This window comes from Mycobacterium scrofulaceum (genome assembly GCF_002086735.1).
Taxonomy (GTDB): Bacteria; Actinomycetota; Actinomycetes; order Mycobacteriales; family Mycobacteriaceae; genus Mycobacterium; species Mycobacterium scrofulaceum.
The window spans coordinates 110,795-159,194 of sequence record NZ_MVIJ01000006.1; the positions used below are offsets into that span (position 1 = coordinate 110,795).

A 48,400-nucleotide genomic window follows, 5' to 3' on the forward strand; every position below is an offset into this window, starting at 1 on the left:
GACCACGCTGATGAAGCCGCCGACCGCCGCGCCCACGACAAAGCTCGCCAGCAGCAAAAAGTAACCCAGCCAGTCCGAGACGTCCCCACCGCCGGCGATGTGGCGCTCGATGCCCTGGCCCATCTTGACGGTCGTGCCGGTCACATAGCTCAACGGCACCGACACCTCGCCATTCTTGACAAAAGACGTGTTCAACGCCCCGGTACCGAATGCAAGCAACATCATCGGTGCGAAATCGACGAAATTCTGCGCCCATCCCTCATCGAGGACGTCGACCACCGTCGCGGCCGCCAAACTGAAGGTGGTCAGCACCGTCGGGCCGTGCGGATGGTCCACCCAGAAAAAGCGCCGGCACAGTGACGCGACGACGACGCCGGCGACGAACGCCACAATGAGCAGCCCGGCACTTACGGCCAGCCACCCTTCCCCGGTGAAGTACCCGAGCACGGCGCGTTGGGCGTTGCCGGTGATGAACACCACGAAGTAGCCCGCGGAGTGGGTGAAGGAGATCGCGCCGACCACACCGGCCAGCACCGCCAGCACCCACGACAATCGGGCTTCGCTATTGAATGTTTCGCTCGCCACGCTGACATGCTGTCAGACGCACGCCGCCCCCGCAGGCGACGCATACCGAACTCCTATCCCGCGCCTATGCGGCGATGAGCCGGGCGATGGAACGCAGCGGGATGGGCAGCCAGCTCGGCCGGTGCCGCGCTTCGTAACCGGCCTCGTACACCGCCTTGTCGAGCTCGTAGGCCGCCAGCAGTTCGGCCGAATCGCGCGGGTCGATCCCCGACGCGGCGGCGTAGCCCTCGCAGAACGCGGTCCGGTTGCGCTCGACCCATTCCCGGGCGCGGGCGGCCAGCTGCTTGTCGGTCGCCTGATCCACCAGCGGTCCGTACGCGGCGTATTCGAACGACCGGAGCACGCCGGCCACGTCGCGCAACGGTGAGTCCGGCGCCCGGCGCTCGTCGACCGGCTGTCCCGGTTCCCCCTCGAAGTCGATCAGCAACCAGCTCTCGGGGGTCCGCAGCACCTGACCGAGGTGCAGGTCGCCGTGCACGCGCTGGACCGTGATCGACTCGCCCGACAGCTTCTGGAATCGCTCTTCGATGGTCGCCGCGTACTCCTGCAGCTGGGGCACCTTCGCCACGGTCGACGTCAGCCGCGCCAGCACGGTCTCGACCGGGAACGACGACTGCGCCGTCCCGAGGGATTCCGCCAGCGTCGCGTGCACGGACGCCACCGCCTCGCCCAGCCGGCAGGATTCACCGGCGAAGTCGCCGCCGACTTCGTGCGCGTACAAGTCGCCCTCGGCGAACAGGTCGCGCACGCTCGCGGTTGCCATCGCCCACCCCTCCGCGGCGTTGGCCGCGAACTCGGTCACCATCCCGAGCGGCCAGGCCGCGTCGGTCGTGCCGTCCGGGGCGGCCATCTCGTAGGTGCCCAGCAGGCGCGCCACGTGCGGGTTGCCGGCGCGGCCCAGCACCCGGTTGAGTTCGATGTCCGGGTTGATGCCGCTGCTCACCCGGCGGAACGCCTTGAAGATCGCGGCCCGGTCGAAGATCACGCTGGTGTTGCTCTGTTCGGCGTCGGAGACGTGCGGCAGCGCCTCGAGCGGCAGCTCCACGCCGGGCTCCTTGACGAACCTCACCTCGGTGCCCGACGCCGCCCGCACGGCGGACTCGTCGATCAAGGACAGCAGCAACTGCGGCGCGTCGGTGTCGTACAGGCCGTCGAAGCCGGTGCGGTCACCGGCGGCGCCGATAGTGGCCACGCTGCTGTACTCGGAGACCGGCGCGGTGTCCCACCGCACGATGACCTGGTAGCGCTCGGACGCGCCGTCGGCGTAGCGGGCGTCGACCAGAACCAGGTCGAGGTCGTCCCGCAGCGGGACGACGACGGCGGCCTCGGCCGAGGTGAGCTCCCGGTTGCGTCCGGCATACCACCGCTGCTGGGGGAGCCAGTCCGACCAGGGCAACTTGGCTGGATCAGTCATGTGCGCCGCTCCTACTCAACTCGTTCTGCATCGTCAGCGGCGCGATCATGAGTCCTCCTCACATGCGGTCAGCTGGAACCAGTAGAACCCGTGCCCCGGCAATGTCAGCAGGTAGGGCAGGTGCCCGATCCGCGGAAATTCGACATGCCCGGTCAGTTCCACCGGCGTGCAACCGCTCCAGTGCTGCAGATTCAGTTCGATCGGCTGCGGGAAGCGCGACAGGTTGTTGACACACAACACCGTGTCGCCGCCGCCGGGCGCCTGGCGCACGAACGCCAGCACCGACGGGTTGGATCCGCCCAGTTCCTCGAACGAGCCGACCGCGAATGCCTCGTGCCGGCGCCGCACGGCCAGCATCATGCGGGTGAAGTTCAGCAACGACGTCGAGGTGTCGCGCTGGGCCTCGACGTTGACCGCCTGATAGCCATAGACGGAGTCCTGGCTGGCTGGCAGGTAGAGCCGGCCCGGGTTGGCCTTGGAAAACCCGGCATTGCGGTCCGGGGTCCACTGCATCGGCGTGCGCACCCCGTCGCGGTCCCCCAGCCAGATCACGTCGCCCATGCCGATCTCGTCGCCGTAGTACAGCACCGGCGAGCCCGGCAGCGACAGGAGCAGCGCGGTGAACAGCTCGATCTGGTTGCGGTCGTTGTCCAGCAACGGCGCCAGCCGGCGCCGGATCCCGACGTTCGCCTTCATCCGCGGGTCCTTGGCGTACTCGGAGTACATGTAGTCACGCTCTTCGTCGGTGACCATCTCGAGCGTCAACTCGTCGTGGTTGCGCAGGAAGATGCCCCACTGGGCCATGTCGGGGATCTCCGGCGTTTGCGCCAGGATCTCCGAGATCGGGATGCGCGACTCGCGGCGAACCGCCATGAAGATGCGCGGCATCAGCGGGAAGTGGAACGCCATGTGGCACTCGTCGCCGCCGGTGGTGGGGTCGCCGAAGTACTCCACCACGTCGGCCGGCCACTGGTTCGCCTCGGCCAGCAGCACCCGCCCGGGAAATTCGTCGTCGACGACCTTGCGCACGCGCCTCAAGAAGGCGTGCGTCTCGGGCAGGTTCTCGCAGTTGGTGCCCTCGCGCTCGAACAGGTAGGGCACCGCGTCCAGGCGGAACCCGTCAATTCCCAGGCCCAGCCAGAAGCGGATGACGTCGATCATGGCGTCCTGCACGGCCGGGTTGTCGTAGTTCAGGTCCGGCTGGTGCGAGAAGAACCGGTGCCAGTAGAACTGCTTGCGCACCGGGTCGAAGGTCCAGTTGGACTCCTCGGTGTCGACGAAGATGATCCGCGCGTCGGTGTAGCGCTCGCTGGTATCGCTCCACACGTAGAAGTCGCCGTACGGGCCGTCCGGGTCGTGCCGCGACTCCTGGAACCACGGGTGCGAATCCGACGTGTGGTTCATCACCAGGTCGGTGATGACCCGGATGCCCCGCTCGTGCGCGGCGTTGAGCAGCGCGACGAAATCCTCGACGGTGCCGAACTCCGGCAGCACCTTGTAGAAATCCCGGATGTCGTACCCGCCGTCGCGCAGCGGCGAATCGTAGAAGGGCGGCAGCCAGATGCAGTCGATGCCCAGCCATTGCAGGTAGTCCAGGCGCCCCAGCAGCCCCCGCAGGTCTCCCGCCCCGTCCGCGTTGGCGTCGAAGAACGCCCGGACCAGCACCTCGTAGAACACGGCGTGCTTGAACCACGTCGGGTCGGTGGGCAGCGCGGCGGCGTTGTCGAAGTCGTCGGAGTCGGGGTGCTCGACCACACCGTCCTGGACGTGACTGCCCCCTGCGGGATGGTGCTCGACTGCGTCTCGTGCGTCGTTCATCAAATCCACGATGCCACGGGTACCCGAGCCGCGACATTCGGAATCACACCCGTCGATGCGCGACGAGAAATGCCCGGCGCCAACGGAATTGGCGAGTGGCAGGGGATCATCGGCGCGGGCGTCAGGCCGGCGGTCCTTCCGCCAGGGTCACGTTGGCGGTGCGGTCGCCGCCCCCGGCGGAGCGGTAATGCACCGCGATGGTGTCACCGGGGTGGTGCGGGACGAGCACGTCCGTCATCGAGGTCGCGCCGTTGATCGGGACGTTGTCGACGGCGGTGATGACGTCACCCGGGGAGATCCCGGCCCCCGCCGCGGGGCCGCTGGTGACCACCCGTTCGACGCGCGCGCCGTTGCCGTCGCTGTCGGTGACGCCCAGGCCGAGGAACGCGGTCGGGCCGACGTGCACGGTGTTGGAGCCGGCGCCGGACCGGATCTGGCCGGCCACGCCCATCGCCCGGCCGATCGGAATGGCGAAGCCCTGCCCGCCGCCGGACATCTTGTAGTTGTCGGTGGCGGCCGTGTTCACGCCGACCACCTGGCCCTGGTTGTTGACCAGCGGACCGCCGGAGTCACCGGGCCTGATGGGCGTGTCGGCCTGGATCAGCCCGCCCAGCGACTCGTTCGCACCGGTCAGGGTGTCGGTCGCCGAGACGGTCTGGTTGAGGGCGATGACCTTGCCGGACACCGCGCTGGGTGTTCCGCCCTGGCCGCCGGCATTGCCCATCGCGACGACCGGCTCGCCGACCGAGACGCCGCCGCCGATCGCGGCGGTCGGAAGCCCGGCCCCGCCGCGGAGCTGCAGCACCGCGACGTCCTGGGTGCGGTCGTAACCGACCACGTCGACGGCGTAGGTCTGCCCGTTGCCGACGTCGAACGCGCTGATGTCCGTCGCGCCGGAGATCACGTGATTGTTGGTCAGCACGACGCCGTTGGGGTCGATGACGATGCCCGTACCGGCGCCCACCGCATTGTTGTAGCCGAACTTCGTGTTGATGTTGACGACCTGCGGCCCCACCTGGCCGACCAGCGCCGCCGGGTCGAGGGGCGCCCGCGGCTGGGTGAACGGCGAGGCGGCCGCCGGGGCGATGCCCAGGCCCAGGCCCAGACCGACCACCGCCAGCACGCTGACCACCCATGACCACCAAACCGAGCGGTGGTGCGATTTGCTCATCCCGTCACCCTTCCTGAGTCGCGGCAAACACAAACTGTCCCGGCCGTGCAGTTCGGGGCGGCACAATATTGTGTATATAACCGTAATGCAGGTAGCTATTCGCGGCAGTGGCGAGGCTCTGATCAGCCGCGACGTCATCCCGCCCGGCTCCGTGACGCGCGCCTAGGCTGACAAGGTGGCCGAATTCGACCCCAAGGCCGGCTTCAGCCGGTCCCCGGTGGCCCGGATGGCCACGGTCACGCCCGACGGCCTCCCCCACCTGGTCCCGGTGGTCTTCGCGGTCGGCGAGGACTCCGCCGACGTGGTGTACACCGCCGTCGACGCGAAACCCAAGACGACGCGCCGGCTGCGGCGGCTGGCCAACATCGAGCACAACGGCCACGTGAGCCTGCTCGTCGACCAATACGCCGACGACTGGACGCGGTTGTGGTGGGTACGGGTCGACGGCACGGCCACCATTCACACCGACAACGCCGTGCTGGAGTCGGCATACCGGCTGCTGCGCGCCAAATACCCTCAGTATCAATCGGTTCCGCTGGACGGACCGGTGATCGCGATCGCGGTGCGCCGCTGGTCGAGCTGGCACGCCTGACGGGTGGCGCGGGCCTCCCACCGGGCCGGGGCAATCGTGGCCGCTACGTGGCCTTGTGTTGGGCCCCCGTTGGGGGAACAGTTGCTTATGGACTCTGTGAGCTAGGACACACGACGCTGGCGCACCCCGGCGATGCGGCCGGAGAGAACTGGAGGAACCTCATGGCGGACAAGGCGAATGCTTCCCAGGGCGCGGCGGCCGCTGCCACCCCTGCCGGCCCACGCGATGTGCGCAACATCGTCCTGGTCGGACCGTCGGGTGCCGGCAAGACCACCCTGGTCGAGGCGCTGCTGCTCGCCGGCGGGGTGCTGAGCAGAGCGGGTTCGGTCACCGACGGCAGCACGGTATGCGACTACGACGAGGCCGAGATCCGCCAACAGCGGTCCGTCGGCCTCGCCGTGGCGTCCTTGGCGCACGACGGCATCAAGATCAACCTGGTGGACACGCCCGGGTACGCCGATTTCGTCGGTGAGCTACGCGCCGGCCTGCGCGCCGCGGACTGCGCGCTGTTCGTGATCGCCGCCAACGAGGGCGTCGACGAACCCACCAAATCGCTGTGGCAGGAATGCGATCGGGTCGGCATGCCCCGCGCCGTGGTGATCACCAAGCTCGACCACACCCGCGCCAACTACGCCGAGGCGCTGACCTCCGCGCAGAACGCGTTCGGCGACAAGGTGTTACCGCTCTACCTGCCGACCGGCCTGCCGTCCTGCGAAGGCCTGATCGGCCTGCTGTCGCAGACCCGCTACCGGTACGCCGACGGACGGAGGACCGCGCAGCCGCCCGAGCCTTCCGACGCCGAGCGCATCGAGGAGGCGCGCGGCACCCTCATCGAGGGCATCATCGAGGAATCCGAGGACGAGTCGCTGATGGATCGCTACCTCGGCGGCGAGTCCATCGACGAAGCCGTGCTCATCGAGGACCTGGAGCGGGCCGTCGCCCGCGGGTCGTTCTTCCCGGTGATCCCGGTCTGCAGCAGCACCGGCGTCGGCACCCAGGAGCTGCTGGAGGTCACCACGCGCGGATTCCCGTCCCCGATGGAACATCCCCTCCCCGAGGTCTTCACGCCGCAGGGCGCCCCGCACGCGACGCTGACCTGCGACCCCGCCGCACCGCTGCTGGCCGAGGTGGTGAAGACGACGTCGGACCCCTACGTCGGACGGCTCAGCCTGGTCCGGGTGTTCTCCGGGACCATCAGGCCCGACACGACGGTTCATGTGTCGGGCCATTTCGCATCGTTTTTCGGGGCGGTCAACGGGAACGGCGGCACGCACCCCGATCACGACGAAGACGAACGCGTCGGCGCCCTGTCGTTTCCGCTGGGAAAGCAGCAGCGCCCCGCCCCGGTCGTGGTGGCGGGTGACATCTGCGCGATCGGCAAGCTGAGCCGGGCCGAGACGGGTGACACCCTCTCGGACAAGGCGGAGCCGCTCGTGCTCAAACCGTGGACGATGCCCGAACCCCTGCTGCCGGTCGCGATCCAGGCGCACGCGAAGACCGACGAGGACAAGCTGTCCGTCGGGCTGGGCCGGCTGGCCGCCGAGGACCCGACGCTGCGCATCGAGCAGAACCCCGAAACCCACCAGATCGTGTTGTGGTGCATGGGCGAGGCCCACGCCGGCGTCGTCCTCGACGCGCTGGCCAACCGATACGGCGTCACGGTCGACACCGTCGAGCTTCGCGTGCCGCTGCGAGAAACGTTCGCCGGCAAGGCAAAAGGCCACGGCCGGCACGTCAAGCAATCCGGGGGGCACGGTCAATACGCGGTGTGTGACATCGAGGTGGAGCCGCTACCGGAGGGTTCGGGATTCGAGTTCCTGGACAAGGTGGTCGGCGGGGCGGTTCCGCGGCAGTTCATCCCGAGCGTGGAAAAGGGGGTGCGCGCGCAGATGGAGAAGGGCGTGCACGCCGGCTACCCGGTGGTCGACGTCCGGGTCACGCTGCTCGACGGCAAGGCCCACAGCGTCGACTCCTCGGATTTCGCTTTCCAGATGGCGGGCTCCCTGGCGCTGCGCGAGGCGGCCGCGGCGACGAAGGTGAGCCTGCTCGAGCCCATCGACGAGGTGGCGGTGCTGGTGCCCGACGACTTCGTGGGTGCGGTGATGGGTGACCTGTCGGGCCGGCGTGGCCGGCTGCTCGGCACCGACACCGCGGGCAACGAACGCACGCTGGTCAGGGCCGAGGTGCCCCAGGTGGAGTTGACGCGGTACGCGATCGACTTGCGTTCACTGGCCCACGGCGCCGCGTCGTTCACCCGTACCTTCGTCCGCTACGAACCCATGCCGGAGGCCGCGGCCACCCGGGTGAAGGCCACCGCCTGAGCCGTCGCTTCGAGCCCTAGCCGCCCCGGCCGAATTGCCGGGCGACGGCGCGGCGGTCCAGGGAGCCTTTCGCGGTGTGCGGCAGCTCGGCCGCCTGCTGGAAGCTGGCCGGCACCTCGAAGGGGGCCAGCCGGTCGCGGCCGAACGCCGCGAGTTCGTCCGCGGTCGGCCCCGCGGATCCCCGCGGAACGATCACCGCGGCCACCGTCTCGCCGTACAGCTTGTCGGGCACCCCGAAGACGGCCACCTCCAGGACGTCGGGGTGGCTGGCCAGCACGCCCTCGACGCGCTCGGGTGAGATCTTCTCCCCGCCCCGGTTGATGAGTTCCTTGATCCGGCCCCGGATGACCAGGTCGCCCGCCGCCGACAGCGTTCCCAAGTCACCGGTGCGCAGCCAACCGTCGGTGAAGTTGGCGGCGGTGATCGCCGGGTCGCCGAGGTACCCGCGGACCACGGTGGGCCCGCGCAACCAGACCTCGCCGACCTCCCCCGCCGGCGCCGGCCGGCCGCCGGACCCGGCGATCCTGATTTCCGGCCCGGTCGAACGGCCGACGAGACCCTGTGTGGCAGCAGGGTTTTCGGTGTTGCCGATTCCAGTCGTCGCCACCTGGTGGGTGGCTTCGGTCATGCCGAAGGCGCACACCACCGGCGCGGAGAAGGTGTCCTGCAGCGCCTGCGCCGTTTCGGCGGTGAGCGGGGCGCTGCAACTGCGGATGAACCGCAACGCCGTGCCGCCGTGCCGGTGGGTTGCTGCCCGCTCCAACAGGATCTGGTGAATCGTGGGGACGGCCGTGTACCAGGTGGCGCCGACGGCGTCGATGTCGTCCCAGAAGGTGTGCGCCGAGAACCGCCCGCGCGCGGGCAGCAACACCGCGCCCCCGGACACCAGGGTGGCCAGCAGCGCGGCGAGCAGCCCGTGGCCGTGGTAAAGCGGCATCACGGCCACCGTGGCGTCTTCGGGGCCCAGGCCGTATCCGGCGATGATGGCCCGCACCGAGCCGGCGACGTTGCCGCGGGTCCAGGGCACCATTTTCGGCGTCCCGGTAGTTCCCCCGGTGAACATGATCATGGCGTCGTCGTCGCACAGCCCTTCGGGCGTCGAAAAACTCTGTGCCCCATCGCCTCCGGCCTCGAGTTCCACCGTCGGTGCGCCCGGCGCCGGGGCGGCCTTCACCGCCAGCGGCCACCACGGCACTCCTTGGCCCTCGTCAGGCGCCTCGCCGTCGATGAGCACCGTCCGGGCCCCGACGGCTTCGCTGCGGGCACGCTGCTCACCGACCGGCAGCGCCGGGTCCAACGGAACCGCGACCAGGTCGGCGCGCGACGCGGCCAGCAGCGCCACGACGAATTCCGGGTTGCTTCCGGAGCGCAGCGCGACGCGGTCACCCGGCCGCAGCCCGTGCCCCTTCAGCGCCTCGGCCAGGTCGTCGACCAGCCGCAGCAGATCGCGGTAGCCGATCGGTGTCCGATCGGCGGTGACGACCAGCGCGGGCGCGTCGGGGGACCGCCGTGCCGCCTCCTCGACCAGATCGGCGAGGCGTGGGCCCCGCGTCTCCGTCCCCATGGCCTCGCCGCCGATGACCGCCTCAGGTTTCATCGCCGCACTCCCTTTCGCTTCGTCGTCAATCCGCTCGAAGATTGCCGGGTGGCCGTCCGTCCGTCCAATACCGATCCGCTCACGACCGATAACCGTTGACTATTGACTCACAGAAGGCGGCTTGCCAGCACCGATAAACGCTGTGAATCGCTGCATAGCGGCCCGGTCTTGGACACCCGCCTGGCCGCCGGGCCAGAGTATGGCCGAGGCTTTACCCCACCGAGACCACACACGAGGAGTCGCCACCATGACCGCACTTTCGGCATCTCCCGGCCAAGCGCAGGGGCCCGCGCGTTTGATCGACGGCTTCCACCTGGTGGTGGAGGCGCTCAAGGCCAACGACGTCGACACGATCTACGGGATCGTGGGCATTCCCATCACCGACCTCGCCCGCGTCGCGCAGGCCTCCGGCATCCGTTACATCGGCTTCCGCCAGGAGAGCTCGGCGGGCAACGCCGCGGCGGCCGCGGGATTCCTCAACCGCCGACCGGGCGTGTGCCTCACGACGTCCGGGCCCGGCTTCCTCAACGGCCTGCCCGCTCTGGCCAACGCCACCGCGAACTGCTTCCCGATGATCCAGATCTCGGGCTCCAGCAATCGGGCGCTGGTCGATCTGCAACGCGGTGACTACCAGGACATCGACCAGCTCGACGCGGCGCGGCCGTTCGCGAAGGCGGCCTACCGGATCGGCCGCGTCGAGGACATCGGCCGCGGTGTCGCGCGCGCCGTGCGCACCGCGATCTCCGGGCGTCCCGGCGGCGTCTACCTCGACATCCCCGGGGAGGTGTTGGGCCAGGCGATGAATGCCGACGACGCCGCGGCCACGGTCTGGCGGATCGTCGACCCCGCGCCGCGCCAACTGCCGGCGCCCGAGGCGGTCGAGCGCGCGCTGCAGCTGCTCGCACAGGCGCAGCGACCGTTGATCGTGTTGGGCAAGGGCGCCGCATACGCGCAGGCCGACAACCTGATTCGCGAATTCGTCGAGGCCTCCGGAATTCCGTTCCTGCCGATGTCGATGGCCAAGGGGCTGCTGCCGGATTCCCACCCGCAGTCGGCGGCCGCCGCGCGTTCGCTCGCGCTCGGCCGCGCCGACGTGGTGGTGTTGGTCGGCGCCCGCCTGAATTGGCTACTCGGACACGGGGAGTCGCCGCAGTGGTCCGCCGACGCCCGGTTCGTGCAGGTCGACATCGCCCCGTCGGAGTTCGACAGCAATCAGCCGATCGCGGCCCCCCTGGCCGGCGACATCGGCTCGGTGATGGCGGCGCTGCGCGACGGCGTGGCCGCCCACCCCCTCACCGTGCCCGAGGAATGGACCAAGGAGTTGGCCGCCCGCACCGAACGCAACGACGCCAAGATGCGCGAGCGACTGGCCGAAGACCCGCGCCCGATGCGCTTCTACAACGCGCTGGGCGCGATTCGCACCGTGCTGCAAGCGAACCCGGACGCATATGTGGTCAACGAGGGGGCCAACGCGCTCGACCTGGCGCGCAACGTGATCGGCATGGAGGTGCCGCGACACCGGCTCGACACCGGGACCTGGGGCACGATGGGCATCGGCATGGGCTACGCCATCGCCGCCGCCGTCGAGACGGGCCAACCCGTGGTGGCCATCGAGGGTGACAGCGCATTCGGCTTCAGCGGCATGGAGATCGAGACCATCTGCCGCTACCGGCTTCCGGTGACCGTCGTGATTCTCAACAACGGCGGCGTCTACCGCGGCGACGAGGCCGCCGATGGTACGGACCCGGCACCCACCGTCCTGAATGCGCGGGCGCATCACGAGCTGCTCGCGGAAGCCTTCGGCGGCAAGGGGTATCACGTCACCACCCCGGCCGAGCTGCGGTCGGCGCTGTCCGATTCCATCGCGGCGCGGACACCGTCGATCATCGACTGCGAGCTCGACCCGGCGGCGGGGGTGGAAAGCGGGCATCTGGCGGGCCTGAACCCGACGAGCGCGGCGGCGGTCAGCGCCGGTGGGTGATCTGCTGCAGCTGCGCGTCGAAGAACTCGTCGAGCGACAGCCCCGCCGCGGAAGCGGCGAGCGCGCGGGCGATCGGCGAACCGGGTCCGGCGGAATTGGTCGCCAGGGCGATCTCGGCCTTGAGCACCGGATCGACCATCTCCACCGCACGGACTTCGGGGCCCAGCGGCGACGTCCACAGCCAGGTGTGCGGCACGATGCAGGCCCAGTTCCCCGCTGCCACCTGAGCGAATAGCGAAGCGACGGAGTCGGTTTCGACCTGTGGGATCACTTCGATGTCATGATCGGCGAAGGCCTTGTCGATGATTTGGCGGTCCCGCATGTCGGGGGTGAGGAGCGCCAGCGGCAACTGCGCCGCCTCCGGCCAGGTCGTGGTCGCCGCGGCGGACCCCAACATGTCCGCGGGTGACAGCAGCACGTAGTGCTCTTCGTACAGCGGCACCAGGTTGACGTCGTGGGCCTCATCCGGCGCCGCGTGCACGATCGCGGCGTCCAGTTCGAATTCGCGCAGCCGCCGGTACAATTCGGTGCCCGCCAACCGGGAAAGGATGTGCACCTTGGCCAGCGGGTGCGCCGAACAGAACGCCGAGAGCACCAGGGAGGCGGTCATCGAGGCGGTGGGGACCGTGCCCAGCCGCAGCATGCCCGTGATGCCCGACCGCACCGCATGGACCTCCGCCTTGAAAGCGTCGTGCTCGGCGAGAATCCGCCTGGCCCACACCACCAACCGCTCGCCTTCCGGGGTCAGGCCCTCGAAGCTGTGTCCGCGATTGATCAGCGTGACGTTGAGCTCGCGTTCCAGCTTGGCGATCGCGGCGGACAGCGCGGGTTGGGACACGAAGCACTTCTCGGCCGCCCGGGCGAAGTGACGCTCCTGCGCGACCGCCACGAAGTACTCCAGCTGACGGAAGAGCACCCGTGCCTCCTCGGCCCGACGGAGTTTTGCTGAGGCTAACGCGTCGCCCGCACACCAGCCAGTCCGGCCGGCGGACGGCGGCCGGCGAGCCCCCAGTTGTTTGCTGAAAGTGGCACTGCGGGAACAGCCGGTAGAATAGAGTCTCGTCAATCGCACCATCTCGAAGGGCGGGCGCTATGCGTCGAGGTGTTCGTTATCTATTTGTTATGGTCGCGATCACGGCGATGGGCCTGGTCGCATCCCCCGCCCGCGCCCACGCGTCGCTGCCGCTCCCGCAACCCGTCCCGGCCGTTGCCTCGGTTTTGCCGGCTAACGGCGCCGTGGTGGGCGTTGCGCACCCGGTGGTCGTGACCTTCACCGCGCCGGTCGACGACCGCGCGGCCGTCGAGCGGTCCATCCGCGTGACCTCGCCGAGCAACACCACCGGGCACTTCGAGTGGGTCAAGGACAACGTCGTGCAGTGGGTGCCCAACCAGTACTGGCCCGCCCACACCCACGTTTCGGTCGGCATTCAGGCCCTGACCACTGGTTTCGACACCGGAGACGCCCTGCTCGGTGTCGCCAGCATCTCCGCGCACACCTTCACCGTCAGCCGGAACGGCGAGGTGCTGCGCACCATGCCGGCGTCGATGGGCAAGCCCAGCAGGCCCACGCCGATCGGCAACTTCACCGCCCTCGAGAAGCAGCGCACCGTCGTCATGGACTCCCGGACCATCGGCATCCCGCTCAGCTCGCCCGAGGGGTACAAGATCACCGCCAGTTATGCGGTTCGCGTCACCTGGAGCGGCGTCTACGTGCACTCGGCACCCTGGTCGGTCGACTCGCAGGGCTATGCCAACGTGAGTCATGGCTGCATCAACCTCAGTCCCGACAACGCCGCCTGGTACTTCAACCAGGTGAACGTCGGCGACCCCATCCAAGTCGTCGCCTGACGCCGGTCGCGCCGGCAAACGTTCGGCGCGGCTCGATGCGCGCCGTGCCGTCGTTGTGACGACCGTCACAACCATCGAACGGAAGACCGGCCCGTGACAGTGAGTTCTCGGTAGACGAGGATCCGAACGGGAGGCTGGCCATGACCGGTGACGCGAAGCAGGGGGAATCGACCGTCGTGGGTCCGAGCGGTACGGCGCGGGCGCGGGTGGCCGACCGGATTCGCCAACTGGACGCCGCGGACGAACAGTTCCGCAGCGCCAAGCCCGATGCGGCGCTGCAACGGGCGGCACGCCGGCCGGGGCTTCGCCTCACCCAGATCCTGCAGACCTTCGTCGAGGGCTACGCCGATCGCCCGGCACTCGGCTGGCGCGCACGCTCGTTGGTCACCGATCCCGCGACCGGCCGCACCACCGCGCGGCTACTCCCCCGCTTCGACACCATCAGCTACCGCGACCTGTGGGCCAACGTGGGAGCGATCGCCGGCGCGTGGCGACACGACGCCGTGAATCCGGTCACGCCCGGAGACTTCGTCGCCACAGTCGGTTTCGCGAGCGCCGAGTACCTCACCGTCGATCTCGTGTGCGGCTACCTGGGCCTGGTGGCGGTGCCGTTGCAGCACAACGCGGCGGCGTCACGATTGCAGCCGATCGTCGCCGAGGTCGAGCCGCGGGTGCTGGCGGCGGGCGCCGGCTACCTTGACCTCGCCGTCGAGGCGGCGCTGGGCAGCGCGTCGCTGCGCCGGTTGGTGGTCTTCGACTACTCGCCCCAAATCGATGATCAGCGTGAGGCTTTGGAGCGGGCGCGGACCACGCTGTCGGCAGCCGGGATGGCGGTGACGATCGAGACCTTCGACGAACTGGTCGAGCGCGGTCGCGGGTTGCCACCGGAGCCGGCGTACACCGGTGACATCGACGAGCGCCTGGCGATGATCATGTACACGTCGGGCAGCACCGGACTGCCCAAGGGGGCGATGTACACCGAGCGCATGCTCTGCAAGCTGTGGACCAACGAACTGATGCCCGACTTCGCGGACACCCCCGTGCTGAACGTCAATTTCATGCCCCTCAATCACCTCGGCGGCCGGATACCGCTGTCGACCGCGTTCCAGGCGGGGGGCACCAGCTACTTCGTTCCCGAGAGCGACTTGTCCACGCTGTTCGACGACTGGAACCTGGTGCGCCCCACCGAAATGGGGTTGGTGCCCCGGGTGGCGGAGATGCTGTACCAGCGCTACCAGAGCGCCGTCGACCGGCGGGTCTCCCAGGGAGCAGACCCGCACACCGCCGAGGCCGGGGCGCGGACGGAGTTGCGCGAGCAGGTCCTGGGTGGCCGCGTCGTGACAGCCTTCTGCGGCACGGCGCCGCTGGCCGCGGAGATGCGCGGTTTCGTGGAGACCTGCCTGGATGTGCACGTGCTCGACGGCTACGGCTTGACCGAGGTCGGGATGGTGACCAAGGACGGCCGGATCACCCGGCCCCCGGTCCTCGGCTACAAGCTGGTCGATGTTCCCGAGTTGGGTTATTTCCTTACCGACAAACCGTTCCCGCGCGGCGAGCTGCTGGTCAAGTCGCTGACCGCCACGCCCGGGTACTTCAAACGCCCGGATGTCACGGCCAACGCCTTCGATCCGGACGGCTACTACCGGACCGGGGACGTGATGGCCGAGCTGGAGCCGGATCGGCTGGCCTACGTCGACCGGCGCAACAACGTATTGAAGCTCGCCCAAGGCGAATTCGTCGCCGTCGCGCGCCTGGAGGCCGTGTTCAGCAGCGCGGCCCTGATCCGCCAGGTCTTCGTCTACGGCAACAGCGAACGCCCCTATCTGCTGGCCGTCATCGTGCCGACCGTCGACGCGCTGGACAGGTTCGGCGACGATCACGACGGGCTCAAGGCCGTCCTTCGTGAATCACTGCGCCAGGCAGGCAAACTCGCCGAGTTGCAGTCCTACGAGGTGCCGGTCGACTTTCTCGTCGAGACCGAGGCGTTCAGCGAAGACAACGGGCTGCTGTCCGGGGTGGGCAAGTTGCTCCGGCCCAAGCTCAAGGAGCACTACGGCGACCGGCTCGAGCAGTTGTACGCGGAGCTGGCCGCCAACCGGGTGACCGAGCTGCGCGCGCTGCGCGACGGTGCGGCCGACCGCCCGGTCATCGACACGGTGGGGCGGGCCGCCGAAGCGCTGCTCGGGCTGGCCGGCGGCCCGCCCGAGCCCGACGCGCTGTTCATCGAGCTCGGCGGAGATTCCCTCCGCCCTGACCTTCTCCAACCTGCTGCAGGACATCTTCGACGTCGAGGTGCCGGTGGGCATGATCATCGGGCCGGCCACCGACCTGCGCCAGCTCGCGGATTACGTTGACTCCGAACGGAAATCGGGCTCGCGGCGGCCGACGTTCGCGACGGTGCACGGGCGCGGCGCCAGCGAGGTCCGCGCGGCCGACCTCACGCTGGACAAGTTCATCGACGCGAAAACCCTGGCCGGCGCGCCGACCCTGCCGCGGGCCACCGGCACCCCGCGCACGGTCCTGTTGACCGGCGCCAACGGTTATCTCGGCCGCTTCCTGTGCCTGGAATGGCTGGAGCGGCTGGCCGAGACCGGCGGAAAGCTGGTCTGCGTGGTGCGCGGCGCCGACGCCGCGGCGGCGACCGGGCGGCTGGAGCACGTCTACCGTAGCGGCGATCCACGCCTGCTCGAGCGGTTCCGCGAGCTGGCGGCCGATCATCTCGAGGTCGTCGCCGGCGACATCGGCGAGCCGAACCTCGGGCTGGACGGCGCGACCTGGGCCGGGCTGGCCCACAGCGTGGACCTGATCGTTCACCCGGCGGCGCTTGTCAACCACGTCCTGCCCTATGACCAGCTGTTCGGGCCCAACGTCGTTGGCACCGCCGAGATTGTCCGCCTGGCGATCACCGACCGCATCAAGCCGGTGACCTACCTGTCCACCGTCGCGGTCGCCATGTCGGTCGATCCGGCCGACTTCGCCGAAGACGGCGACATCCGCGCGATCAGCCCGGTCCGGCCGATCGAGGACAGCTACGCCAATGGATACGCGAACAGCAAGTGGGCCGGCGAGGTGCTGCTGCGCGAGGCGCACGACCTGTGCGAACTGCCCGTCGCCGTCTTCCGGTCCGACATGATCCTGGCGCACAGCCGCTACGCGGGGCAGTTGAACGTGCCCGACGCGTTCACGCGGCTGATCTTCAGCCTGCTCGTCACCGGCATCGCGCCGTCGTCCTTCTACGAAGCCACCGACAGCGGTGGTCGGGCCATAGCCCACTACGACGGGCTGCCCGCCGACTTCATCGCCGAAGCCGTCACCGCCCTCGGCGAGCAGATCGCCACGGGCGCCGAAGAATCCGAGCCGTCCAGGACGTTTCGCTCCTTCGATGTGATGAACCCGCACGACGACGGCATCTCGCTGGATGTGTTTGTGGACTGGTTGATCGCCGGCGGGCACGACATCGCGCGCATCGACGACTACGACGAGTGGCTCGGGCGGTTCGGCACCGCGCTGCGCGCCCTGCCGGACAGGCAGCGCCAACAGTCCGTGCTCCCGTTGCTGGACGCCTACCGGAAGCCGGAAAGGCCGCTGCGCGGTGCGCCGGCCCCGACCGATGTCTTCCGCCATGCGGTTCGGGCGGCCAAACTCGGTGCGGACAACGACATTCCGCACCTGTCGGCGGACCTGATCGCCAAGTACGTCTTCGACCTGCGGCTGCTCGGCCTGCTGTAGCTTGCCGGCGTGGGGTCGGCACGTTGACGACGAGAGAGGAGATCGACATGTCGGCTGCGGCGGCGCGCGCCGTGCGGTTCGACCGGTACGGGGGCCGCGAGGTGCTGTACATCGCGGAGGTCGACATGCCCGCTCCCGGGCCGGGCGAGGTGGTCGTCGAGGTGCGCGCCGCGGGGATCAACCCGGGCGAGGCCGCCATCCGGTCCGGGGCGATGCGTGAGATGTTCCCCGCGACGTTTCCGTCGGGCGAGGGCAGCGACCTCGCCGGCGTCGTCACCGCGGTGGGCGCCGGAGTCACCGAATTCGCCCTCGGCGACGAGGTTTTGGGGTTCAGCTTCCGCCGGTCCAGCCATGCCACGCATGTCGCGGTCCCGGTCGGGCAGCTGATCCACAAGCCGCCCCGGTTGAGTTGGGAGGTGGCGGGTTCCCTCTATGTGGTCGGCGTGACCGCCTACGCCGCCGTCCGGGCGGTGGCTGCGCAACCCGGTGAGACGGTCACGGTCTCCGCCGCCGCGGGCGGGGTCGGCAGCCTCGTCGTCCAACTTCTGGTGCTACGGGAGGCGCGGGTGCTCGGCATCGCCGGGCCGGGCAACGCCGACTGGCTGCGCGCCCATGGCGTCACCCCGGTCCCCCACGGCGACGGACTGGCCGACCGGCTCCGCGAGGCGGCACCACACGGGATCGACGCGTTCATCGATCTTTTCGGTCCCGAGTACGTTCAGCTCGCCGTCGATCTCGGCGTCGCACCCGAGCGAATCGACACCATCATCTCGTTTCAGAAGGCCGGCGAAGTTGGCGCCAAGACGGAAGGCAGCGCCGAGGCGTCGACGCCGGAGGTGCTGGCGGAGATGGCCGGCCTGGTCGTTGGCGGCGCCATCGATTTCGAGGTCGCCGCCACCTATCCGCTGGACCGCGTCGCCGACGCCTACGAAGAATTGGAGAAGCGACACACCCGCGGGAAAATCGTTCTGCTACCGAATCATTGACAACGAAGCCGCGGGGCTCACGACGCCGGCCTGGACGATCTTGACGACGACCAACGCGACCGCCACGACCAGGTAGGCCCGCAGGGTGAGCAGCCCGGCACGGCGAATGGGCGACATGGCCGGGCGCCCCAGCCCGGCCAGGCTCGGGGTCTGCCAGTTCATCCGGTCCTGCCGGCGGAGGGCGCGACGTTCCGACCGGGTGAGCGTCGGGGCGTCGTCGAGCTCGTCGACCTGCCCGGGATCCAGGCCGCCCCCGAGCGTCCGCACGACGGCTTCCGCGTCACGCATCTCGGTGTACCGTCGGCCCGCGACGATGACCGCGGCGCCGCCGATCACGCCGAACGCCGCGCCGACGGCCAGGCCCGTCTCGATGGCGGACGTCGACAGGCCGGGAAAGAACGTCGTCGCCGTCAAGGCCAGCGATAGCAGCACAAGCGACCAGACGATGGTCCACGCGACGATGTTCTGCCGCACGCAGTTGGCCCACGGGCCCAGCAGCGCCCGGTCATTGCACAGCAGCACCAGGAAAACGGTCGCCGAGGGCAGCAGGACGCCGGCGAGCGCCTGCACGCCCTGCGTCACCAGACCAAGGATGTGGTCGGGGCTGAACGCCACCGCCGCCGACACCGCGAGCAGCAGGGCATAGCCGCCGTAGAACAAGGGTGCTTCGCCGATCTTCCAATGCAGCGAGTGCCGCCTGCCCATCGCGTCCCCGAGGGCATAGGTGGTGGCCAACCCGATGGCGTTGGCCCCGATCAGCGAGGCGTCGAGCAGGATGATCGCGAAGAGCGTCCCGACCGTGCGGCCGACGTGCTGGGACAACCCGGCCGCGACCGCGCCGGCGTCCGTGAAGTGACCCATGCCGGGCGTGCCGGCCAGACCGAACGCGGTGACCGCCATCAGGGCCGTCGCGCCGACCATGACGACGACGATGCCGATCACCAAATCGGCCCGGGCGTAGGGCATCCAGCGCGCGGTGATGCGCTTGTCCACCACGTTGGACTGCTGGAAGAACAGTTGCCAAGGGGCGACGGTGGTGCCCACGATCGCGATGATCAACAGCAGCACGGTGGAGTCGACCCCGCCCGCGAACCGCGGGATGAGCCCGCCGGCAATCCCTTTCGCCGTCGGGTGCACCAACACTGTCATCGGGATGACCAGCACGTTCACCGCGATGAGCAGAAACATCAGCCCCTCCCACCGGCGAAACGACCCCCCGGCCACCACCGCGAACAGCAACACGGCGGAGGCCGGGATCGCAATCACCTTCGGGCACCCCAGGAATCCGAGCGCCAGCGCCACCCCGATGAATTCGGTGACGATCGTCAAGGCGTTCAGGACCAGCAGGTCACCGACGCTGAACGCGCCCCAGAACTTGCCGAAGCGTTCGAAGATCAACCGCGCGTGCCCGACTCGGGTGACCGCGCCGAGCCTGAGCACCATCTCCTGGTTCACGTAGAGCACCGGGATCAGCAACGCGAGCGTCCACAGCACCGCCATCCCGTTGTTCTGCCCGGCCTGCGCGTAGGTCGCGACACCGCCGGCGTCGTTGTCCCCCACCATCACGATCAGCCCGGGACCGCTGATGACCAGCAGGGTGCGCAACCGGCGCCAGCGGCCGTCGAAGGCACCCGACGCGCCGTCACGCCGAATGCGACCGAACGCGCCGACGATGTCGCCGGCGTGGTCACCACCGGGATGCGTCGGCGCGGCGGCGTTGACGGCGCCGACGGACGACACGGGCGTCATGGGGTGCCGGTACCGGTCACCGGCGGTTGCCGGTCGAGGGGTGCCCGCCCAGCGAGGCCGTGACGACCGCGATCGGCATCCGCGACACGTACATGTTTGCCCGTTCCTGGGGAGTCAGGGTGGTCCGGGCGTGCACCTTGGTGGCCAGCAGCCGCGCCGACCGCAGCAACGCACGTCCGCGCCCGCCGCCGGTACGACGGTGTGCGACAACAAAAGCCATGATCTTCTCCTTGCGGGAGGCCCGATCGGCTCGGCGCCGGGGCACACCCGGGCGACCGCGCCGACTCGGCGCACGCCGCCCACCGGGTGCCCGTGAAAGCTCAGGCGGCAGAAGGAATGCCGGAACCGGATCGGGACAAGACGGAATTCGGATAGGGACTTTCGCCTGGACTCATCTCGCCCTCACCTCCTCACGGCCATGACACACGGGGGTGTCATCACATGTCACCTGAACGGGAGAGCAGCGAATGCCGGCGGCGCACCGCCGGTCGCACCCCTCTCGTCGGAGCTTCGGCACTGCACGGCGTATCCGGAACCTAGCCGACGATCGCCCATGTTCCGAAAGCCACTTGGGCTCAACCCTTGGGTCCGGGAAGAGCTGTCCTGACCCGGGGCGTCTCTCGACGTTCGGGGTCAGTGGCCTGTGTCCATGCAGACGCCTCACCTACCGAGGTGCTTGCGAAACCCTTTGTACACCCCGCCCCGGGGCCCGTCAAACTGGTTTGCGTAACCGTTATCGCAGCTCGCCGCCCCCCGTCGGGCAGCCGCTCACCGGCCCGGGCGGCCTACCCTCGATGGCATGGCCAACACCCTGCAGGATCCGAAGGTCGCGACGGTGCTCGACCGCATGTACGCCGAGGCGAATAACCAGATGTCGCTGCTGCGCCAGCGGCATGGCGATTTCGACCGGCCGATGACGGCGCGGGAGCGCGCCGACGCGATGAGCGAGTTCTACATCCCGGTCACACCGGAAGCCGGCCGGCTGCTCTATGCCCTGGTGCGCGCGACCCGGCCGGCGACGGTCGTCGAGTTCGGCATGTCGTTCGGCATCTCCGCCGTCCACCTGGCCTCGGCGGTGCGGGACAACGGCGCCGGCCGGGTGCTGACCACCGAGCTCAACGAAGCCAAGATCGCCGCCGCGCGACGAACGTTCGCGCAGACCGGCCTCGACGACGTGATCACCATCCTGGAAGGGGACGCGCTGTCCACACTGGCCGGCTTGGACGGTCCGGTGGACTTCGTCCTGCTCGACGGTTGGAAGGACCTGTATCTGCCCGTGATCGAGCTGCTCGAACCGCGGTTGTCGACGGGAGCGTTGGTGGTCGCCGACAACACCAGCGCGGCGGACACGCAGCCGTATCTCGACCGGGTGCGCGATCCGGGAAATGGCTACGTCAGCTTCAACTTCCAGGTCAGGGAGAGCGACAGCATGGAGATCAGCTGCCGGACCGGCGATTAGGCCTACCGCAAGGATTCCTCGAGCCAGGGCGTCAACCACTTCACCCCTTCGGGGGTGAGGTGGACTCCGTCGCTGCGCACCTTGATGCCGTCGACCTTGGCGGTGTAAACACCGTCGGGGCATAGCTTTTTATTCAGGTCCAGGATTTGCACGCCCGGGTGATGGCTGACGGTCTTGCGCAGCATCGTGTTCCACAGGTTGACCCGGTCGGGCTGGTCCTCCGGATAGAGCCGGCCGTCCGGCTTCTCACCACCCCTGCTGTAGGGCACGGTGGCGACGACCACCCGAACACCGTTGGCGCTCACGATGTTCAGTGCACGCTCCAGCTCGTTGTTGAGGTACGCGTCGAAGGTCGGATCACCGATGTGGGTCCACTGCCCCTCGTTCACGCGGTCGACGGTTTCCCACCGGCCGATGATAAGCAGTGCGACGTCCGGCTGGTCCTGGCTGACCTGCGTCGACCATCTGATCGGCCAGCCGTCACACGCCGGTCGCTGCTCCAGGGTCTGTCCGATGTACCGATACGGCGTGCCGCGCACCAGGCTGCAGCCGATGACGGTGTGGTCGAGGAACGCGAATCCCGGCGTCGGTGGCAGGTAGTGCATCCAGGTCCAGCCGATCGAATCGCCGAACACCGAAACGGTGAAGGGCCGGTTGGGATCGCGGGGCCCGGCCGGCCGGCCGGTGCCCGGCGGCGAGGGGGACACGGCGGCGACCGCCGAGACCCCCGGCGGCAGGCCGGCCTCACGCAGGGCGGGGCCTGCCCCGACCGGAACCACGAGCAGGGTCACCGCGGCCGCGCTGGCCACCGTCGCCGCGGCCAACGGCAGCAGCGGAACCCGCGCCGGCCGCCAGCGCCGGATGGGTTGCTCGAGCAACCACCAGGACAGCGCGGCCAGGGCCACGGTCGCGCCGCAGCGCGCGGCGAACAACGGCAGCCCGGTCCATCCGGTGCGTTCGCCGTTGAGCACCAGAAAGATTGGCCAATGCCACAGGTAGACGCCGTAGGAGATGGTGCCCAGCCACACCAGGGGCGGCGCGGCCAGGACGCGGGCGACGGCCCCGCGCTGCTCCAGCGCCACCGGCGCCACCACGAAAGCCGCGGCGATCGCGACCCCGATGAGCAAACCGTGCCGGAACTCGCCGCTGCTGCCGGTGGCGTAGTGCGTCGCCGCCGCGAGTCCACCGAGGCCGACCAGCGGCAGGGTGCGGGCCACGCGCCGGGCCCACCGGGTCCGGATCAGGCACCAGCCGCGGTTCAACGAGGGCCAGTCGCGGACCAGCAGAGCGGCCGCGGCGGCGCCGATGAGGAGGGCCTGCGCGCGGGTATCGGTGCCGAAATAGACGCGGTCCCGGGTGGTGTCGGACACCATCACGATCGCGGCCGCGGCCGAGGCGACGGCGCCCACGGTGGCGATCACGAACGTCGCGAAGCGGACGCCCCCGACGGTGGCGCGGGTGCAGCGGCGCCTCGCGCGCGCGGCCAACAGCAGGGTCACCGCGATCAGCAGCACCGGCCAGACGAAGTAGTACTGCTCCTCCACCCCGAGCGACCAGGTGTGCTGCAGCGGCGAGGGCGGCGCGCCTTGGGTGAAGTAGTCGGTCTTCTGGGCGACGAACCGCCAGTTGGCCATCCAGACGAACGCCGCGACCGCGTCGTCGCGCAGGCCGGTGATGGACCGGTCCGGGAGGAGTTGGCGGGCCGCGGCCACCGTCATGACCATCAGGACCAGGGCCGGCAGCAGCCGGCGCGCGCGGCGAATCCAGAACCCGGTCAGCTCGATACGCCCGGTTCGGCCCAGCTCGTCGAGGAGCAGTGAGGTGATCAGGAATCCACTCAGCACGAAGAACACGTCGACGCCGATGAATCCGCCGCCTACCCCGGGGATGCCGCCGTGTCCCACCAGCACCAGCGCAACCGCGATCGCGCGCAACCCGTCGAGCGCCGGGATCCCGCTGCGCCGCTCCGGTTTATCCCAGATCGCCAGCCGGCCGGCCCGGCGCACGGGAGCCACCCACCGGGCGCGCCGAGCACGACGAGCCGGCGCGGGATCGATCCCGCCCGGCTCAGCGCTCGCGGTTAGCGCGCCCTGACCACCTGGTCGCCCGGCGCCATGGTTGATGCCGATACGTCGCTGCCCCTCCTGTTGATCGGAGCCAGCTTAAAGGCGGCGCGGCCTGATCGATCGGAGACACGCGAAGACCCGCTTCGCTTTTCGCGACTGCTGCGCGTGCTATACGGGGCCCGCGCGTTCCGTGTCGGCGTTCACCTCGACCAGGGCCAGGCCGAGCTCGTCGAGGACCTCGTCGGTGTCGGCGCCGAGTTCGGGGGCCGGCCCGGCGACGCGGCCCGGCGTCCGGGAAAACCAGGTGGGCACCCCGGGGAACCGCACCGGGCCGTGCGGCGTCTCCACCGTCTCGAAGAAGCCGACGGCATCGAGGTGCTCGTCGTCGAACAGCATCGCCGGGCTGGACAGCGACGCGGCCGGTATCTCCAGCTCGCGGAACAAATCCAGCCACTCCGCGGTGGTCCGCTGGGCCAGCGTGTCGGCCAGCAACGCGTACACGGTGTCGATCTGGCGGGCCCGCCGCTCGAGTGTGGCGTACAGATCGCTGCGCCACGGGGGCCGCACCGCCTCCATGAAGGCGGCCCAGTGCTTGTCGTTGTAGATCAGCGCGGCGATGTAGCCGTCACTGGTGCGATACGGCCGCCGGTTCGGCGCCACCGTGCGGGGGTAAACCGCGGGGCCCAACGGCGGATCGAACATGGCGCCGTTCGCGTGTTCGACGAGCATGAACGACGCCATCGTCTCGAACATGGCGACCTCGACCTCTTGGCCCTCACCGGTGCGCTCGCGGTGGAACAGCGCCATCATGGTGGCGTAAAGCGCGGTCAGGCCGGCGACCTTGTCCGCCATGATCGTGCCGACGTAGTTGGGTTCGCCGGTCAGCTGCTCCTGGACGAACGGCAACCCGCAGGCGGCCTGGATGGTGTCGTCGTAGGCGGGCAGATCCCGGTTGGGGCCGCGGCGGCCGTAGCCGTAGCAGTTCGTGTAGACGATGCCCGGGTTGATCGCCGCCACCTCGTCGTAGCTGAACCCGAGCCGGGCAACCGCTTTGGAGCGCATCGAGTGGATGAAGACGTCGGCCCGCTCGATCAGCGCCCGCAGGACGGCCTTGCCCGAGTCCGACCGCAGGTCGACGGTGATCCCCCGCTTGCCGCGGTTGACGTTGACGAACACCCCGCCCATCCCACGGACGGGCCCCACCGACACGTACCGCGTGTCGTCGCCCTGCGGGGGTTCGACCTTGATCACGTCGGCGCCCATGTCGGCCATGATCTGCGTGCAGTACGGGCCCATCACCATCGCCGTCAGGTCGACGACGCGTACACCCGCCAGCGGGCCGCTCCCTCGGCTAGACATTCCGCACGCCTTCCTTGCGCGCCGCGGTGTCGAAGCTGTAGCGGATGTGGTCGCCGTGGCCGTCCGGCACGACGGGAAACACCAAGGGGGCGGCCAGATAACGCACCGCGTCGAGCTGCTCGGAAACGTCCTCGATCGACCATGCCGGGCGGTGCACGCCGGGGGTCTCGGCCATCACCGCGCGGGCCACCCGGCCGGCGATGGCAACCAGGATTTCCCCGCTGACCGGGCAGGTTTCGTGGGCCAGCAATCCCACGACGGGCGCCACCAGCTCGGTGCCCATCGACGGATAGGCCGAGATGTCCAGTCCCTCGGCCATTCTCGTCACGGCCGAGGGAACGATGGCGTTGCACAGCACCCCGTTCGCCGCGCCCTCGAGCGCGACGACGTTGGACAGGCCGACCAGGCCCGCCTTGGCGGCGGCATAGTTCGCCACGCCGTGGTTGCCGTACAGGCCGCCGATCGATGAGGTCAACACGATACGACCGTAGTGGGCGTCGCACATCAGCGGGAAAGCCGGCCGCACGACGTGAAACGCGCCACGCAGGTGGACGTCGATGACGGCGTCGAAGTCCTCGTAGCTCATCTCCCTCAGCGAGCCCCGCCGGACGTTGCCGGCGTTGTGGATCAGGATGTCGATCCGACCGTAGTTGTCCAGCGCCGCCTGGATGATCGCCTGACCGCCCCGCGGCGTCGTGACCGACTCGGTGCAGGCGACCGCGTCCCCACCGGCCGCCCGGATCTCGCGCACCACCTCGTGGGCCGGGGCGGCGTCGGCGCCCGCGCCGGTCAGCGCGCCGCCGGTGTCGTTGACCACGACCTTGGCGCCCCGGGCGGCCAACAGCAACGCGTACTCGCGGCCCAGCCCGCGCCCGGCGCCGGTCACCACCGCCACCCGATCGTCGAATCTCAGCTGCGCCATCACCATCCCAGCACTAGACCGTCGAGGTCGCCCCGCTCACGCCAGTCGGCCAGCAGGTCGCCGAAGGCGTAGAACCCCGGCCCGTAGGGCTCACCGAGGTGGGAGCGGATGCCCTCGCCGCCGCCACCGCCTTCGTTGTTGTAGTAGCCCGGCGTGCATTCGGAGTCGAACTGACCGGTGTCGACAGCGGTATCCCGGATGGTCTCGCACCACTGGCCCTGGGCGGCCTCGGTGGGTTCGACGGTGCGTGCGCCGCGGGCCAGGGCCTGCGCGACGATGTAGGCGATGTGCTCGCCCTGCAGTTCGTAGTTCGCGGCGATGTTCGCTGAGATGCCGACCTGCGTGAACCCGGTGAAGAACTGGTTGGGAAAGCCACGGCTGGTCATTCCGTGCAGCGTCTTGTAACCGTCGCGCCAATGGTCGAACAGCGACACCCCACCGCGGCCCTCGATCGTGTCGATGGAATACCGGCGGCTGATCTCCGTCGTGATCTCGAAGCCGCTGGCATAGACGATGCAGTCGACCTCGTATTCGATTCCGTTGGCCACCAGGCCTTTTGCCGTCGCGCGCTCGACGCCCTTGCTCGCCGACACGTCGACCAGGGTCACGTTGGGGCGGTTGAAGGTCTGCAGGTAGTCGTCGTTGGTGGTCGGCCTCTTGCACAAGAACCGGTAGTAGGGCTTGAGGGCCTCCGCGGTCACGGGGTCATCGACCAGGCTCTCGACCCGGCGCCGCAGCCGCTCCATCACCTTGAAGTCTTCCTCGTCGCGGATCGCCATGAACTGGTCGGGCGTCATGGAGGCCGGGTCTTCCAGCGCGAGGACCCGCGCCGCGGTGTTGCGGCCCAGCTCGGTCCAGAAGTCGCAGACCAGGTCCGGCTGGCCCAGCGCCATCCCCTCGAAGGTCCAGGCATGGAAGTTGCGCTGCCGCTCCTTTTGCCAGCCGGGCTTGAGCGTCTTGACCCACTCGGGATCGGTGGGCGCGTTGTTGCGGGCACCGACCGAGGACGGCGTGCGCTGGAAGACATAGAGCTGCTTGGCATACCGGCCGAGGAACGGCACGATCTGGATGCCCGTCGCGCCGGTGCCCACCACCGCGACGCGCTTGTCGGCGAGCTTGTCCAGCCCACCGGAGGTGTCGCCGCCGGTGTAGTCGTAGTCCCAGCGCGAGGAGTGAAAGCTGTGCCCCCGGAAGTCCTTGATTCCGGGGATGCCGGGCAGTTTGGGCCGGTGGAACGGGCCGGAAGCCATCACCACGAAGCGGGCCCGGATGTCGTCGCCGCGGTCGGTGGCGATGCGCCACCGCGCGGCGGGCTCGTCCCAGTGCAGTTCGCGCACCTGGGTAGAGAAGATGGCCGAGTCGTAGAGCCCATAGTGCTTCCCGATGCGCCGGCAGTGGTCGTAGATCTCGGCGCCGTCGGCGAACTTCTTCGAGGGGATGAAGTTGAGCTCCTCGAGCAGCGGTACATAGCAATAGGATTCGTTGTCGCATTGGATTCCCGGGTAGCGGTTCCAATACCACACCCCGCCGAAGTCGCCGCCCAGCTCGATGATCCGGACGTCGTCGACGCCCGCCTTCTTCAGGTACGCGCCGCACAGCAGTCCGCCGAAACCACCGCCGATCACGACGACGTCGATGTCCGCCGATATCGGATCGCGCACCAACGGCGGTGAGTACGGATCGGTCTCGTAGTAACCCGCGAAGTCGTCGACCAGCTCGACGTACTGCTTGGATCCCTCGGGCCGCAAGCGCTTCTCGCGCTCGCGCCGGTACCTTTCACGCAGGGCTCCGAAGTCGACGTCGTCCGGCGTCTGCGATGGGGGGCAGTCCGGGTTCGTCATGCCAGGGCGTTCTCCGGCAGCGCCGCGGCGTGCAGGGGTGCCGCCATTTCCTGAACGGCGGGCAGCACCTCCTTGGCGAACAACTCGGTGCTGGCCATCGCCTCGGGATACGGCATGGTGCCGAACTGGGGGACGATCGTCAGTTCGCAGAACGAGCACGCCTCCTGCGCGGCCTTGATGCGCTCGAAGATCTCCTCCGGTGTCCCGATGAGCAGGTTGGAGGCGTGGTAGCCCGGGGTCTTGGACGGACCGGCCTTGGCGTCGCCGGTGACCGACGAGGCGAGCACCGCCGTCGCGGTGGCCTCCCTGGCCGCGTACGCCTCGTAGCCCTTGACGCCCTTGAAGTTCGAGGCGTCGGCGAACCCGTAGTGCACGGTGACGTCGCGGTTCGCCGTCCAGATCCACTCCTCGGACCGGGCGGGGTCTCCAGTCGTGCAGTACATGAACATGACGTTCTTCGGCTGGCAGGGCGGCAGCCCTTCTTCCTTGCGGAAGGTGTTGACCTTCTGCACTTCTCGTCCGGCGTCCTCGATCGGTTTGTTGCCCACGAAGAGCGGCACCATGCCGCGCCGCGCCAGGATCTCCAGCGACTCGGCGGTCGACGACGAGCTGTAGATTCGCGAAAAGAGGTCGCTGCTGCGCGGTTCGGGGCGCAACGACATCTCGGGGACCGTGAAAATCTCCCCTTCGTAGGAGAACCGCTCGCCGGACAGGGCCAGCTGCAAGATGTCGAGCGTTTCGTTGAACCGCTGCCTGCTCTCCTCGCGCGGCACACCGACCGCGTCGAACTCGCCCTTCGACACCCCGCGGCCGATCCCGATCGTGGTGTAGCGGCCGTTGGAGAGGATGTCGAGGTAGGCGATCTGGTGCGCGAGCCGGACCGGGTGCCACCACGGCGCGACGACGACGAAGGTGCCCAGGCCGACCCGCTCGGTGCGGCCGGCGAAATAGCTCAGCGCCTGAATCGGGTTGGGCGTCATGCCATATGGCGTCCCGCAGTGCTCGGGCATCCAGATGCCGTCGAACCCGAGCGGCTCGGCCAGATCGGCGATGCCGAGCGTCGACTGGACGCACTCGAAGTCCGGCGTCGCCGGCGGGCGGCTGAAGTCCTCGGCCAGCACCCGCTCCCAGTCGTGGGAGTTGTGCGCGCCGAACCCAAGATTGACCTTCATCGTTGTATCTCCGTCGCTAGTTCCTTCGGGGCACCGGTGCCCAGGTACTGGGCGAGGTTGCGGTGCAAATTGGCGGTGCTGCGTTCCATGTAGGGGTTGGGTTTGGGGCCGCGGAAGCCATAGGACTTCATGCCCTGCTGGACGGCGGCCATGTTGGAGAAGTCCTGCGGCAGGACGCTGCGCCAGTTCGGGTCATCCGGCGGCGCGTACACCCATTCGGTCCGCGGCTCTTCGCCTTTGGGGTAGAGCTCGTAGCACGACGCTTCGAAGATGCACTTGTCCGGGTGGTAGCCGAATGGCCTGGCGCTGTAGCACAGCGCGGTGGTAAGGCCCTGCCCGATCTGGAAGTTCGGGAATATCTGCCAGGCGGTGCCGCTCTTGGCCAGGTGTTCGGGATCGATGGTCGGCCACTCGACCCCGCGCGCCGCGTCGTCGCGCCGCGCCGAGGACAGCCAGTGCTCGAGCACCCGACCCGCCGGGGTGTCCGCCGGCAACTCATCGACCAGCCGGCGCGCCGCTTCGACCAGCGTCGCGGTCGTGGTGGCGTTGGTCTCCTCCAACGTGTAGATCTGCATCTCCGCCGTCGAAACCCGCGGGTCCGCACCGGTTCCCAGGCGGATCTTCGATTTGGTCTCCTCCAGACCCTTGGGCGCGTCGTAGCCGATGTTGCTGTGCTTGCCCTGCGCCATCGCCCAGCCGCGGAAGTTGCCGAATTTGTTGAACTGCGGGTGGGTGGTGGCGACGTGGTAGGTCTCGTTGAAGGCCTCCATGGCGACCTTCCAATTGCATTCGAAATGCAGCCATTTCCGCCATTTGCAGCGCATGTCCTGCAACCGGAACGGATCGAGCATGGTGGCGGCGGGCTCGAGGTAGTCCCGCAGCGGCTCGCACGCCGGGTCCATGTTGATCCAGATCCAGCCGCCCCAGGTGTCGACGTTGACCGCGGCCAGGTGGGTGTTCTCCGGGGTCAGGGCGCCCTGCCAGTCCTGCTGCTCGGGCACGTGGGTGCACTGGCCGTCCCGGTCGTAGGTCCAGCCGTGGAACCCGCACACGAACGACTTCTTCTGGCCGCAGGCGTTTCTCGCGCCGGCCGGGGTGTCGACCAGCCGGCGGCCGCGGTGCATGCACACGTTGTGGTGGGCCTTGAGCGTGTCGGGCCCGGTACGGATCACGACGACGGAGTCGTCGAGGATGTCGTAGGTGAGGTAGCTACCGACCTTGGGCAGATCCTCCACTCGCCCGACCTGCTGCCACACCTTGCGCCACAGCTTGTCGCGCTCGGCGCGCGCGTATTCCTCGGAGAGATAAGCCTCCACCGGGATGGTGACCGGCCCCGTCAGCTCCTCGGGCGCGGCCGCCCCGTTCTGTGTCATCGGGTCCCTCGCTTTCTACCCGTTCCAGCGCGTGATCGCCGCGCGGAATGATTCGTCCTCGAGGAACAAGGAGGTGTTGTCGGCGCCCAGGTGCCCCCACTTGAGGTTCAATCCGCCGTCCACCAACAGCGTTTGGCCGGTGACGTAGCTGGACAGGTCCGACAGCAGAAACAGGACCGCCCCGGCCACCTCCTCGGGCCGCCCGCGGCGACCCATCGCGACGGCGCGCCGGTCGCGTTCGGGATCGGCGTCGACGTAGGTTCCCGACGCCGGCGTCTCGGTGACCCCCGGCGCGACGGCGTTCACCCGGATCGCCCGGTCCGCCAGTTCCAGCGCCATGGTGCGGGTCGCCGCGACGATCGCGGCTTTCGCCGTGCCGTAGGCGATGTGAAAGGGCGCCGTGTTCATCCCGCTGATCGACGAGATCGACACGATGGACCCCGGGCGGTCCCGGTGCCTCAGTTCCGCGGCCACCGCCTGGCTCATGAAGAACATCGTTTCGAGGTTGCGGGTGAACAGGTCGCGCCAGTCGGCGCGCGCTACCCGGGTAGACGGCATCCACGTGGACGGCTCCGCGCCGCCGGCCACGTTGACCAGCCCGTGCAGTTCGCCGTCGGCGCGGCGCACGGCGTCCATGGTCGCTCGCACGCCGTCGTCGGTGGAGGCGTCGGCGGCGACGGGCACGATCGCAAGGCCCGCGGCGCGCAGGGGCACCAGGTGCCGGTCGAGGTTGTCCTGGCCGCGGCTCACCGCGACCACCGTCGCGCCGGCCTCGGCCACCATGCGGGCGATCGTGGTCCCGATGCCGCCGCCCGCGGCGCCCGAAACCACGACGACGCGCCCCTCCAGGCTCAGGAGGTCGGCTACCATCGGGCTAGACGAATTGTCCGGACAAGATAACGATGTGCACTCATTGGAGAGCATGATTCTCTTCTGTCCGCCGGGTCGTCAAGTGTCGCCTAGATCCGTCGCCGCCTATTGTCTGGACCATTGGTCGTTGCTAACGTGCGAGCGGTGATGGCCGGATTGTCCCAGTCGCAGTGCCGCTACGCCGCCGAGCCGGCTCCGAGCGTCGCCGACGGCTGGAGCCTCACCCGCCTGACTCCCCCCAGCCGGCTGTTCGGCGCGAACGGCCTGCGGACCGGCCCAGACGGCCGGATCTACATCGCCCAGGTGACCGGCAGCCAGATCAGCGCGCTCGACCCGGCGAGTGGCCGGGTGGACGTCGTCAGCGCCAAGGGCGGCGACATCGTCGCGCCCGACGACGTGGCCTTCGACCCGAAGGGCGACCTGTTCGCCACCGAGGTGATGGACGGCCGGGTGAGCGTGCGCGATTCGGCGGGCCGCACCCGGGTGCTGCGCGACGACCTGCCGTCGGCCAACGGCATCACGTTCCACCGGGGGCGGCTGTTCGTCGGCGAATGCCGCGAGGGCGGCCGCCTGCTGGAGCTCGACCCGGCCGGCGGCGCGGCGCGACTGCTGCTGGAGGGCGCCCCCTCTCCCAACGCCATGGAGGTCGGGCCCGACGGCATGCTGTACTTCCCGCTGATGGGCGCCAACGAGATCTGGCGCATCGACCCCGACGGCGGCGAACCCGAACGCGTGGCCGGCGACCTGGGCGTCCCCGACGCGGTGAAATTCGATCCCCGCGGGCGCATCGTGTCGACCCAGGTGCACACCGGCCAGGTGCTGCGCATCGACCCCCGCAGCGGCGATCGGACCGTGTTGGCCACGCTGAACCCCGGCCTGGACAACCTGACGTTCGTCGGTGAGCGGCTGTTCGTCTCCAATTTCACCGGCGAGATCACCGAGATCCTCGGCGACGGCGGGACCCGGACCGTGCTGCCCGGCGGGCTCAATTGGCCGCTGGACCTGGCGGTCGGCGCCGACGGCAACCTGTACATCGCCGACGGGACCTTCTTCTATGTCCTGCCGCCCGACGGCACGATGACGACCGCCGGAATGCTGTTCAGCCCGGGCTACCCCGGCTTCCTGCGCGGGCTGGCCGCCGCGGGCGACGGCGAGTTCGTCGTCACCACGTCCAACGGGCAGGTGGCCCGCTATCGACCGGGCCGCCACGAAAGTGACGTCCTGGCAGAGGGTTTCGACCAGCTTTACGGCGTCGCCGTCGCTCCCGGCGGCGCGGTGGTGGCGGCCGAACTGGGCGCGGGACGGGTGCTGTCCGTCAGCGCGGGCGCGGTCGAGGCGCTGGCGACCGGCCTCAGCGAACCGGTCGGCGTGGCCATCGCCCCCGACGGGGCCTGCCTGGTTTCGGAGGCGGGCGCCGGACGAGTGGCCCAACTGGGCGGCGCGGTGTTCGACGGCCTGCAACGCCCCCAGGGCATCCTGGTGCACGGCGGGCAGCTGTATGTCGTCGACGCGGGCGCCAAGGAGGTGGTCGCCTTCGACCTGGGCGCCGGTACGCGCCGCACGATCGCCTCCGACCTGCCGGTCGGGGCGCCGCCGGGCGTGACGCCCAAGCCGCTGCGCGGCATGCCACCGTTCTCCGGGCCGCAGGGACCGTTCGCCGGCATCGCCGCGGGGCGCGACGGCACGCTGTACGTGTCGGCCGACGCCGACGGCAGCGTCCTGGCGTTGCGGCGGGAAGGCTGAGGGCGACATGTCCGAGGCCAGAGTCGTCGATCACCGATACCAGCAGGTGGCCCGCACGCTGCGGAAGGAGATCGTGGAGGGCGTCTATCCGGTGGGGTCGCAGTTGCCTACCGAACACGAACTGTGCGAACGGTTTGCGGTGAGCCGCTACACCATTCGCGAGGCGCTGCGCCGGCTGCGCGAGGACAACCTGGTGTCTTCGCGCCCGCGGACCGGGACCCTCGTGGTGCCGCGGCCGTCGTCGGACTCCTATGTGCAGCACGTGATGTCGATCAACGACCTGCTGGCGTTCGCGACCGACACCCGATTCGCCGTCGACTCCGTCGCCATGGTGACCATCGACGACGAACTGGCCACCCGCACCGGGCTGGCGGCCGGCGAACAATGGCTGACGGTGCGCGGTTTCCGGCGGGCCGTCGCCACCGACCCGCCCGGGCCCGCGCTCTGCCGCGCCGAGTACTACATCAACCGGGCGTTCGCCGGGGTCGGCCGGTTGTTGCAGCGCCACGAAGGCCCCATCTTCCCGCTGATCGAGGACCTGTTCGGGCTGAGCATCATCGAGGTCCAGCAGGAGATTGCCGCGGTACTCATCACCCCGGAACTGGCGACCGGTCTAGAAATCGATTCGGGGACACCGGCTTTGCAGATACAGCGCACCTACACGGCGTCCGACGGGCGGGTCGCCCAGGTCACCATCAACACCCATCCCGCGTCGCGGTTTCGGCACTCGATGACGATGCGGCGGGTCCGTGGCTAAGCTGCCGCAATGGCGTCCACCCGCAAGCTGATCGGCGGGCGGTGGGTTCGATGGGACGACGAACGCGCCGCCGAAGCCTACGCGCGCGGCTGGTGGGTCCACGCCACGCTGGCCGATGCGCTGCGCGAGGCCGCCGAGCGCACGCCGCGACGGGTGGCCCTGGTCGACGGCGATCGGCGGCTGAACTGCCTGACCCTGCACCGGGAGGCGACGGCGCTGGCGCACGCGTTGCTCGCGCGGATCCCACCGGGCAGCGTGGTGTCCTTCATGCTGCCCAACTGGCACGAGGCCGCGGTGATCTACCTGGCCACCACGCTGGCGGGAATGGTGGCCAACCCCGTCCTGCCGTCGATGCGGGACCGAGAACTCCGGTTCATCCTCGAAGACGCCGACAGCAGAATGGTTTTCGCCCCGGCCGAATTCGGCCGGCACGACTACGCCGCGATGCTGGGTCGGGTGGCCGCGCAGCTGGAGTCGCCACCCGCGGTCGTGCTGGTGCGCGGGGCGGAAGACGGGATCGGCATCCCGTTCGCCGCGCTGCTCACCGAGCAGGCGCCGGCCACGGTGCTGCCCGCGCTGGAACCGGATGCCGTGCACATGATCCTCTACACCTCCGGAACCACGGGGCGGCCGAAAGGCGTGCTGCACACCCACAACTCGATCCACGCCCTGATCTGCCAGCTGCGCGAGAACTGGTTCGTCGAACCGGGCGACGGGTTCCTGGTCGCGTCGCCGATCGCGCACATCGGCGGTTCCATCTACGCGTTCGAATGCCCGCTGCTGCTGGGCACCACCGCGGTGCTGATGGACCGGTGGAATGGCGACGACGCGGTCGCGCTCATGCGGGCCGAGCGGTGCACGCACATGGCCGGGGCGACACCGTTTCTCGAACACCTGCTGGGCGCCGCGGAGCGCGGCGGCACCCGCCTGCCGGATCTGAAGCTGTTCGTCTGTGGCGGTGCGTCGGTGCCGCCCGCGCTGATCCGCAGGGCCGCGGCCTATTTCGAATCGGCGGTCGTCACCCGCGTCTACGGATCGACGGAAGTGCCGGTGACCACGGTCGGGTCGCTGCGGGACACCGACCTCGCCGCCGACACCGACGGCCGCGTCGGCCTGGCGGAGGTGAAGCTGGTCGGCGGGCAGCTGCACGCGCGCGGGCCGCAGATGCTGGCCGGCTACCAGCATCCCGAGGACGAGGCGGACGCCTTCGACGACGAGGGCTACTTCCGCACCGGCGATCTGGCGCGCCGGCTCGACGACGGCTATCTCGTCGTCACCGGCCGGGCCAAAGACATCATCATCCGCAACGGCGAGAACATCTCGCCAAAGGAGGTCGAGGACGTCCTCGCCGGTCACCCCGGCATCGCGGAAATCGCCGTCGTCGGGCTACCCGACGCCCGCACCGGGGAACGGGCCTGCGCCGTCGTGGTGCCCACGGCCGGCAGCGGCCTCGATGTGGCGAGCCTGCGCGACTTCCTGGAGCACTCGGGCGTGGCACGGTTCAAAGCCCCTGAGCAGCTTGTGCTTTGGGATGTGCTGCCCAAGAACGACGCGGGCAAGGTTTTGAAGCATCAGATCAGGGCGGCACTCATGAAGGCGGAGCGGTGAGATGCAGGTAGCGGTGGTGACCGGGGCGAGCGGTGGGATCGGCTTCGGCTGCGCGACAAAGCTCGCCGAGGCGGGCATGGCCATCCTGGCGACCGGGCGCAACGACGAGAAGCTCGCCGAGTTGGCGCGGCACGTCGGCGATCCCGACCGGGTGGCCACGGTGGCCGTCGACCTCACCGACGACGACGCACCCGGGCGGATCACGGGTGCCGCCCTGGACAGATGGGGGCACGTCGACTTCCTGGTCAACATCGCCGGGGTGGGCAGCCCCAAGCCGGTGCACGAGACGGACGACGAATCGCTGGACCATTTCCTCGGGTTGATGCTGCGGGCGCCGTTCCGTCTGATCCGCGAGGTGCTGCCGCACATGCCGCCGGGGTCGGCGATCGTCAACGTCACGTCGACGTTCGCCGTGGTCGGCGGCCTGCGCGGCGGCGCGTATTCGGCCGCCAAGGGCGGCCTGACGGCGCTGACCACCCACGTCGCCTGCCAGTACGGCGCGCAGGGGATTCGCTGTAATGCGGTGGCGCCCGGGGTGATTCAAACCCCCATGACCGAGCATCGCCTGCACGACGAGCGGTTCCGGCGCATCAACACCGAGATGACCCCGCATCAGCGCCTGGGCACGGTCGACGACGTGGCGAGCACCGTGGCGTTCCTGTGCTCCCCCGGCGGCGCCTTCATCAACGGCCAGACGATCGTCGTCGACGGCGGGTGGAGTTCGACCAAGTATCTCTCGGAGTCGGCGTTGACGTCGGAGTGGCGGCCGCGCTGATCATCCGGCCTCGAAGTGCCTCCGGATGCCGGCCAGCATCGCGATGTGCGCCTTGACCGCTTCGCGTGTCGTCGTCGCGGCGAGCGGCCGGGGCGCCGCGACGCGGATCCGCTCGGTCACCCGGGTGCCCGCGGCGATCGGCTCGAAGCTCACCGTTCCGCGCAGCCGAACCCCCGGCGACTGGTCGGCCTCGGTCAGCACGTCACCCACCGCCGGCACCCGCAATCGGGCCCGATAGGCGACCTTGATGGTCAACGGGCCCAACGGAATCCGGTCCCGTACGCGATAACAGTGTTCGTATCCGTCCGGCGTTTCGGTGCGGGACAACGTCTCCACGGACACGATCAACGGGTGCACCAGCTTGATGTTGTCCAGATCCACGTAGAAGTCGCGGACCGCGTCCGGCGGCGCGGGCACGTCCTCGGACAGCGTGTGCTCGGAGCGGGCGGTCCACCAGCTCATGCGGAGAACTCCGCGAGCAGCTGCGCGGTGCGCCACCGGACCAGCACCGCGAACAGCACGACCAAGGTGAGCGTCACCGCGGCCTGGATCGTGTTCCGGCGCTGCCTTGGCGGGTAGACGTACGCCGCGGCGACCAGCCCACCCGTGACCAGCCCGCCGACGTGCGCCTGCCAGCTGATGCGCTGCGAACTCAGCAGGGGGACGAGGAAAGTGAAGACCAGGTTGATCCCGATCACCGCGACGACCCAGCGGACGTCGACCGCCAGCCGCTTGCCCACCACGAAGATGGCGCCGAACAGGCCGAAGATCGCGCCCGAGGCACCCGCGGTCGCCGTGTCGAGCGGCGAGACCAGGTACACCAGGACCGAGCCGCCCAATCCGCTCAACGCGTACAACGCGCCGAAACGCAAACGGCCCAGCCAGCTTTCGAGTGGCGGGCCCACCACGTACAGCGCCCACATGTTGAACACCAGATGCGTCGCCCCGTAATGCAGGAACGCCGACGTCACCAGGCGGTAGTACTGGCCGTCGGCGACGCCCGGCGGCCACAGCGCGAGCTGCCTTTCCAGATTCCCCGCCGCCATTTGCAGCACGAACGCCAGCACGTTGATCGCGATCAGCGTGTAGGTGAGCACCGGGGTGGCCGACCGCTGCCGCCCGCCGAAGCGGGTGCGCGGCGACCGGATGGTCCGGGCGCCCGCCCGGACGCACTCCGGGCACTGGTGCCCGACTGCCGCGCCGCGCATGCAGTCCCCGCAGATGTACCGCTCGCAACGATTGCAGCGGACATACGTCGGGCGCCCCGGGTGCCGGTAGCAAGTCGGCGCCGTCGGCGGGGAAGGGGGTCCACTCATCGCCCCATTCTTTCCCGCATCCCCGGCCCGGGCGCAGCGCTTCAGCGAACCCGTTTCACTACCCACTGCCCTCCCCTACTGTGTGGTGGGTGGAGAAGACGTGACCGAAGTGGGTGTGGTCGAGCGATATCTGGAGTGCCTGGCCGCGCACGACTGGGACGGTCTCGCCGCGACAATCGCCGACGACGGGTTGGTCCGCGAGGGCCCGTTCTGCGACGTCGTCGAGGGCAAGCAACGCTACGTCGCCTACCTACGCAAAGTCCTCACCAACTTGTCGGGTCATCGGCTGGACGTCCAGCGGGTTTCGCATGTCGACGCCCGCCTGTCCTACGTCGAGTTGACCGAGGCCTTCGAGATCGACGGCGTCACCAGGCGCTGGCCCGAATGCATTTTGTTCGGGCGGGGCGACGACGGGCGCATCCGTCACGTCAGCGTGTTCTTCAAGCAGCCCGCGGCGACGTGATCCGTCGCGGGCGGGCGCGAAGCTATTCCCTGAATCGCGAATTTGACCTAGCCTGTGACGGGTGGAATCAAACGGAACCCCGGAATTGGTGCCCGTGGAAACATTGCACTCGGGTGATCCCATCATGGATTGCGGCCACCGGTACATAGTGCTCGAATCGAAGGCCGTCGGCGACAGCTGCGTGGTCCTCGAGCTCGAGTCCCGGGTGGACCACCAGCTGCAGGTCATCGAGAAGTCCTTCCCGGCCGGCTACCACGTCAACAGGGCGAACCACCGAATTTTATAGGGCGAATTCACTCAGCCGAATATTGCGCGCGTAGCCGTCGGACGGCTACCGCGCATTCGTGTTATTCGGGCCGGAAACGCGAAATGCGGGGTGGCAGGATTTAGCCGCCGCGTGCCGGGCGCGGGTCGTTCGGATCGTCCGGGTCGGGCTCACCGAACCACCGCGACGGCGGGCGCTCGCCGTATGCGTCGTGCCATTCCCACCACTCGTAGGGCGCGGTTTGCGGATACCCGTCCGGTGAGTCCTCCCAGTTCTCCTGGCGTCCCAGCGCGGTCATGTCGAGGTAGCTCCACGTGTTGCCCAGCGCTTCGTCGCCGCGATTGTTGATGAAATAGGTCCGGAACACGCGGTCGCCGTCATGGATGAACGCGTTCGTGCCGTGCCACTGGTCCACGCCGAAGTCGGCATCGAACTCGTCGGTGAGCGTGTACCACGGCATCTGCCAACCCATTTGCGCCTTCAGTCGCACGATGTCGGGCTGGGGTGCCCGCGAGGCGAACACCAGGGTGGTGTCGCGGGCGTTGAGGTGGGCGAGGTGTCCGACGTGGTCGGCGATCATCGAGCAGCCGCGGCAGGCATGGTCGGGCCAGCCGTCCACGCCGGGCTCGAAGAAGGCGCGGTAGACGATCAGCTGACGCCGGCCCGCGAACAGCTCCAGCAGGTTCACCCTGCCCTCGGGCCCCTCGAACGCGTATTTTTTGTCGACGGCCAGCCAGGGCATCCGCCGGCGCGCCGCGGCGAGGGCGTCGTGGGCTCTGAGCACTTCCTTCTCCCGCACGAGGAGTCGGTCACGCGCGGCCGCCCATTCCGGCGCCGACACGACGGGGGGTGTGTTCATGGAATCGTCCTCCTTACCGTTTCGTCGTCTCAGGCCACGGCCGCCAGGCCGCTCGACGTCAACAGGTAGGCGTCGCCGCTCGCGGGGGCGCCGGAGGCGATCCCCAGCACCGCCCGGCCCACCTGCTCCGCGGTGAGCGGGGGCCCGCCGGCCCGCACGAAGGCCTCGACGTCCACCCCTTGCCGTCGGGCGTAGGCCGCGACGGCCTTGGCGCCCAAATCGGTGGCCGGCGTCAGCCGGGGCAGGACGGCCACGAAGCGGATCCCGAGCCCGGCCCGCTGCGATTCGGCGGCGGCGTAGCTGGCGATGAACCTGACCGCCGCCTTGGCCCCCGCGTACCCGCCACTCAGCGGCGAACCGGCCACCGCGGCGCCGCTGGACATGAAGATCACCGAGCTGCCCGGCGCCAGCGGACGTCGCAGCGCGTGGCGGGTCCAATGAAAGGCCTGCGCGACGTCGACATTCCAGTTCTGGCTGAAGCTGTCCCAGCTCTGATCCTGCAACGGGCTCATCCGGGGTGCCGCCCCGGCGCCCAACACCAGTGTGCGCGGACGATATTCGTCCATGAGCCGCTGCGCGGTCGCGGGGTCGGCGGCGTCGGCGGCCACCGGAACGAAGCCGCCACCGAGCTGGTCGTGCGCCTCCTCGAGGACCGACCGGGTGCGCGCCACACCGACCACCCGCGCACCAGCCCCCGCGAGCGCGCCGGCGATGGCGCGGCCGAATCCGCGGCTCGCCCCGGTCACGATCGCCGTGCTGCCCGCCAGACCATCCAGCTCGTTCATGTCGTACTCCGCTCTCCGTGGGAAACGTGCGTCCACTCATTGAGATGCGGCGCGGCACGCGAATTCATCGCCCGCGGGCCGATGAATTTCGGCGGCCCGCCGTCTCTGTACTGGAGTAGCGTTCGGTCGCAGCCGAGATAGGAGAAGCCGTGCCGGCGAGAGAGGATTTCATCGCGCAGGCGGCACCGTTTCGTGCCGAGCTGATCGCGCACTGCTACCGGATGCTCGGGTCGGTGCACGACGCCGAGGATCTGGTCCAGGAGACCTATCTCAACGGCTGGCGCGGCTACCAGGCGTTCGAGGAGCGCGCGGCGTTGCGAACATGGCTGTATCGGATCGCGACCACCGCGTGCCTGCGCGCCCTGCAGCACCGCGCCCGGCGGGTGCTGCCGGCCGGGGCGATCGAAGGATCCGTCGACCCGGACACCGACCTCGACGCGATCGCCGGCCCCCACGAGTGGCTGGAGCCCATTCCCGACTCGCTGACGTTCCGAACGCCGGAGGACAACGTCACCGCGCGACAAAGCCTGCGGCTGGCCGTGATGACGGCGCTGCAGGAACTTCCCGCCCGCCAGCGGGCGGTCCTCATCCTGCGCGACGTCGTGCAGTTCAGCGCCGCCGAGGTGGCCGAGCTGCTCGAGACCACGCCGGCCGCGGTCAACAGCTCGCTGCAACGGGCCCGGGCCCGCCTCGCCGAGCTCTCCCCCACCGAGGACAGCCTGTCCGAGCCCGACGACGCCGAGCGCCGTGCCCTGCTGGACCGCTACTGCGCCGCATTCGAGAACGCGGACATGGCGGCGCTGACCGCACTGCTGCAGGCGGACGTGAAACTCGAAATGCCGCCCCTGCCTGTCTGGTTCACCGGGCGCGACCCGGTACTGCGGTTCCTCGCCACGCGTGCTCTCGCGAAGGCCGGTGACATCGCGATGATCCCGACGGGCGCGAACGCGCAACCCGCGGTCGCCGAATACCGCCGCGACGCCGGCGGGGTGATGCGGGCCCATTCGATCCACGTCCTCACCCCGGGCGACGTCGGGGTCGCCACCATCACCGTCTTCCTCGACCCCGGCCTGTTCAGCACGTTCGGTTTCCCATCCAGCCGGTAACCTGTCCGCAGGGAAGCGACTGCACCGCCGGTCACCGAGGGAAGGCCCGACCCACCGGAGTCATCCGGTGCCGTCGCAGAGTCCACGGCCGCACCTGTGGACAGGTCCCCAGCCCCCCAGGATCATTAGCGCGGTAGACGTAATCGAAGGGTGACCGAGTGAGGATTCCGGGCGTTGCCATCGTCGTCGCCGGTATGACCGACGGGGCCGCGCAGGTGGTGCGCGCGAGCGTGTCCACCGCGGCCGGCGCGGCGGGCGCCCTGCAGGCATTCGCCAGCCCGGTCGCCGAATTGGCCGTTCCGGTGGTGCAGTCGATGGCCCAGACCACGACCCGGGCCATCGGATTGAGCAGTGCCACCAACGGATCCGGGCCCGGCGTCACGCCGCCGATCCGCTGGCAGAGCGGGCGGCGGGTGCACCTGGACCTGGACCCGTTGCTGCCGTTTCCCGGCTGGCACGAGCACGCGCCTGCGGTCGAGGAACCGGTCCGCAGGATTCCGGGGGTGGCCTCGGCCCACGTGGAAGGTGCGCTCGGTCGGCTGGTGATCGAATTCGAGACCGAACCCGACGGCGACGCCCTGCTGGACCGCGTGCGAGAAACGGTCTGCCACGTCGCGGCGGACTTGACTCTGGTCGCCCCCCGGGAGGCGCCCCGAACCGCGCCGTTCGCCGACCCCGGCAACCCGCTGGCGATCCTGGTCCCGTTCAGCGCCGCCGCCATGGATGCGGCGGCCATCGGCGCCGCGGTCACCGGCTGGCTGGGGCGGCTCCCCGTCGCGCCGCGCAGCGCCCGCGCGGCCGCCGCCCTGTTGAACCATCAGCCCCGGGTGGTCGCCGTGCTGGAGTCGCGGCTGGGCCGTGTCGGCACCGACATCGCCCTGAGCGCGTCGACCGCGCTGGCGAACGGGCTGACGCAGGCGGTGGGCACACCGCTGCTGGACCTGGCGCAGCGAAGCCTGCAGGTCTCCGAGGCCGCGGCGCACCGGCAGCGATGGCGGGACCGGGAACCGGAACTGGCCTCGCCCAAGCGGCCGCAGGCCCCCGTGGTTCCGGTCATTTCATCGGCCGGGCCCAAATCTCAAGCGCCCCGGCACAATTGGGCGGCCGCCGCCGCGGGCGAAGCGTCCCACGTGGTGGTCGGCGGCGCCATCGATGCCGCCATCGACACCGCGAAGGGATCGATGGCCGGGCCGGTGGAGGAATACGCGGACCAAGCCGCGAACGCCTCCCTGGTGGCCGCGGCGGGCGCGCTGCTGGCCGGCGGTGGCACCGAGGACGCGGCCGGCGCGCTGCTGGCCGGGGTGCCCCGGGCGGCGCACGTGGGCCGCCAGACGTTCGCGGCGGTCCTGGGCCGCGGACTGGCCAACGCCGGGCAACTCTTCCTCGACCCGGGCGCCCTGCGGCGGCTGGACCGGGTCAAGGTCGTCGTCATCGACGGCGCCGCGCTGCGCGGCGACAACCGCGCCGTGCTGCACGCGCGGGGCGATGTCCCCGGGTGGGACGAGGACCGCGTCTACGAGGTCGCCGACGCCCTGCTGCACGGCGAGGAGGCGCCCGAACCGGACCCCGACGAGTTGCCGGCCACCGGCGCCCGCCTGCGCTGGGTCCGGGCGCAGGGATCCTCGGCGACCCCGGCGCAGGGCCTCGAACACGCCGACCTCATCGTCGACGGGGAGCGCGTGGGCAGCGTCGACGTCGGCTGGGAGGTCGACCCGTTCGCGATCCCGCTGCTGCAGATCGCGCACCGGACCGGCGGCCGGGTGGTGCTGCGCCACGTGGCCGGCACCGAGGACCTGACCGCCAGCGTCGCCGTGAGTCACCCGGCGGGCACGCCGCTGCTGCAACTGGTGCGCGACCTGCGCACCGACCGCGGGCCCGTGCTGCTGATCACCGCGCTGCACCGCGACTTCGCTTCGACCGACACGCTGGCCGCGCTGGCCATCGCCGACGTCGGCGTGGCGCTGGACGACCCGCAGGCCGCCACGCCATGGACGGCCGACATCATCACGGGCACCGACCTGGCCGCGGCGGTGCGCATCCTGTCGGCGCTGCCGGTGGCCCGCGAGGCGACCGAGTCGGCGGTGCGCCTGGCCAAGGGCGGGAGCACGTTGGCCGGGCTGTTGCTGGTCACCGGCGACCCCCGCACGCTGAGCCCGTTCGCGGTGCAGCGCTGGCTCAACCCGGTCAACGCCGCCGCCGCGGCCGCGCTGATGCAGGGCAGCTTCGCGGCCTCCAGGGTGCTGCGGCTGCCCGATCCGACGCCTCAGCCGCTGACCGCCTGGCATGCACTGGACCCGGAGATCGTCTATTCGCGGTTGGCCAGCCGAACGCGGCCCCTGGCCGTCGAACCCGGCGTCGCGCCGTGGCGCCAGCTACTCGACGACCTGTCCTACAACCCGCTGCTCGCGCCGCTGCGCGGCCCGGCGGGCCAGGTGGGGCGGCTGCTGTCCGCGACCCGTGCCGAACTCGCCGATCCGCTGACGCCCATCCTTGCCGTGGGGGCTGCGGCCTCGGCGATCGTCGGCAGCAGCGTGGACGCGCTGCTGGTGGCGGGTGTGATGACCGCCAACGCGGTCGCCGGCGGGGTGCAGCGGTTGCGGGCCGAGGCGGCGGTCGCCGAGCTGTTCGCCGAGCAGGACCAGTACGCGCGCCGCGTCGTTCTACCCGCGGTGGCCACCGCGCACCGCAGGCTGGAGGCGGCCCGCACCGCCGAACGGACGGTGTCGGTGAACGCCAAGTCGCTGCGACCCGGCGACATCATCGACCTCGCCGCCCCCGAGGTGGTGCCGGCCGACGCGCGACTGCTGGTGGCCGAGGACCTCGAGGTCGACGAGTCCTTCCTCACGGGCGAGTCGCTGCCGGTGGACAAGCAGGTCGAGCCCGTGGCGGTCGCGGACTCCGACCGCGCCAGCATGCTCTTCGAGGGCAGCACCATCGTCGCCGGGCACGCCCGCGCGATCGTCGTGGCGACGGGCGCGGGCACCGCCGCGCAGCGCGCGATCTCGGCGATCGCCGACGTCGAGTCGGCGGCCGGAGTGCAGGCCCGGCTGCGCGAGTTGACCAGCAAGGTGCTGCCGCTGACGCTGGCCGGCGGCGCGGCGGTGACTGCGTTGGCGCTGCTGCATCAGGGAACGTTGCGTCAGGCGGTCGCCGACGGGGTGGCCATCGCCGTGGCCGCCGTCCCCGAGGGCCTGCCGTTGGTGGCCACCCTGGCCCAGCTGGCCGCGGCCCAGCGGTTGTCGCGGAGCGGAGTCCTGGTCCGCACCCCGCGGGCCGTCGAGGCGCTGGGCCGGGTCGAGACGGTGTGTTTCGACAAGACCGGCACTCTGACCGAGAACCGGCTGCGCGTCGTCCGCGGCGTCCCCTACGAGACCGGCACCGACGCGCCCTTCCCCGAGCTGACCGACCCGGCGTCCGCGGCGGTGCTGCGGGCCGCGGCGCGCAGCAGCACGCAGCCCCACAACGGGGGCGGCCACGCGCACGCCACCGACGAGGCGATCCTCACGGCGGCGAATTCGATTGACGGTCAATGGGCCTCGGACTGGACCGTGCTCGCCGAAGTTCCGTTCGAGTCCAGTCGTGGTTACTCCGCCGCGATCGGCACGGCGGCCGGAGAGGCTCCCGCCGGCGCGCCGATGCTGATGGTCAAAGGCGCACCGGAAGAAGTCCTGCCGCGGTGCCGCTTCGCCGATTCGGGCGCCGAGCACGACCGCGCGGAGGTGCTGGTGATGCGGTTGGCCGAGCAGGGCCTGCGGGTGCTCGCGGTGGCGCAGCGCCCCTGGGAGCACGGGACCGGCGAGGAGGACACCGACGCCGACGCCGTCGACGCCGCCGCGCACGATCTCGAGTTGATCGGCTACGTCGGTTTGGCCGACACCGCCCGCGCGTCGGCGCGGCCGTTGATCGAGGCGCTGGTGGAAGCCGGCCGCCGGGTCGTGCTGATCACCGGCGACCACCCGGTGACCGCGCGGGCGATCGCCCGTCAGCTGGGGCTGCCGGAAGACGCGCGCGAGATCACGGGAGCCGAACTCGTCGCGTTCGGCGAGGAGGACCGCGCCAAGGTCGCCGCAGACATCCAGGTCTTCGCCCGCGTCAGCCCGGAACAGAAGGTGCAGATCGTGGCGGCGCTGCAGGCCGGCGGGCAGGCGGTCGCCATGGTCGGCGACGGCGCCAACGACGCCGCCGCCATCCGGATGGCCGATGTGGGCATCGGCGTGAGCGGCCGCGGCTCGTCGGCGGCGCGCGGCGCGGCGGACATCGTGCTGACCGACAACGACCTGGGCGTGCTGCTCGACGCGCTGGTCGAGGGGCGCGGGATGTGGGGCGGGGTCCGCGACGCGGTGAGCATCCTGGTCGGCGGCAACGTCGGCGAGGTGCTGTTCACCCTGATCGGCACCGCCCTGGGCACCGGCCGGGCCCCGGTGGGCACCCGTCAGCTGTTGCTGGTGAACCTGCTGACCGACATGTTCCCCGCGCTCGCGGTCGCCGTCACCCCGCAATACCGCGAGCCGGAGGAGGCCGAGGACGGGGTCGACCGCGACGCCGAGGAACTGCATCGCGCGTTCCAGTTGGCCACCCTGTCGGGTCCCTCGCCGTCCCTCGACGCGCCGCTGATGCGGCAGATCGTCACCCGGGGCGCCGTCACGGCGGCCGGCGCGACGGCGGCCTGGGCCATCGGTCGCTGGACGCCTGGCACCGAACGCCGCACGTCGACAATGGGACTCACCGCGCTGGTCACCACGCAACTGGCCCAGACGCTGCTGACGCGGCGCCACAGCCCGCTCGTCCTCGGCACCGCGTTGGGCAGCGCCGGTGTGCTGGTCGCGATCGTCCAAACCCCCGGCGTCAGCCACTTCTTCGGCTGCACTCCGCTGGGTCCGGTCGCCTGGAGCGGAGTCATCGGTGCCACCGCGGGCGCCACCGTCGTCTCGGTCCTGGCGCCCAACTGGCTGGGCAAGCAGGTGGCCGCCCTGGAACCCAAGCAGGACTGAGGCTTTCGCCGCTAGCCGGAGAGTTCCTTGCGCAGGACCTTGCCCGCCGGGTTGCGCGGGATGCTGGCGACGACGGTGATGTCCCGGGGCTGCTCGAACCGGGAGACCCTGCCCTGGAGGTACTCCCGCAGCGCCGCCTCGTCGGTGTCGCTGCCCGGCTGCAGCACCACGAACGCGGCCAATCGATGACCGAACTTCTCGTCGGGCACACCGATGACGGCGTTGTCGGCGATCGCGGGGTGCTGGGCGAGCGCGTTCTCGACCGCCCGCGGGTAGACGTTCTCACCGCCGGAGATGATCATGTCGTCCTCGCGGCCGACGATGTACAGCCGGCCCGCGTTGTCGAGGTAGCCCATGTCCCCGGTGCTGGTCATGCCGTCGATGACGGCCTTCGAGCCGCCACCGGTGTAGCCCTCGCTCGCCAGCTCGCCGCCGACGAAGATGCGCCCGGTGACGCGCGGCCCGACGGGCCGGTCGTGCTTGTCGAAGATGCGCACCGGGCAGCCGGCGACCGGTTTGCCGACGGTCTCGGGCGCCTCCCGCAGGTCCGCGGGCGTGGCCAGCGCGCCGATGCCGACCTCGGTGGAACCGTAACCGTTGTAGAGGATGTCGCCGTAGGCGTCCATGAACCGCTGGCCCAGGGTGGGGTCCAGCCGGTCCCCGCTCGACATCACGACCCGCAGGTAGGGCACGGGGTTGCGGGCGCGCACCCGCTCGGGCAGGGCGAGGATGCGCGCCAGCACGACCGGCACCGCGGTGAACGCGTCGGCGCGGTGCAGCGACGCCTGGGCGAGCGCGGCTTCGGCGTCGAAGTGGCGATGGGTGAGCACCGTGCCGCCGAGGGCGACCGTGAGCATCAGCATGCCCAGCCCGAGCCCGTGAAACATGGGCATTGCCACCGACACTCGCGACCCGGTGCGCAGGCCGGTGCGGTCCAGGATCGTCACCCACACACCCACCGCGGAACGCAATTGCGGTGAGCGGGGCACGCCCTTGGGCGTGCCGGTGGTGCCCGAGGTGAGCAGGACGATCCGGCCCGGCGTGGCCGCGTCGGGGCGCGGCTCGCCCTGGTGAGGGGCGACCTCTGCCGGGTCGATCATGGCGACCGAATCGTCGGCCGCTCGGACGCGTTCGCCGAATTCGTCGTCGGCGATCATCGTGGTGATCCGGTGGGCGGTCATCGCGGAGCCCAGGGCGTCGCTGCGAAAGTCCGTGTTGACCAGGACCACGTCCGCCCCGACCAGCGCGGCGCCGAACACTCCGGCGATGAAGCCGCGTCCGTTGCGGCACATGATGCCCACCGCGTCACCGGGTCCGACGCCCTGGCGGGCGAGCCGGCACGCCACCGCGTCCGTCACCGCCCGCAACCGCCGGTAGTTCCAGACACCGTCGTCATCGACGATCGCGGCCCGCTGCGGCCACCGCGCCGCGGTGACCGCCAGCAGGGTGTAGGGGTTGGTGCCGCCCCGGCGCGCCTCACGCAGCAGCCGCACGGTCGCGAGCGGCGAGGGCGGGGCGAGCAGTCGCGAACGCAGCAGCGCCCTGGCCGCGGTACCGATCACCCCTTCGGACGTCACGGCCGGGCCTCGGGGGCGCTGGAATCCGAGAAGAACCGCCGGTACCAGAGCCGGGCCGCGCGTTCGGCCGGTCCGGCCAACAGGACCGAGGCCAGCTCCGCCGGCAGCACCCACGGCGGTTCGTTGCTGCGGGGGCGCTCGATGACGGCCTTGGCGATCGCATCGGCGGCCTCGTCGGCCGACATACCGGGGAGCCGACCCAGGACGGGCGTGGGCTCGATCATCCGGGTGCGCACCAGCGCGAAGTAGACCGTGGTGACGTCCACACCGTCGGCGTGCAGTTCGGGGGCGACGCTGCGCAGCCAGCGGTCGAAGGCCCCCTTCGACGCCTGGTACGCGCCCCACTGCGGACCCGGCACCACGCGCACGCCGACGCTGGACACGTTGACGATGTGCCCGCGGCCGCTCTCGCGCATGGCCGGCAGGAGCCCCAGCAGCAGCCGGATGGGCCCGAGATAGTTGATGTCGATGGTGCGTTCGAAGTCGTGCGGCCGGTCGTACTGGTGATGCAGCGAGCGGCGCAACGACTTGCCGGCGTTGCTGACCACGATGTCGAGCGCGCCGTGCTGTTCGTTGACCTGCTTGGTCAGCGCGCTGACGGCGGCCTCGTCGGTGAGGTCGGTCGGGTATGCGACCGCACGGCCACCGGCCGCGTTGATCGACGCCGCGAGGTCACCCAGGCGTTCCTCGGAGCGAGCGACCGCCAGCACGGTGGCGCCCGCGGCCGCCAGCCTGCGGGCGGTCGCCTCGCCGATACCGTAGGAGGCGCCGGTCACCAGCACCGTCGTGCCGGCGACGGCGCCGCGGAGCTTGTCGGGATCGGACTCGCGCGCCGGATTGGCCAGGCGGTCCGTGACCTTGTTGAGGGTCTGCACTACTACGTTCAACTTTGCCGCTGCATTCACTCGAGCCGCGTGTCGAGGATCGGCGGTTGGCTGCACCGGGCGCTCGACTCGTCATAGCTAGCAGACCACACGGCCGTTCGTGACCGCGCCCCGGCCCGGTCTCGACCGCACCCCGAGCGGGCGCTGGATCGGCGTCCGCGGCGGCGGCGGATGCGGGTCGCGCGCAAGGATTCTCGGCCAGCGCCCGGCCCGGTGCGCGCGGCTGTGTGAATTCCCAGTAATTTCGGCCAATTCCGCGTTTAAGCGGAGTGGCGACTGGGCACAATTGCGGCATGATCGCACGTCAAATAGCTCGATTCCTCAGTCCAGCGGTGGTTGCGGCGTCCGGCCTCGCCGGGTCGGCGCTCGCTGGTTCTGTCCTCCCCACCGCTTCGGCCCAATGTCCCGACGTCCAAGT

The 48,400-nt window shown here is 69.9% G+C and carries 35 protein-coding genes, 1 pseudogene and 1 riboswitch (1 of these 37 only partly in view); of the genes and pseudogenes, 15 read left to right on the forward strand and 21 right to left on the reverse strand.

All coding sequences use genetic code 11. From position 1 onward, the window contains the following. From BST44_RS06270 to BST44_RS06285, 4 genes are all read right to left on the reverse strand, one after another. A protein-coding gene (locus BST44_RS06270) for a YoaK family protein (protein ID WP_083175778.1) crosses the window boundary here: on the reverse strand, positions 1-585 show its 5' portion. It extends 132 nt beyond the left edge of the window; only the first 585 of its 717 coding nucleotides appear in the window; the start codon lies at positions 583-585; its stop codon lies off the left edge, out of view. 64 nt (positions 586-649) lie between these two features. After that, positions 650-1,999 (reverse strand): maltokinase N-terminal cap-like domain-containing protein, encoded by a 1,350-nt coding sequence (locus tag BST44_RS06275; protein ID WP_083175780.1) that lies wholly within the window; start codon positions 1,997-1,999, stop codon positions 650-652. Positions 2,000-2,044: 45 nt separating this feature from the next. Continuing rightward, positions 2,045-3,817, reverse strand: coding sequence for a maltose alpha-D-glucosyltransferase (treS, locus tag BST44_RS06280; RefSeq protein WP_083175876.1), 1,773 nt, complete (start codon positions 3,815-3,817; stop codon positions 2,045-2,047). 121 nt (positions 3,818-3,938) lie between these two features. Then, complete coding sequence (locus BST44_RS06285) at positions 3,939-4,988, reverse strand: S1C family serine protease (RefSeq protein WP_083175782.1); 1,050 nt, start codon at positions 4,986-4,988, stop codon at positions 3,939-3,941. 175 nt (positions 4,989-5,163) lie between these two features. Here BST44_RS06285 and BST44_RS06290 point away from each other — a divergent pair, with 175 nt between their 5' ends. Continuing rightward, positions 5,164-5,580, forward strand: a complete 417-nt coding sequence (locus BST44_RS06290; protein WP_083175784.1) for a TIGR03668 family PPOX class F420-dependent oxidoreductase — start codon at positions 5,164-5,166, stop codon at positions 5,578-5,580. Positions 5,581-5,741: 161 nt separating this feature from the next. After that, a complete protein-coding gene (locus tag BST44_RS06295; protein WP_083175786.1) occupies positions 5,742-7,901 on the forward strand; it encodes an elongation factor G-like protein EF-G2 in 2,160 nt (719 codons plus the stop codon). A gap of 16 nt (positions 7,902-7,917) precedes the next feature. On the opposite strand, the gene BST44_RS06300 is transcribed toward BST44_RS06295, so the two are convergent. Next, entirely contained in the window at positions 7,918-9,498 is a 1,581-nt protein-coding gene (locus BST44_RS06300) for a FadD7 family fatty acid--CoA ligase (protein ID WP_083175788.1), read from the reverse strand. Between the two features lie 247 nt (positions 9,499-9,745). On the opposite strand from BST44_RS06300, the gene oxc reads away from it, so the two are divergent. After that, complete coding sequence (oxc, locus tag BST44_RS06305) at positions 9,746-11,479, forward strand: oxalyl-CoA decarboxylase (RefSeq protein WP_083175790.1); 1,734 nt, start codon at positions 9,746-9,748, stop codon at positions 11,477-11,479. Here oxc and BST44_RS06310 read toward each other — a convergent pair. After that, positions 11,463-12,395: a LysR family transcriptional regulator gene (locus tag BST44_RS06310; RefSeq protein WP_083175792.1), complete on the reverse strand. Its 933-nt coding sequence runs from the start codon at positions 12,393-12,395 to the stop codon at positions 11,463-11,465. The genes oxc and BST44_RS06310 overlap by 17 nt on opposite strands. Positions 12,396-12,571: 176 nt before the next feature. Between BST44_RS06310 and BST44_RS06315 the strand changes: the two genes are divergently transcribed. The 3 genes and pseudogenes from BST44_RS06315 to BST44_RS06325 all read left to right on the forward strand — a co-directional run bounded on the left by BST44_RS06315 (position 12,572) and on the right by BST44_RS06325 (position 18,042). Continuing rightward, the gene (locus BST44_RS06315; RefSeq protein ID WP_083175794.1) at positions 12,572-13,327 is read left to right on the forward strand and encodes a L,D-transpeptidase; all 756 of its coding nucleotides are present in this window, start codon (positions 12,572-12,574) and stop codon (positions 13,325-13,327) included. Between the two features lie 140 nt (positions 13,328-13,467). Then, positions 13,468-17,056: pseudogene (car, locus tag BST44_RS06320) on the forward strand (carboxylic acid reductase). 47 nt (positions 17,057-17,103) lie between these two features. After that, complete coding sequence (locus tag BST44_RS06325; RefSeq protein ID WP_083175796.1) at positions 17,104-18,042, forward strand: NADP-dependent oxidoreductase; 939 nt, start codon at positions 17,104-17,106, stop codon at positions 18,040-18,042. Here the strand turns inward: BST44_RS06325 and BST44_RS06330 are convergent. Both BST44_RS06330 and BST44_RS29430 read right to left on the reverse strand, forming a co-directional pair. Then, the gene (locus tag BST44_RS06330) at positions 18,028-19,791 is read right to left on the reverse strand and encodes an NRAMP family divalent metal transporter (protein ID WP_083175797.1); all 1,764 of its coding nucleotides are present in this window, start codon (positions 19,789-19,791) and stop codon (positions 18,028-18,030) included. The genes BST44_RS06325 and BST44_RS06330 overlap by 15 nt on opposite strands. A gap of 16 nt (positions 19,792-19,807) precedes the next feature. Then, a complete protein-coding gene (locus tag BST44_RS29430; protein ID WP_142274371.1) occupies positions 19,808-20,011 on the reverse strand; it encodes a hypothetical protein in 204 nt (67 codons plus the stop codon). Between the two features lie 267 nt (positions 20,012-20,278). Continuing rightward, positions 20,279-20,470: riboswitch (M-box (ykoK) riboswitch) on the reverse strand. 120 nt (positions 20,471-20,590) lie between these two features. Between BST44_RS29430 and BST44_RS06335 the strand changes: the two genes are divergently transcribed. Continuing rightward, complete coding sequence (locus tag BST44_RS06335; protein ID WP_083175799.1) at positions 20,591-21,250, forward strand: O-methyltransferase; 660 nt, start codon at positions 20,591-20,593, stop codon at positions 21,248-21,250. A 2-nt stretch (positions 21,251-21,252) separates the two neighbouring features. On the opposite strand, the gene BST44_RS06340 is transcribed toward BST44_RS06335, so the two are convergent. From BST44_RS06340 to BST44_RS06370, 7 genes are all read right to left on the reverse strand, one after another. After that, positions 21,253-23,307, reverse strand: coding sequence for an acyltransferase family protein (locus BST44_RS06340; RefSeq protein WP_208619736.1), 2,055 nt, complete (start codon positions 23,305-23,307; stop codon positions 21,253-21,255). 177 nt (positions 23,308-23,484) lie between these two features. Further along, positions 23,485-24,675: a CaiB/BaiF CoA transferase family protein gene (locus BST44_RS06345; RefSeq protein ID WP_083175803.1), complete on the reverse strand. Its 1,191-nt coding sequence runs from the start codon at positions 24,673-24,675 to the stop codon at positions 23,485-23,487. Further along, positions 24,668-25,597, reverse strand: a complete 930-nt coding sequence (locus tag BST44_RS06350; RefSeq protein ID WP_083175878.1) for an SDR family NAD(P)-dependent oxidoreductase — start codon at positions 25,595-25,597, stop codon at positions 24,668-24,670. The genes BST44_RS06345 and BST44_RS06350 overlap by 8 nt, the downstream gene beginning before the upstream one ends. Further along, a complete protein-coding gene (locus BST44_RS06355) occupies positions 25,597-27,438 on the reverse strand; it encodes a flavin-containing monooxygenase (protein WP_083175805.1) in 1,842 nt (613 codons plus the stop codon). The genes BST44_RS06350 and BST44_RS06355 overlap by 1 nt, the downstream gene beginning before the upstream one ends. Next, a complete protein-coding gene (locus BST44_RS06360) occupies positions 27,435-28,610 on the reverse strand; it encodes an LLM class flavin-dependent oxidoreductase (protein WP_083175807.1) in 1,176 nt (391 codons plus the stop codon). Before BST44_RS06360 ends, BST44_RS06355 begins: the two co-directional genes overlap by 4 nt. Beyond that, on the reverse strand, positions 28,607-29,983 hold the full coding sequence (locus BST44_RS06365; RefSeq protein ID WP_083175809.1) for an aromatic ring-hydroxylating oxygenase subunit alpha: 1,377 nt from the start codon (positions 29,981-29,983) through the stop codon (positions 28,607-28,609). Before BST44_RS06365 ends, BST44_RS06360 begins: the two co-directional genes overlap by 4 nt. A gap of 15 nt (positions 29,984-29,998) precedes the next feature. Continuing rightward, complete coding sequence (locus tag BST44_RS06370; RefSeq protein ID WP_083175811.1) at positions 29,999-30,853, reverse strand: SDR family NAD(P)-dependent oxidoreductase; 855 nt, start codon at positions 30,851-30,853, stop codon at positions 29,999-30,001. Between the two features lie 147 nt (positions 30,854-31,000). Here BST44_RS06370 and BST44_RS06375 point away from each other — a divergent pair, with 147 nt between their 5' ends. The 4 genes from BST44_RS06375 to BST44_RS06390 are packed head-to-tail and all read left to right on the forward strand — an operon-like array spanning position 31,001 to position 35,736. Then, a complete protein-coding gene (locus tag BST44_RS06375) occupies positions 31,001-32,596 on the forward strand; it encodes an SMP-30/gluconolactonase/LRE family protein (protein WP_083175813.1) in 1,596 nt (531 codons plus the stop codon). Positions 32,597-32,603: 7 nt separating this feature from the next. Continuing rightward, a complete protein-coding gene (locus BST44_RS06380; RefSeq protein WP_083175815.1) occupies positions 32,604-33,353 on the forward strand; it encodes a GntR family transcriptional regulator in 750 nt (249 codons plus the stop codon). 9 nt (positions 33,354-33,362) lie between these two features. Next, entirely contained in the window at positions 33,363-34,961 is a 1,599-nt protein-coding gene (locus tag BST44_RS06385; protein WP_083175817.1) for an AMP-binding protein, read from the forward strand. Position 34,962: 1 nt separating this feature from the next. Beyond that, positions 34,963-35,736, forward strand: coding sequence for an SDR family NAD(P)-dependent oxidoreductase (locus tag BST44_RS06390; protein ID WP_083175819.1), 774 nt, complete (start codon positions 34,963-34,965; stop codon positions 35,734-35,736). Here BST44_RS06390 and BST44_RS06395 read toward each other — a convergent pair whose 3' ends face one another. Beyond that, entirely contained in the window at positions 35,737-36,198 is a 462-nt protein-coding gene (locus BST44_RS06395) for an SRPBCC family protein (protein ID WP_083175821.1), read from the reverse strand. Continuing rightward, a complete protein-coding gene (locus tag BST44_RS06400) occupies positions 36,195-37,052 on the reverse strand; it encodes a rhomboid family intramembrane serine protease (RefSeq protein WP_083175823.1) in 858 nt (285 codons plus the stop codon). Before BST44_RS06400 ends, BST44_RS06395 begins: the two co-directional genes overlap by 4 nt. A gap of 100 nt (positions 37,053-37,152) precedes the next feature. Here BST44_RS06400 and BST44_RS06405 point away from each other — a divergent pair, with 100 nt between their 5' ends. After that, complete coding sequence (locus tag BST44_RS06405) at positions 37,153-37,515, forward strand: nuclear transport factor 2 family protein (protein WP_142274372.1); 363 nt, start codon at positions 37,153-37,155, stop codon at positions 37,513-37,515. 61 nt (positions 37,516-37,576) lie between these two features. Further along, positions 37,577-37,801 (forward strand): hypothetical protein, encoded by a 225-nt coding sequence (locus BST44_RS06410; protein WP_083175827.1) that lies wholly within the window; start codon positions 37,577-37,579, stop codon positions 37,799-37,801. A 100-nt stretch (positions 37,802-37,901) separates the two neighbouring features. On the opposite strand, the gene BST44_RS06415 is transcribed toward BST44_RS06410, so the two are convergent. Together BST44_RS06415 and BST44_RS06420 are read right to left on the reverse strand one after the other, a co-directional pair. Continuing rightward, positions 37,902-38,639: a DUF899 domain-containing protein gene (locus BST44_RS06415; RefSeq protein WP_083175829.1), complete on the reverse strand. Its 738-nt coding sequence runs from the start codon at positions 38,637-38,639 to the stop codon at positions 37,902-37,904. A gap of 29 nt (positions 38,640-38,668) precedes the next feature. Then, on the reverse strand, positions 38,669-39,424 hold the full coding sequence (locus BST44_RS06420; protein ID WP_083175831.1) for an SDR family oxidoreductase: 756 nt from the start codon (positions 39,422-39,424) through the stop codon (positions 38,669-38,671). Between the two features lie 149 nt (positions 39,425-39,573). Between BST44_RS06420 and BST44_RS06425 the strand changes: the two genes are divergently transcribed. Together BST44_RS06425 and BST44_RS06430 are read left to right on the forward strand one after the other, a co-directional pair. After that, entirely contained in the window at positions 39,574-40,530 is a 957-nt protein-coding gene (locus tag BST44_RS06425) for a sigma-70 family RNA polymerase sigma factor (RefSeq protein WP_083175833.1), read from the forward strand. A gap of 158 nt (positions 40,531-40,688) precedes the next feature. Then, positions 40,689-45,521, forward strand: a complete 4,833-nt coding sequence (locus BST44_RS06430) for a cation-translocating P-type ATPase (protein ID WP_083175835.1) — start codon at positions 40,689-40,691, stop codon at positions 45,519-45,521. An 11-nt stretch (positions 45,522-45,532) separates the two neighbouring features. On the opposite strand, the gene BST44_RS06435 is transcribed toward BST44_RS06430, so the two are convergent. Together BST44_RS06435 and BST44_RS06440 are read right to left on the reverse strand one after the other, a co-directional pair. Then, complete coding sequence (locus BST44_RS06435; protein WP_083175837.1) at positions 45,533-47,098, reverse strand: AMP-binding protein; 1,566 nt, start codon at positions 47,096-47,098, stop codon at positions 45,533-45,535. Further along, entirely contained in the window at positions 47,095-48,003 is a 909-nt protein-coding gene (locus tag BST44_RS06440) for an SDR family NAD(P)-dependent oxidoreductase (RefSeq protein ID WP_439330697.1), read from the reverse strand. Before BST44_RS06440 ends, BST44_RS06435 begins: the two co-directional genes overlap by 4 nt. Positions 48,004-48,400: the final 397 nt, after the last annotated feature.

Bases quoted from the DNA above. Each gene is read 5' to 3' on its own strand.
- BST44_RS06415 (WP_083175829.1), bottom strand. From the start codon at position 38,639: ATGAACACACCCCCCGTCGTGTCGGCGCCGGAATGGGCGGCCGCGCGT.
- treS (WP_083175876.1), bottom strand. From the start codon at position 3,817: ATGAACGACGCACGAGACGCAGTCGAGCACCATCCCGCAGGGGGCAGT.
- BST44_RS06385 (WP_083175817.1), top strand. From the start codon at position 33,363: ATGGCGTCCACCCGCAAGCTGATCGGCGGGCGGTGGGTTCGATGGGAC.
- BST44_RS06375 (WP_083175813.1), top strand. From the start codon at position 31,001: ATGGCCGGATTGTCCCAGTCGCAGTGCCGCTACGCCGCCGAGCCGGCT.
- BST44_RS06390 (WP_083175819.1), top strand. From the start codon at position 34,963: ATGCAGGTAGCGGTGGTGACCGGGGCGAGCGGTGGGATCGGCTTCGGC.
- BST44_RS06315 (WP_083175794.1), top strand. From the start codon at position 12,572: ATGCGTCGAGGTGTTCGTTATCTATTTGTTATGGTCGCGATCACGGCG.
- BST44_RS06345 (WP_083175803.1), bottom strand. From the start codon at position 24,675: ATGTCTAGCCGAGGGAGCGGCCCGCTGGCGGGTGTACGCGTCGTCGAC.
- BST44_RS06380 (WP_083175815.1), top strand. From the start codon at position 32,604: ATGTCCGAGGCCAGAGTCGTCGATCACCGATACCAGCAGGTGGCCCGC.
- BST44_RS06355 (WP_083175805.1), bottom strand. From the start codon at position 27,438: ATGACGAACCCGGACTGCCCCCCATCGCAGACGCCGGACGACGTCGAC.
- BST44_RS06365 (WP_083175809.1), bottom strand. From the start codon at position 29,983: ATGACACAGAACGGGGCGGCCGCGCCCGAGGAGCTGACGGGGCCGGTC.
- BST44_RS06285 (WP_083175782.1), bottom strand. From the start codon at position 4,988: ATGAGCAAATCGCACCACCGCTCGGTTTGGTGGTCATGGGTGGTCAGC.
- BST44_RS06395 (WP_083175821.1), bottom strand. From the start codon at position 36,198: ATGAGCTGGTGGACCGCCCGCTCCGAGCACACGCTGTCCGAGGACGTG.
- oxc (WP_083175790.1), top strand. From the start codon at position 9,746: ATGACCGCACTTTCGGCATCTCCCGGCCAAGCGCAGGGGCCCGCGCGT.
- BST44_RS06300 (WP_083175788.1), bottom strand. From the start codon at position 9,498: ATGAAACCTGAGGCGGTCATCGGCGGCGAGGCCATGGGGACGGAGACG.
- BST44_RS06370 (WP_083175811.1), bottom strand. From the start codon at position 30,853: ATGGTAGCCGACCTCCTGAGCCTGGAGGGGCGCGTCGTCGTGGTTTCG.
- BST44_RS06420 (WP_083175831.1), bottom strand. From the start codon at position 39,424: ATGAACGAGCTGGATGGTCTGGCGGGCAGCACGGCGATCGTGACCGGG.
- BST44_RS06295 (WP_083175786.1), top strand. From the start codon at position 5,742: ATGGCGGACAAGGCGAATGCTTCCCAGGGCGCGGCGGCCGCTGCCACC.
- BST44_RS06335 (WP_083175799.1), top strand. From the start codon at position 20,591: ATGGCCAACACCCTGCAGGATCCGAAGGTCGCGACGGTGCTCGACCGC.
- BST44_RS29430 (WP_142274371.1), bottom strand. From the start codon at position 20,011: ATGGCTTTTGTTGTCGCACACCGTCGTACCGGCGGCGGGCGCGGACGT.
- BST44_RS06325 (WP_083175796.1), top strand. From the start codon at position 17,104: ATGTCGGCTGCGGCGGCGCGCGCCGTGCGGTTCGACCGGTACGGGGGC.
- BST44_RS06400 (WP_083175823.1), bottom strand. From the start codon at position 37,052: ATGAGTGGACCCCCTTCCCCGCCGACGGCGCCGACTTGCTACCGGCAC.
- BST44_RS06360 (WP_083175807.1), bottom strand. From the start codon at position 28,610: ATGAAGGTCAATCTTGGGTTCGGCGCGCACAACTCCCACGACTGGGAG.
- BST44_RS06275 (WP_083175780.1), bottom strand. From the start codon at position 1,999: ATGACTGATCCAGCCAAGTTGCCCTGGTCGGACTGGCTCCCCCAGCAG.
- BST44_RS06330 (WP_083175797.1), bottom strand. From the start codon at position 19,791: ATGACGCCCGTGTCGTCCGTCGGCGCCGTCAACGCCGCCGCGCCGACG.
- BST44_RS06350 (WP_083175878.1), bottom strand. From the start codon at position 25,597: ATGGCGCAGCTGAGATTCGACGATCGGGTGGCGGTGGTGACCGGCGCC.